Origin of the sequence: Lactimicrobium sp., assembly GCF_036453465.1 — a bacterium.
Lineage (GTDB): Bacteria > Bacillota_I > Bacilli_A > Erysipelotrichales > Erysipelotrichaceae > Bulleidia.
In genome coordinates this window covers 1-46,648 of sequence record NZ_JAZHUW010000017.1, presented here as the reverse complement: position 1 = coordinate 46,648, position 46,648 = coordinate 1, and the positions used below count along the sequence as shown (strand labels likewise).

47 protein-coding genes are annotated in these 46,648 nt (G+C 45.9%); 5 read left to right on the top strand and 42 right to left on the bottom strand.

What is annotated here, in order from left to right; genetic code table 11:
- From SOI44_RS05920 to SOI44_RS05900, 5 genes are all read right to left on the bottom strand, one after another.
- Nucleotides 1-1,027 (bottom strand): hypothetical protein (locus SOI44_RS05920; RefSeq protein WP_331348301.1); only part of this gene is annotated, 1,027 nt, incomplete at its 3' end.
- A 15-nt stretch (nt 1,028-1,042) separates the two neighbouring features.
- Entirely contained in the window at nt 1,043-1,669 is a 627-nt protein-coding gene (locus tag SOI44_RS05915; protein ID WP_331348300.1) for a hypothetical protein, read from the bottom strand.
- Between the two features lie 5 nt (nt 1,670-1,674).
- A complete protein-coding gene (locus tag SOI44_RS05910; protein ID WP_331348299.1) occupies nt 1,675-2,439 on the bottom strand; it encodes a DUF1351 domain-containing protein in 765 nt (254 codons plus the stop codon).
- An 82-nt stretch (nt 2,440-2,521) separates the two neighbouring features.
- Nucleotides 2,522-3,151, bottom strand: a complete 630-nt coding sequence (locus SOI44_RS05905) for an MBL fold metallo-hydrolase (RefSeq protein WP_331348298.1) — start codon at nt 3,149-3,151, stop codon at nt 2,522-2,524.
- Nucleotides 3,129-3,500, bottom strand: coding sequence for a DUF3846 domain-containing protein (locus tag SOI44_RS05900; protein WP_331348297.1), 372 nt, complete (start codon nt 3,498-3,500; stop codon nt 3,129-3,131). The genes SOI44_RS05905 and SOI44_RS05900 overlap by 23 nt, the downstream gene beginning before the upstream one ends.
- Nucleotides 3,501-3,834: 334 nt before the next feature.
- Here SOI44_RS05900 and SOI44_RS05895 point away from each other — a divergent pair, with 334 nt between their 5' ends.
- Genes SOI44_RS05895 through SOI44_RS05885 form a run of 3 tightly spaced genes read left to right on the top strand, consistent with a single transcriptional unit; the run spans nt 3,835 to nt 7,642 of the window.
- Nucleotides 3,835-4,707, top strand: coding sequence for a hypothetical protein (locus tag SOI44_RS05895; RefSeq protein ID WP_331348296.1), 873 nt, complete (start codon nt 3,835-3,837; stop codon nt 4,705-4,707).
- Nucleotides 4,707-5,351, top strand: coding sequence for a hypothetical protein (locus SOI44_RS05890; RefSeq protein ID WP_331348295.1), 645 nt, complete (start codon nt 4,707-4,709; stop codon nt 5,349-5,351). The genes SOI44_RS05895 and SOI44_RS05890 overlap by 1 nt, the downstream gene beginning before the upstream one ends.
- Before the next feature lie 8 nt (nt 5,352-5,359).
- Complete coding sequence (locus SOI44_RS05885) at nt 5,360-7,642, top strand: AAA family ATPase (protein WP_331348294.1); 2,283 nt, start codon at nt 5,360-5,362, stop codon at nt 7,640-7,642.
- Between the two features lie 100 nt (nt 7,643-7,742).
- Here SOI44_RS05885 and SOI44_RS05880 read toward each other — a convergent pair whose 3' ends face one another.
- The 19 genes from SOI44_RS05880 to SOI44_RS05790 form a co-directional block, all read right to left on the bottom strand.
- Entirely contained in the window at nt 7,743-8,192 is a 450-nt protein-coding gene (locus SOI44_RS05880) for a hypothetical protein (protein ID WP_331348293.1), read from the bottom strand.
- Nucleotides 8,193-8,327: 135 nt separating this feature from the next.
- Nucleotides 8,328-8,801 (bottom strand): VanZ family protein, encoded by a 474-nt coding sequence (locus SOI44_RS05875; protein WP_331348292.1) that lies wholly within the window; start codon nt 8,799-8,801, stop codon nt 8,328-8,330.
- A 153-nt stretch (nt 8,802-8,954) separates the two neighbouring features.
- Nucleotides 8,955-10,079: an acyltransferase family protein gene (locus tag SOI44_RS05870; RefSeq protein WP_331348291.1), complete on the bottom strand. Its 1,125-nt coding sequence runs from the start codon at nt 10,077-10,079 to the stop codon at nt 8,955-8,957.
- Between the two features lie 86 nt (nt 10,080-10,165).
- Nucleotides 10,166-11,290, bottom strand: a complete 1,125-nt coding sequence (locus SOI44_RS05865) for an EpsG family protein (RefSeq protein WP_331348290.1) — start codon at nt 11,288-11,290, stop codon at nt 10,166-10,168.
- 252 nt (nt 11,291-11,542) lie between these two features.
- Nucleotides 11,543-12,310 (bottom strand): O-antigen ligase family protein, encoded by a 768-nt coding sequence (locus SOI44_RS05860; protein WP_331348289.1) that lies wholly within the window; start codon nt 12,308-12,310, stop codon nt 11,543-11,545.
- 338 nt (nt 12,311-12,648) lie between these two features.
- Nucleotides 12,649-14,028 carry a lipopolysaccharide biosynthesis protein gene (locus SOI44_RS05855; RefSeq protein WP_331348288.1) on the bottom strand — a complete coding sequence of 460 codons (1,380 nt, stop codon included), beginning with the start codon at nt 14,026-14,028 and terminating at the stop codon, nt 12,649-12,651.
- A gap of 9 nt (nt 14,029-14,037) precedes the next feature.
- Nucleotides 14,038-14,898: a glycosyltransferase gene (locus SOI44_RS05850; protein ID WP_331348287.1), complete on the bottom strand. Its 861-nt coding sequence runs from the start codon at nt 14,896-14,898 to the stop codon at nt 14,038-14,040.
- A 3-nt stretch (nt 14,899-14,901) separates the two neighbouring features.
- Entirely contained in the window at nt 14,902-15,771 is an 870-nt protein-coding gene (locus SOI44_RS05845) for a glycosyltransferase family 2 protein (RefSeq protein ID WP_331348286.1), read from the bottom strand.
- 177 nt (nt 15,772-15,948) lie between these two features.
- Nucleotides 15,949-16,755, bottom strand: a complete 807-nt coding sequence (locus SOI44_RS05840) for a glycosyltransferase family 2 protein (protein ID WP_331348285.1) — start codon at nt 16,753-16,755, stop codon at nt 15,949-15,951.
- Nucleotides 16,756-16,840: 85 nt separating this feature from the next.
- Nucleotides 16,841-18,262 carry an exopolysaccharide biosynthesis polyprenyl glycosylphosphotransferase gene (locus SOI44_RS05835; protein ID WP_331348284.1) on the bottom strand — a complete coding sequence of 474 codons (1,422 nt, stop codon included), beginning with the start codon at nt 18,260-18,262 and terminating at the stop codon, nt 16,841-16,843.
- Between the two features lie 18 nt (nt 18,263-18,280).
- Nucleotides 18,281-19,807, bottom strand: a complete 1,527-nt coding sequence (locus SOI44_RS05830) for an LCP family protein (RefSeq protein WP_331348283.1) — start codon at nt 19,805-19,807, stop codon at nt 18,281-18,283.
- A 107-nt stretch (nt 19,808-19,914) separates the two neighbouring features.
- Complete coding sequence (locus tag SOI44_RS05825; protein WP_331348282.1) at nt 19,915-20,634, bottom strand: CpsD/CapB family tyrosine-protein kinase; 720 nt, start codon at nt 20,632-20,634, stop codon at nt 19,915-19,917.
- 6 nt (nt 20,635-20,640) lie between these two features.
- Nucleotides 20,641-21,405: a YveK family protein gene (locus tag SOI44_RS05820; RefSeq protein ID WP_331348281.1), complete on the bottom strand. Its 765-nt coding sequence runs from the start codon at nt 21,403-21,405 to the stop codon at nt 20,641-20,643.
- A gap of 89 nt (nt 21,406-21,494) precedes the next feature.
- Nucleotides 21,495-22,790: an ATP-binding protein gene (locus SOI44_RS05815; protein WP_331348280.1), complete on the bottom strand. Its 1,296-nt coding sequence runs from the start codon at nt 22,788-22,790 to the stop codon at nt 21,495-21,497.
- Nucleotides 22,791-23,094: 304 nt separating this feature from the next.
- Entirely contained in the window at nt 23,095-24,093 is a 999-nt protein-coding gene (locus tag SOI44_RS05810) for an SGNH/GDSL hydrolase family protein (RefSeq protein WP_331348279.1), read from the bottom strand.
- Entirely contained in the window at nt 24,080-25,597 is a 1,518-nt protein-coding gene (locus tag SOI44_RS05805; RefSeq protein WP_331348278.1) for an MBOAT family O-acyltransferase, read from the bottom strand. The genes SOI44_RS05810 and SOI44_RS05805 overlap by 14 nt, the downstream gene beginning before the upstream one ends.
- A gap of 259 nt (nt 25,598-25,856) precedes the next feature.
- Nucleotides 25,857-26,594, bottom strand: a complete 738-nt coding sequence (locus SOI44_RS05800; protein WP_331348277.1) for a DUF6036 family nucleotidyltransferase — start codon at nt 26,592-26,594, stop codon at nt 25,857-25,859.
- On the bottom strand, nt 26,584-26,979 hold the full coding sequence (locus SOI44_RS05795) for a hypothetical protein (protein WP_331348276.1): 396 nt from the start codon (nt 26,977-26,979) through the stop codon (nt 26,584-26,586). Before SOI44_RS05795 ends, SOI44_RS05800 begins: the two co-directional genes overlap by 11 nt.
- Nucleotides 26,980-27,038: 59 nt before the next feature.
- On the bottom strand, nt 27,039-27,209 hold the full coding sequence (locus SOI44_RS05790; RefSeq protein ID WP_331348275.1) for a hypothetical protein: 171 nt from the start codon (nt 27,207-27,209) through the stop codon (nt 27,039-27,041).
- 131 nt (nt 27,210-27,340) lie between these two features.
- On the opposite strand from SOI44_RS05790, the gene SOI44_RS05785 reads away from it, so the two are divergent.
- Nucleotides 27,341-28,549: a hypothetical protein gene (locus tag SOI44_RS05785; protein ID WP_331348274.1), complete on the top strand. Its 1,209-nt coding sequence runs from the start codon at nt 27,341-27,343 to the stop codon at nt 28,547-28,549.
- Between the two features lie 80 nt (nt 28,550-28,629).
- Here SOI44_RS05785 and SOI44_RS05780 read toward each other — a convergent pair whose 3' ends face one another.
- The 17 genes from SOI44_RS05780 to SOI44_RS05700 form a co-directional block, all read right to left on the bottom strand.
- Complete coding sequence (locus SOI44_RS05780) at nt 28,630-29,478, bottom strand: hypothetical protein (RefSeq protein WP_331348273.1); 849 nt, start codon at nt 29,476-29,478, stop codon at nt 28,630-28,632.
- Nucleotides 29,479-29,603: 125 nt separating this feature from the next.
- Entirely contained in the window at nt 29,604-30,212 is a 609-nt protein-coding gene (rfbC, locus tag SOI44_RS05775) for a dTDP-4-dehydrorhamnose 3,5-epimerase (protein ID WP_331348272.1), read from the bottom strand.
- Between the two features lies 1 nt (nt 30,213).
- Entirely contained in the window at nt 30,214-31,137 is a 924-nt protein-coding gene (rfbD, locus tag SOI44_RS05770) for a dTDP-4-dehydrorhamnose reductase (protein WP_331348271.1), read from the bottom strand.
- Complete coding sequence (rfbB, locus tag SOI44_RS05765; protein WP_277653197.1) at nt 31,134-32,165, bottom strand: dTDP-glucose 4,6-dehydratase; 1,032 nt, start codon at nt 32,163-32,165, stop codon at nt 31,134-31,136. The genes rfbD and rfbB overlap by 4 nt, the downstream gene beginning before the upstream one ends.
- A 3-nt stretch (nt 32,166-32,168) precedes the next feature.
- Nucleotides 32,169-33,080, bottom strand: coding sequence for a glucose-1-phosphate thymidylyltransferase RfbA (gene rfbA / locus SOI44_RS05760; protein WP_331348270.1), 912 nt, complete (start codon nt 33,078-33,080; stop codon nt 32,169-32,171).
- 65 nt (nt 33,081-33,145) lie between these two features.
- Nucleotides 33,146-34,330 carry a MerR family transcriptional regulator gene (locus tag SOI44_RS05755; protein WP_331348269.1) on the bottom strand — a complete coding sequence of 395 codons (1,185 nt, stop codon included), beginning with the start codon at nt 34,328-34,330 and terminating at the stop codon, nt 33,146-33,148.
- On the bottom strand, nt 34,320-34,553 hold the full coding sequence (locus tag SOI44_RS05750) for a DUF1653 domain-containing protein (protein WP_331348268.1): 234 nt from the start codon (nt 34,551-34,553) through the stop codon (nt 34,320-34,322). Before SOI44_RS05750 ends, SOI44_RS05755 begins: the two co-directional genes overlap by 11 nt.
- 113 nt (nt 34,554-34,666) lie before the next feature.
- Nucleotides 34,667-35,917: an ATP-binding protein gene (locus tag SOI44_RS05745; protein ID WP_331348267.1), complete on the bottom strand. Its 1,251-nt coding sequence runs from the start codon at nt 35,915-35,917 to the stop codon at nt 34,667-34,669.
- Nucleotides 35,918-36,283: 366 nt separating this feature from the next.
- Nucleotides 36,284-37,405 (bottom strand): UDP-galactopyranose mutase, encoded by a 1,122-nt coding sequence (glf, locus tag SOI44_RS05740; protein WP_331348266.1) that lies wholly within the window; start codon nt 37,403-37,405, stop codon nt 36,284-36,286.
- Nucleotides 37,406-37,420: 15 nt separating this feature from the next.
- Nucleotides 37,421-38,422, bottom strand: coding sequence for a hypothetical protein (locus SOI44_RS05735; protein WP_331348265.1), 1,002 nt, complete (start codon nt 38,420-38,422; stop codon nt 37,421-37,423).
- Between the two features lie 45 nt (nt 38,423-38,467).
- Nucleotides 38,468-39,319, bottom strand: a complete 852-nt coding sequence (gene prmC, locus SOI44_RS05730; RefSeq protein ID WP_442914579.1) for a peptide chain release factor N(5)-glutamine methyltransferase — start codon at nt 39,317-39,319, stop codon at nt 38,468-38,470.
- Complete coding sequence (gene prfA, locus SOI44_RS05725) at nt 39,316-40,398, bottom strand: peptide chain release factor 1 (protein ID WP_331348264.1); 1,083 nt, start codon at nt 40,396-40,398, stop codon at nt 39,316-39,318. The genes prmC and prfA overlap by 4 nt, the downstream gene beginning before the upstream one ends.
- 17 nt (nt 40,399-40,415) lie before the next feature.
- Nucleotides 40,416-41,612, bottom strand: coding sequence for an RNA polymerase sigma factor RpoD (rpoD, locus tag SOI44_RS05720; RefSeq protein WP_331348263.1), 1,197 nt, complete (start codon nt 41,610-41,612; stop codon nt 40,416-40,418).
- A 110-nt stretch (nt 41,613-41,722) separates the two neighbouring features.
- Nucleotides 41,723-41,926, bottom strand: a complete 204-nt coding sequence (rpmE, locus tag SOI44_RS05715) for a 50S ribosomal protein L31 (RefSeq protein ID WP_108774856.1) — start codon at nt 41,924-41,926, stop codon at nt 41,723-41,725.
- A gap of 87 nt (nt 41,927-42,013) precedes the next feature.
- A complete protein-coding gene (locus SOI44_RS05710) occupies nt 42,014-43,291 on the bottom strand; it encodes a UDP-N-acetylglucosamine 1-carboxyvinyltransferase (RefSeq protein WP_331348262.1) in 1,278 nt (425 codons plus the stop codon).
- A 52-nt stretch (nt 43,292-43,343) separates the two neighbouring features.
- Complete coding sequence (locus SOI44_RS05705) at nt 43,344-44,198, bottom strand: MurR/RpiR family transcriptional regulator (protein ID WP_331348261.1); 855 nt, start codon at nt 44,196-44,198, stop codon at nt 43,344-43,346.
- A gap of 94 nt (nt 44,199-44,292) precedes the next feature.
- On the bottom strand, nt 44,293-44,598 hold the full coding sequence (locus SOI44_RS05700; protein WP_331348260.1) for a hypothetical protein: 306 nt from the start codon (nt 44,596-44,598) through the stop codon (nt 44,293-44,295).
- A gap of 505 nt (nt 44,599-45,103) precedes the next feature.
- On the opposite strand from SOI44_RS05700, the gene SOI44_RS05695 reads away from it, so the two are divergent.
- Nucleotides 45,104-45,901, top strand: a complete 798-nt coding sequence (locus tag SOI44_RS05695) for a LytTR family DNA-binding domain-containing protein (RefSeq protein WP_331348259.1) — start codon at nt 45,104-45,106, stop codon at nt 45,899-45,901.
- Nucleotides 45,902-46,019: 118 nt separating this feature from the next.
- Here SOI44_RS05695 and SOI44_RS05690 read toward each other — a convergent pair.
- Nucleotides 46,020-46,648: PTS transporter subunit EIIC (locus SOI44_RS05690; RefSeq protein ID WP_331348258.1), on the bottom strand; the 629-nt coding region annotated here is incomplete at its 5' end.

The window sequence follows — 46,648 nt, the reverse complement described above, 5'->3', positions numbered from 1 at the left end:
TGTTCAAGATCAGCTTCAGTGCTGCTGCCTTCAGCGGGTCCGAATGCTTGATGCGGATACGTTCCTGCCGAATCTGGTCATATACAGGAGTCGCATCCCCGAGAGCTCTCAGGTGGCAGATGGCTGAGGGATACATGGATTTCACATCCTTATGTCTGCACTTTCCGACCCTGAGCGGTTTCGACGGTGCTCCGTGCAGTCCGCCAAGACCCAGAACAACGTCGCATCCGAATGCCTTGATCTTCTTTGACTTGCCTTTTCCCATCGTGGCTTCAGGAGATGCCGTGAGTTCTTCCCACATATCCCAGACCTCATCCGGGATACCGGGCACATTCCGCCAGTACTTTCCGAGGAGCTTCCGCACCATCTCCGGCCCCCACCAGACGGTTGCTTTCCCGCCTGTCAGGATCGTTGCGGCAATGGTTGTGGTGTTCCATTTCTTCGCCTTCTCCCTCTGTTCTTCCGGCAGCATTTCGATCAGCTGCTTCTTGGTCTCGAAGTATCCGTATTCACGGAGCTTATAGACCTCAATGGCAGCGCTGACGTCATTGCCGCAGTAGAACTCGGTCTCTTTGCGCTCTTCATCTGTCAGCGGACGGTCAATGTTGAAGTCAATCTTGGACTCCACGATGGAGCGTCCCATGTTCGCTTCGATCTGTTTCAGGCTAGGATGTGACACGTCGATCTGCTGCATTGTGTCCAGAGAATCGATGTCAGGACTGACCTTCCCGGCAAAGCCATCACCGGCGATAATCTTGTCGTTGTTGGCCTTGATAACGTACTGCATCGACGTCGCCTGATTCATCGTGAGGGAGAGGATGCAGTCGTCGTAGTGAAAATTGTTGTAGCCGATTAGGATCTTGTCCTTGATAAGATCAGGAATGCCCTCAAAACCTGAGGGCTCTTCCTGTGTCTTACGATCGCGGTTGTTCCAGAAGACTCCCGCGATACTGCCATCGGGATTCTTGAACACGATGAGGGTGTCACTTTTGAATACTTCCATATCGTAGAAAAGCTTTGTCTTCATCGTGCCCGGCCTCCCTTACTTCTTACGAGCCGGGAACTTCTTGATGTCGCCCCAGTAATGGTCTCCGAATGCCGGTTTGACCTCGACCATGATCGGATGGCCGACGAGCTGGTCACGATCCTCGACCTTGACGTGATACTTGTTCTCGAACTTCGCGAATTCCTTTTCCTTCTTCAGCGGGTCCACGAACCACTGCTTCATATCCTGCAGATACGTTCCGAAGGTCTGCTTGGATTCGTAGGTCTTGCCATCGATGGTGTAATGGATCTTGATGAAGTAATCATCGAGCACGACTTCGTCGATGGCAGTCTGGTAAATCTGGCCGACCTGGTCCTTGGTGAACTTCGTGATGATCTGCACCTCGAACAGGCTGTTGAAGTCGTCGTATTCGTAAACCGTGTACTTCTTGCCGACGCAGGACGGCAGCTCGGTGAATTCGCATCCGAAGATGTCACGGCACCATGTGTCGACCTTCTCCGCCTTGGTATCGTCAGCGACGTACTTGTTGTCGCGGTACACCTGACGATTGAAATTCACGGTTCTTACCTCGGCGCGTTCCTTATCCAGGAATGTGAGAACAGCCTTCTGCCCGTTGTTCTCAAACGCCACATTCACAAGCTCAAGATTCTCTCTCTTTTCCATAATCCTTATTCCTTTCTGAAATTGATGTTGTTATCTTTCAGGAGCATCTCCGCGAGTGCGATATCCTTCTGTCCGTACACACGGAACACCGCGACCTGCTCCTCAGGTACTGTGTCGTCCGGTGCAGCTTCCACTGCATGCCGTCTGGCGTTTCTGGCATTGACCGTCTGGATCGCTGCTGCAAGATCCATGGAGTCCAGGTACTCAACGAGGATCTCCTTGTCCATGCCCTTCAGGGTGGCGATGTCCTTCTCGGTTCCTTCCAGCCAGTCGACCATGTCTGCTTCCACGGCCTTCATGGACTTGCTCTTGTTCGCCAGATCTTCATGCCACCAGCGGTCGAATGCGTCCGGGATCAAGGTTCCGATGGTGTACTGGCCGATGCGCTTCAGGAACACCTGCCGGATCTCTTCCTTCTTCTGGTCCCGGGCCTGTTCCTCCAGAGCATTGGCCTTGCCGCGAAGCTCTCCGTCGGCCTCGTCAATGATGCCCTTCAGCTCCTTGACCTGGCTCTCGAATGCTGTGTAGTCCGTCAGGATGATCTTCTTGATCTGGACCTTCCGGCTGTTCAGCGCATCTGTGATCTTCCTTGCCGCTGCCAGCTCCTTCTTCACTTCCGGGAGATTATCTTCCGTGACTTCTGTATTCCTGATATGCTCAGCAATCAGAAGGCACTTGTCCTTGTACTCCGGGAAGGAATCGAAGGTAACCTTGGCGACCTGGTACTGTACGTCGGGAGTCTGTTCGTCCCGAATCATTACGTCTTCCATATCGATTTCCTTTCATCTGTGTGGGGATTGCTGTCGGATGCCCTTTCGCCGTACCGGCGATATTGATCCGACTGCCTGCCCCTCAATAAAACCTGCTGCTCTTGTGGAGTTCGATCAGCTGTGAGTCCCTGTCGCGCCGGTGCACGTAGTAGAATTCCCTGCACTTCTGCGTTGACAGGTGTCTGTGTGCGTTTGCGATCGGATCATAGGACCCTTTCGCGTACCGCTTCCCGATCTCAGCCAGCTTCCTCTCGTCGTAGTTGCTCTCAAGGAAGATGTAGTCGAGCGGGATATCCACCGGCATTTCCACCGTGTTGCTGTCCGTCATGTACAGGATGTTCAGCCCGTCCTGCTGGATGATGTAGCCGGTGACGGGGATGTCGTGGCTGCCGTCAAAGGGAATGATGTGTCTCCCCTTCGGCAGGTCGAACGGCATGGTCCCGACCACCTTGTCTACGTCATACCGGTAAGCAACATCGCTGTTTCCGAATACTCGGATTCGCGGGAACTCTCTCCTGATGCTCTCCAGTGTTATCGGCTTCACGTGGTCGCTGTGTGCGTGGGTGATAAGAAGGGTGTCAACCTGATACAGGTCTTCCTTCATCTCCGTGAATCCCACGCCGCAGTCGACCATGATGCTGCCGATCCTGACCGCGTTGCCGGATGACCCGGACGCGATCACGTTGTAGTTAAGATTCTGCTTCTCCTTCATCGTCATCCTTCTTGAAGTCAGGCTCACCGTAAGCCATGAGATTCAGGATGATCTCAGATTCTGTCAGGGACCGAAGCTCCCCGTCTTCCGTTTCTCCGATGATGACCATAGGTCCGCAGTAGACATCGACGGGATATCCGTCCTCGTCCCTGATGACCCGGTTCGGTTCCATTCCGAGAGCGATGCTGTTGTCATTGGTGATGACGGTGACATCGTCCGTGATCGGATTGGTGAACTCCATGATCCCGCCGACGAGCTTTGCCAGAACGTCCGTGGATGCTGGAATCTGATACACTTCTGCCTTCTCGAACGGCATTGCGATGATGACCTTATAAGTCTTGTTCTTCATAAGATTCTGTCCTTTCATTTTTCTGGTGTATGTTTCTGCCTGTGGATATTGCCGGAAGCAGCTGATGTGCCGGGATCTCTGATGTGATGCACCCCGATATGAACGATCTTCATGGTGTCCTCCTTTCAGGTGGTATTTCCCGATGTGGGGAGGACCCGATATGGTATAATGGAAATCAATCAAAGCACGAAATCCATGGTCATATCTGATAGTCCTCAAGGCTCCGTTTCCTTTACCTTCACTTACGACCCTATGGTTGGTTTCGAAGACCTCAATCGTTGGTTCAGTTGGTTGAGTTGGTTCAGTTGGAAGTTTTAATGAAAGGGGAAATTCTATGGAGAATGCACCGTATTTGTGTGGCAGTTTCTTTTACGGGCTGCTTCTTCATGTCAAATCCAATGGCGCAAGTCCACGTGAACATAAGAAAGGAATAAAAGACAGAGTTAGTGGAAAAGATATCTTCTGGGGGCTGAGCTCTTTCATCGATGCGGATGCGCCATTCCCAGCATCTGACTTCTGCTCAGACTATCTGAAAGGTGATCTTCCGAAGAGCACTGTCTTCTTCAAGATTGATGATGATTATCTGATCGCATCCTTTGACCGGCGGGTCAGGAAACAGTACGGAAACGAACTGAAACGTATACATGACAACGTTGTCAGCTGTCTGAAGGATTCAGATGAAGCCCGTATATGGCTGGCACAGGCGTTATTGCGGATTATCCACGATGACAGCTCTCTGGAAGGCGCACAATTTTATTGCAGGGAAGATGGAACACCGATCAGCAGGGATGATCTCCTGAAGCAGTCATCTGTATGTCTTGAAGCTCTGCTTCTTGGAGTCTGGCACTTCCTTATTATTAATAGGAAGGAACGTGACGATTCTATCTGGCCGGACATGTTCGAGCACTATTTTGAACACGAGACACAGCGTCCATGGGATGTACGTCCCGGTGTTCTGAATCCGTGGACTGTCGTGACCGACGTGTACAACTATGACAAGACCGGAAGCCGGAACAGCGATACTGCAGCCGAAAGTGAAGAGCATGCAGACGCAGAGTATGTTGAAGCTGAAATCGTGGATGAAGATCCGCGCAAGAAGGAAGAGAAGTCGGGGACCACTCAGAATATATCCATCGTTAACAATGGTTCTGGTATTGCCGCATGGAATATCGGGGAGCTTACCGTCAATATGGGGGACAAGAAATAATGCCGGATGAAATTGATACCCGGAATGTCAGAGATATTTCGATCAGCGCCAGTGGAAGTGGGATCGCAGCGGGAAGTATACAGAGCCTCAATGTCAATATTGGTGGAACAGATCTTCAGACCCTGTTACCCTTATTGCAAAACGCCGGTCTCTTCTCCTCTCCCGTACCTGTGCCATCAAACGATCCGATAGAGATCGGCCAGCTGCGCAGGGATTACTACAACCTGTTTGTAATTGAAGACGAGACATATAAGGACGGTTCTTTCTCCATTTCCCGTTCTGATGCCCTGACCCGGTACACACATAACGCAGATCACTTCCGCCCGATGACGGCAGACATCATCGCAGAGATTTTAAGCATGCCCTGCCTGTTCACCATCCGGAACGATGACTTTTCAAGATGCAGTGAGAACTGGGTATGTGTGGCAGGAAAACTCAGCAAGATCACCGTCCATGGCTCGGTCATCAAGTTCAAGTTCGGATATTACGCTCCGGCTATTCCTCAGAACCTGCTGAATCAGAATGCGGAATTATTCGGATTGGCAACTTCATCTCTGCGGAATGAACTGGATGATGAGCACTGGGCAATCAAGAAAATCGACCTTCTCACTAGACTGAAGGATCAGAATTACGAGATTCGTTAGGAGGTATTATGCAGAAGAAGATTCAGACTGAAATTACAAAAGTCACGCTGAACAGTCCGATATTCACAAACAAGAGCTTTAACCCGACGCTGGTGAATTTTATCTACGGCACCAACGGAACCGGAAAATCCACGATCAGCAGACTGATGGATCAGAAGGACTACCCCGGTCTTGAGTTCAAGCAGCCCAAGGACGATGCGGTCATCATGGTGTATAACGAGGATTACATCCGGGAGAATGTCCAGAGTTATGGCAACATTCCGGGTGTCTTCACACTGACCAAACAGAACGCAGAAAAGAAGAAAGCAATCGACGACACCACTGCCGCCCAGAAAAAACTGCAGCCGAAAATGGAACACGCTGCGCAGGATCTGGAAAAGAATAAGGGTGAACAAAGCAAACGTGAAGAAAAAGCAATCGGGGATGTCTGGAAAGAAACGACAGAACTGAGAAAGGATCGTTACCCGGAGACTCAGTCGGGCTACAAGTCGGATAGAAAGAAGTTCTTCCTGCAGCTTCAGAAGACGCAGGCTGTTGACCATGATATTGCTGAACTTGATCAGCTCTACAAGACAGCTTATCAGGAATCTGGTACAGCCATGCCGGAATATAAGCCTGCCCATCTGCAGTTTGGGGACGACATCGATAACCTCCTCGGCAGCAGCATTGTCAGTGTCAGTGACACTCCTTATGCTTCCCTCCTGAAAAGACTGGGAAACAGCGACTGGGTCCGTGATGGCCATGATAAGTATCAGGAAGCGGCTGGTGACGTCTGCCCCTACTGCGGACAGCCCTTGGACCGTCATCATTTTGAAGAAGATCTGGCCGCTGTATTCGACAAGCGGTACGAGCAGGCAGTTGCTGCTCTCAGCAGAATGTGCGAGAACTACAGAGGACAGCTGAACAATGCAGCCTTGACCCTTCAGCACAATACCGGCTTCACCGGTCCGCTTGCCGATGAATACAAGAGCCGTGTTGATCTGTTCATGGAGAAAGCACACCGTAATCTCGATGCCATCAAGGCAAAGATCGCTGCTCCGGCAACGCCCACAACAATCGACAATCAAGATCTTCTGGATGCGCTGCAGCAAGTCAATGACACCATCGAGAAGATCAATGCCGAGATCCGGAAATATAACGACATGCTTTCAAACCCGAAAAAGAAGCAGGCATGCAATCAGGCTGTCTGGGAGAAAATGGCTTTTCAGTGCCAGACTATCTTCGCCGGTTACAGTGCGGGCATGGAAGAACTGAAGAAGGTACAGACTGGAATTGAAACAAGACAGAAAGAGCTGGCGCAGCAGGATCAGGAATACACGGAAAAGATCAAAGAGCTGAATCAGCAGACGGTCAACACCACAGTTGCCAAAGATGCAATCAATGCTCTTCTGAAGAGCGCAGGTTTTCAGGGATTTGAAATGGTCGAGAAGCCAGGTACACAGTATGTGTATCAGCTTGTAAGAGATGACGGGTCCGGGAATAAGACGATTGCAAAGGATCTGAGTGAAGGTGAGAGGAACTTCATCGCATTCCTCTATTACTATCAGACCGTCGTGAAGAGCCAGTCCGATGATGGGATCAAGCATCACAAGATCGTCGTGATCGATGACCCGGTATCTTCCATGGACAGCGGCACCCTCTACCTCGTTGCCTCTCTGGTCCGGAACCTGATCAGCATCTGCTACAACAATTATGATCTTTCCGAGGACGGAAATCGTGATGACTACATCAAACAGTTCTTCTGCCTGACGCACAATCCGTATTTCTTCCGTGAGATCACATACAGCTGGCAGGACAAGTATGAATGTGTATCCTTCTTCCAGTTGAAGAAAGGTGCCGGGAATCAATCTGACATTTATCCTTGCGTAGAAACAATCCCGACCACCCCACCTACAGAAGTGAACACGACACCAGTCAAGAATGAGTATGATGCTCTGTGGAAAGAGTTCCTGACGACTGACGATTCCATGATCGCCATGAACGCAGCGAGACGCATCCTCGAATACTACTTCCTGCAGGTCAGCGGAAAACGCAGTCTCAGGAAGCTTATCGACGAACACAAAGAGTCCTTTGTCGAGAAAAACAATGATGGCTCAGATAACACAGGCAGATATGATCTGGCAGTTGCCATGGTCAGCTGTCTTGATACAAATTCTGCCGGATTTAATGACAGCCTGTACTACGATGCCTCTGCTGTAAAGCCGGACGTATACCGGGAAGTATTCAAGGACATCTTCTACTCTCTCGGTCAGGATGAGCATTACGAAATGATGAAGAGTCGGGCGGTATAATCTGGGTTAGTTAAATCTAACCATGAGGGTAAAAAAATACCCCGGAGCAGTAATCAGGAAAGTCCTGAAAACCACTCCGGGGTGTTGATTTCTATGTGTGTTAGTTCTTATGCTTCTCTCTCCAGCGCTCGACCCGCTTTGCGTTGCCGGACTTTTCCTCGAGATCATAAACCACCTTGCCGTAGGGAAGATAAGTCTTCACAAGCGTTTCTGACAGACCGAGCACCTTGGCGACCTTAGCCACCGATCCATACTTCTCATATAATGCGCAGACCTCCCTGCTCCGTTCCGTAGTCCAGCATCCGCCGGTGATCAGGATCTTCCGGATCTTTGATGTGGAGAGTTTTATGACATACCCTTCTTCCAGTTCTTTCTGGAAAGCAACAAGGGAGGTATGCAGAGCCTTCTGACCCGGAGCCCAGTCCTCCCCACCGATGCTACTGTCCTCTTCCCGATCATCATAGACATCATCATACAGAGAGCAGATCTGGTCTATGAACTCAGCACTGGGATTCTTCTTCTCTCTCCTGCGTCCGTCGTTTTCTTTCATGCCGATGTTCTTCCTTTCATGTTGTATCCTTTCTATCTGTTTGTTTCTAGTCACACATTACAAGTCACACTTGTAAACCCCCGCCCCCGGGTGCGGAACCTGCCGCAGTGCCGAGGGGGATGAGGGTATGCCAGTTCATCCAGCCTTGCTGGATCTATACATCCGGACCATGACAACTCCGATCACCGCCCCGATGCTATTTGCGATCCAGTCATTCCAGTCGAACATTCCGAAACCAGTTACTTCCTGCAGAATCTCGATACATATCGATACAGCTGAGCAGATCAGGATCGTCCGACACGTATGCTTGGTATGTACCAAATATCCCATCGGCACAAACAGCATGATGTTCAGGATAAAGGCTTCCCTGTAGCTGCTCGTCTTCATACGGAAGATTTCATAGGCTGCGTTTACCCACCAGTGTTGCTGAACTGGAGTTGATGTCGCTACCACTGCTTCTGTCGTCGTTGCCAGCTCCATCCGGGACAAGAAGGTGTAGTAGAAAAGGGCTAATAGGTAGACATTACATACCACCGGATAGAGCTTCTTATGTCTGGAAAGAATAAAGCCGACCACTATGAAAATCAAGAAGACTGCGTATCTGAGCATAGCTTCGCCATCGAGAGAATATGTACTAACCCCATCCCCTCGCTAGTTGCATTGCATGATCATTCCCTTTCACACCACGCACCAGGCGGTGAGTATGAAGGTGGGGAACTGATTGGGATCTATTATACTCTTTTACATAAGCTGCAGGAAGGGTTAGTTTCTCTTTATTGCTGACTTCCCCGTTTGCCATATCTTATCAAATAATAGCGGAACCATTATTCCTACTGCCATATAACAGATCCACCATAAGCTACCACGATACAACACCGGGAATGCGGCAACCATATAATGCGGTTTTCCCGAAAATACAACGCCTAAGTAATTTACTATCTTGAAGCATAAAAAATGAAGTGCAAAGATTATGAAAGTATGCTGTCCAATATAGATGAAGATTCTGGCCGCCTTTCTATTCTTCCTTATCAGGATCGAAATCTCATAAATAAATTGCCATCCTGCAAAAGAGACAATCAACAAATATACTGGATTGGTGTAGCTGTTAACATTCAGGTCTATGCTCCCAAGGCTGTTCGCAAAAAGAAGAACAATGAGAAGTGCAGCAAGAATGCATATGTGTATTGCATCTGTCCTTTCCTTTTCGCTAACATGAAATTTCTTTAACGTCAGCCCTCCATGGTATAGAACGTAATACGAAAGAACTCTGTCTATACCATAAAGCTTTACACCTCTTAAATGCATGTAATAGCCAAGGCCCAGAAAACAAATGGATATTATGGTTTGTATGACTGTTGTCGCTCCAAGGCGAAATAATCTTTCCAGTGCATATTCCACTATGCAATATAGGATGGATATAGTCATTAGTATGGGCAGAAACCAAAACGCAGCCAGCAACTGTACATCACCATGAAACAGCAAGGCTTTCACAATACTACGAGCTATATCTTGAAGACACCAGTAATTTGTAACAATGTTCTCTCCGTTTGTGAGATCCAGAATTTTTACATTATCCGTATAAAAATTCAATTGCAGGAAGAGGTTATGTAATAAAGTAAAGATTGTCATCCATAATACGTAGTACCCCCCCCACATGGATTTTATTTTCTTAAGTGAATACAAAATAACAGAATGCAAATCTTCTGCTCTTTTCATATTAAAGCAGTAGCCTGATGCAATAAAGAAAAGAGCCATGTGGTATAAGTATATAAAATGTCTTCCGGGTGCATAACAGTGGCCTGCAACAACACAAATGATTCCTATCCCTTTGATAATGTCAACCGAAGGATCTCTTTTTAATTCTCTTTTTGCTGTAACTGCTGTCATGAATTACTCCTGAAGGGCTCTAGACAAAATTCACAATATTTTCGTAATAGAATTATCGGGAATATAAAATTTCCCATTCAAAGCTATCAGCCCATTAAACTATCAAGCCAGTAAATAAAATGATTACTGTCAAAAATCCAGGCGAAAAGATTTTTACTATAGAAATAGGTCATTATCCCGATCACTACAAAGAGTCCAATTATATACAGATTCTTTCTTGTTCCATATATTATCAAATTGTCTTTATCAATGAATGAATAGGAGTTTGAAATTACAGCGTAATCGAGAATCAGCAACGGTCGAAGTATGCGGTCCATAGTCATACTGATCAGCATCAACGGTAAAAACAAAAAAGATACTGCGGTTATCGAAATTGTAAAAGAAGCCCACTCATTATCTTGCTCTTCTATCGTTACCGTATATACAAGTATCGCGAGATACGCGAATAACACAAGTTCGATGAATGGCCGAAGAGCATTGAAGTTATCTCCGACATACAAATTATATGATCCAAGATTTATTACTCTTGCAAGCTGCTTTATTACGTTATTTCCTGTTAAATTCAGGATAGATAGCCCAGCAAATAAAATGGCCGACAACTCGATAAAGAGTTTTGCAAAGTACTTATAATTTGGCAGGTATATTAGCAGGAAAGGTAAAAAAGCCAACGCAGAAAAATGGAACATTGAGGCAAGCAATATCAGGAGAATATAAATAACAACATGCCTATCCTTCAAAAAGCGCAAAGCAAATATCGAAATACTTATTGCGATAAAATTCCTTATCTGTTGAATGTCGTAGAGGAAATAATAGCAGAAATACAATACCAGAAATAAGCTGTAATTATCAGTTATTCTCCTTACTGTGAAAAAGCATAATAGCATGCCAATAAGGAAAGTTATTGCCATAAAAATATTGTATGGCACACCTAATGTGGCAAATATATACGAATAAACTACAAAGCCCTTTTCAAATGTGCTTGATTGTTTTACATAATCAAAATTGCTTCCACTTAAGGATTTGTACATCTGCTCATAAACTTCATTATCACCTCGAAAATAACCTTGATGGTGATAATTTGGCGTAGTTACTTCGCAGAACATTAAGAGCATAAGGACTAAGAAAATAATAGTTATTACCCTGCTCTTCTTCTTAGAAAATCCATTGATCAGCGCTAAAATAAACGCAGTAATATATACAAAATATGACATGTCTCGATTCTCATCTTATAGATCCCCAGTACCCCATAAGATGAAAGAATCGATACAGACTTATCAATTCAGACTACTATTGCTGCTTCATCCTCATCATAGCTGCGAAAACACATCTCATAGACCAGCAAATAGATGAATACAACTTTGTAGTTTACTATGGGGCCACCGGTTACAATAAAGAAACTGTAGAAATAAAGTAGGCACATCACGATCTGAAGTGACGGCTTGCTTCCATTTGCCTTTATCCTCTTAACTGTATTGCGGATGGCATAGATAACCATCGGGACGAGGATAACGGGCCCCAATAAAATATAATAGGTAAGGACAGTAGAATGCGGGAATGTAGGATATCCTTCCTGATTTGTCCATACCTGCAATTGTGTAAAATACGCGTCCCCCCCATGGATTTTTCTGAATAATATTGAATCCTGACATAATTGACTGTGATCTCCCTTCTACGGATGAATCGGAGCGTGTTTTAAGGATATCTGAAAATCTTGCCAAGGCTGACAATCTTGTTGAGAAGAACGACTCAATCAAATCAGGTTTTACCAGCAAGATAACAAGAAATACAATAATTGCAAACAAAATCCCTATAAACAGGTATGCGTTAACCCTTACTCTAGCCCTCTTCGGTTTTAATATCCAGTAAATAATCAAGGTTACAACACAAAGTAGTAATGCTGTCCTAGATCCTGACAGCAAACCACCCAGCATGAACAGAATCAGAAACAGGTTTCGATGTCTCAAGGTTTTTGCACTGGTAAGAAAATAGATAAATGCAAATCCGCAGAGATATCCTGTGGTCTCTACATCGAGGTTAATCGCATTGTACCGGTCTACCAGCTTATTGATAGAAAAGGCGATAGCTACAAACTGACTCAAAACATGAATCAACACAAAATACAGAAAAAACCTGCTCCATGTGAACGCGTCTTCTCTTGAAATTGTATTTCTAAACCACTCATACAAGCAGAAACCAAGGAGCAGTGTCAGTACAATTTCATACTCTTTCACGTAAAACATGTTGTGAGTTTCACCGTACTTTGTCTGCGAGATTATATATGACCGAATTACTATTGCAAGAACAAGCACGAAGCCCCACATACGCTTGTTTCGAAAAGCGCATATGATTCCCAAGATAATCGGGACAAAAAACAGAGCGCTGAAATGGTAGTCCAACCATCTGTAAGGCACATAGCTAGGGGACTTTGCAGAATAGATGCTGAACAGAGCGAAAAAGTTATCCTGTAAAAACCAGAATATACACATCACAAGCCAAATTGGAAGCTGTCTTGCTCTAATTCCCAAGAAATACTTATTGGCAGTTGACTGCTGCTCCATCCTATATACCCTCAACCTCTACTAGATAATTTTCCCTTTACAGATTTCAGCTGACCGACACCATAGCTCCACTCTTCCGGCATCAGTGACCGAGTTAACAATAAATACAAGACAACATAGATCGCTGCTCTGACGAACACATTTCCGATCAGTAATGTTCCCATGTAAATCCCCAGAAGCGTAACAACATACAAGAGCTCTTTCACTCCCGGTATCATGTACTTGAAATAACCCATATTCAGCACAAACCAAACAAAGCAGCTGAACATGGTTGAAAGTGCATAACCCATTACGTTTGGCTGTACAGCGGTGACGATCCCATCCGTCAGTACTGCAACTCCCAGTGAAATGACGAGGCGGATGAAATAATCCTTCTGCTTCTTATAGGCTTTATACAAATTCACGAAGACAGCAACGTTTAGGCTTAAGAATATCTGTGTAATCAAGAGTGCCGACGTAATATTGATGGCCGGTATATACTGCTTCATGAAGGTCGAGATGATAAACTTCAACGCATAAATTGCCACCGGAATGATCATCAGGAAACAGACCAGAGTTTTCTTTATCTTGATCTCAAATTCATGATCCTGCCGTCTGGCCATGTTGCTATACAGTGTCATCGCTATTGGCGTGATGAACATATTTACAACCGTCAGCATCTGGCTGGCAAAGGAGTACATGGAAAAGTCCTCGATTGGCAGGGAGAACTTAATGAACCACTTGTCGATGCCAATGAAAATTGAGTACGCGAAGTTCCCGATCATCAGCAGGATTCCGAGCTTCACATATTTTGAAAATACCGCTACCTTAAATCCTGTGAAATGAATCCACTTCAGTTTTGAAAAGAGTACCGTACCGACAATGAACGGCACGCATTCAATAAATACATACAGGACCATGTAGATGCGGTAATCCTTCACACGCATCAGCACCAACACCAGATTGATCAACATGTTGACCGTCGAATAGATATTGACGATCAGCGTATACTTTGTGAAGTCCCCGACAGACTGGAAAATATAGCTGTAAAATGTAAAGAGCACGTTCGGGACCATCGTGAAGCCGACACACACAAGAATCAGGTCACGTTTGATGATTCCAAAGAGAACAAATGCGACGGCAACAATAATTTCATAGACGAGGATTGAACTCCACTGCTCTGCCAATCCCCGATGTTCCAGTTCATCTTCCTTCTTCCCGCCATAATACAGATACACACCATCGCAAAACCCCAGGTGTGATATTCCAATATAAGAAGCGTAGAACTGATATGTCTTCAGATATCCATAACTTGGGACAGACAATACCATGGGGACAATGAATGCTGTCAGGAAGGTGACAACCATCTTTATAAGATTCGAACTGAATACCTTAAAAATGTCCTTCTTCATCCTGACCCTTCAATTAAACCGCTTCATGCTCAGCACGACCCAATAGTACAACCAAGTAAAACTAGTGCTTAGCCATATCTGAAAGCCGTTGAAATGTCTGTACTTTTTATAGTAATAAACCTCACTGTCGTTCTGCCACTTGTAGATTTGCTTTTTCTTTGCAACACTGGCTACGGTCGTTGAATGAGCGTGAATAACTTTCGTATTCAGGGCACACGCCTCTTTATATCCTTTGAGCAGCAGCCGCTCTGCTAAGATTGGCTCCTCCATGTAAAGGAAGGTATGCTCATCCATGTAGTCGACGTCATGCATAATATGCAGATCTACCATCATGCAGCACCCCTGTGATCTGTAGTTGTAGCAGTAGCTGTCGTCTTTCCCTTGCAGTTCATGTGAGAGCAAACGTCCCTTCTTTCGATACTGCATCTTCCCGAAAGTAAGATCATACACGGACGGACGGTAAAGGTTCCTGTTTGTCTCCATTCCAGAAGGTGTATAAACTCTTGGAGACACGATAGCTATCTTTGAATCTTTTTGAAACACATCCAGCATTTTCAAAGCCGTCTCAGAATCCTCAAACTGGATATCGCTGTTGGTTACCCAAGCATAGTCATACCCATGCTCATATGCCCACCGGAGCCCTATGTTATTTCCTGCAGCATAGCCGGTGTTCTTCTCTGAGAGAAGGAGAAGGAAGTCGTCATCCGCTTCTTTCAATCTCTGAGCGGAGTCGTTGCTGGAATTATTATCTACTACGATGATCTTCGTCTCTTCTGGCAGGATAAGTTTTGAAAGCTGTTCTCTGATATAGCTGAACGTCAGCTGCCAGGAATTATAATTTAAAATAACGATTGCAAGCTTTGTCTGCATATATCAGTCCCACGTATCTGTCTCGCCTATTTTAGTGTGAAGCTTTTCAACTTCATACATCTTGGCATCCACAAGCATCCTATAGAAATATGAGAGGAAGAAGTTCCAATACAGACCTTCTCTTCCGTCTAAGAAGCCAAGCTTTATATAGTAAAAATAAATAAAAAGCATGTGGGTTCTCATCCCACTCGGTAATTTATAATAGATGTTATATTTTATGAAGCGCCTTATTTTGGTGGGAGTATCAAGAGAACTGAGCTCCTGCTTGTTCTCATTTTCTTTTTGAATGAAATAATCCTTGACCTCTCTTGTTGTGTACCAGTTGAATTTATTGATCCAAAAAGACATGCTCCGATAGTTATAGTGATACGAAAGGGTTTTTAGTTTGACAGATCTCCCACTCGTTAAAATAAGCTGCTCACCAAGATATCGGTCTTCCATGTATGCCGTGCCAGTTTTGAAAATGCAGAGTTTCTCAAGCACACTTAGACCGCCATGCTTCATCTGCTTATTCATAAACATCTCATTCAGACGGAATACGAAACCATTAACATCTGTATCCGCATGTTTTTTGCAGAGGGTTTCCAATTCCTTACATGTCTCTGGACTAACCTCTTCATCAGCGTCAAGTCTGAAGATCCATTTTGTCTTAATATCACAGTTGTCTATCCCATATTGGAATTGAGCTCCGTAATGCTTGAACTCGTGCTGATAGATATCTGCTCCTAAAGCTTTTGCCTTATCCAATGTGCTATCGGTACTATAGCTATCAAGAACAACTACTCTCTTTACATGATCCTTTATAGAATTTATGCACCGCTCAATATTGTCCTCTTCGTTTCGAGTCAATATGATCACAGTCATATCAATCATTGCTTTACCTCTATTACTTCTCCCCTATCACAAAATTCAGATGAATTAATGCCCTAATAAGACCATCAGAGCAGTAATTCCTCTAATGTATGTAATACTGTTTTCTCGTTTCATCTATTTCCTTCACTGATTTCTAAGAAGAACTATTCTATAAGAAGGAATAGTGTAAATGAACGATTACTTCCTCAGTACCTTTTTATACAGAATTCCTCTTACCCAGTTCGGTATCATCGCCCCTACCGCTCTTCCAATCACGGCTCTGCTGTACTGTCCCTTATCAATGAACCCCTTCTCCAGCATGTAGCTGAAAAGTCTCTTCTCAGACCCGACATATTTCATGCCACCGCGTCTCTTGTACAGGTCACTCCCAGCTCGCATCCAAAGGACAGGACTCTGTATGTTGTAACCACGACAGTCGTTTAGTATCATCCGAATCCACAGGAAGTAGTCCTCCAGCAGATAAAAGTCCTTGTACCCTCCGGCAGCTTCAACCGCCGACTTCCTATACATGACTGCCGGATGATTGAACGGATTACGTTTCTTAGCAAACTCAACAATCTCGTCATTGGTCTCCGGCAGAACTCTCCTGCTGTAGACCTCGTCAGGTGAAGTGATAAATTCCTCAATCGTTCCGCTGACAATGTCTACTTCAGGATGATCTGCAAACGCCTTCAGTTCTCTCTCACATCGATCCTGCCTGCTGATATCGTCTGAATCCATGCGGGCAACCAGCTCGTGTCGGCAGTACTTCATGCCCTCGTTCAGGGCATTTCCTAAACCTCCGTTTTCCTTGAGGCGGACCAGATGAAGTGTGTTATACTTCTCAATAACAGCATCTAGTTCCGGAGTGAGAGGTCCGTCACATACCAGTACGAAGTCATCTGTGGGCACAGTCTGATTGAGAATACTCTCGATGCTCTGCTGCAAATATTCAGGTTTTTCTTTATAATAAACGGACATTAAGACCGAATATTTGTTGTCCACACTCGCCACAATAACTACCTACTCTCTCCCTCAATGATTCGTTACAAAACAATTCTGTTCATAAAAGATGCGGCGTGATTCCAACTCACTTATCCGCGTCCTGCTCTGCCGGAACCTCAGTATTTTCAACGCTTTCCGCACTTGCAGTAGTCTGCCCCTCGGCTACTCCCTCAGTCGAATCTTTCATAAACAAGATTTTCACTGTTGCAAAGCAAATCTTGAAATCCTCTGCCAGAGAAGGATTGGCAATATACATCAGGTCCATCATAAGCTTATCGTATGGTGTTGTATTATACTGCCCATAGATCTGAGCATATCCGGTTAATCCACATTTGCACTGAAGTCTTAGCGACCATTCAGGAAGCTGCTGCTCATACTGAGCAGAAATTTCCGGTCGTTCTGGTCTTGGCCCAACAATAGACATATCTCCCTTGAGAATATTGATCAGCTGTGGCAGCTCATCCATACGACAGGCACGAATAAATCTTCCCACTTTGGTAATCCTTGGATCCGCATCACCAGTTGACAGTCTGGCAACGCCGTCTTTTTCAGCATCCATCCTCATGCTGCGAAACTTGAGGACATCAAATTCACGCCCGTATTGCGTTAATCTTCTCTGCCGATAAAGAACTGTTCCGCCATCTGTTGCTTTTACTGCGATAGCAATGATCAGATACAGCGGTGAAAGAATAATCAGTCCCAATAATGACAGAACGATATCAAAGAACCGTTTGAAGAACAAATATTCTGGTGAAGGATTATACTGCTGGACATACAGCATTGGCAGATGGAGCAGGTGAATCCTTGAGGCACCGCTCATAATAACATCGCCGATTCTTGGAATCACAAAAGTATCAATATCATTGGCAACACAGTATTTCAGAATCTGATTTCTTTCATGACTGTGAATTCCGCACAGGAAAACCGTTTCAATCCCCTTCATGCTCTCTTCCAGACCAGAATTGCATTGGTCTACAGATATTTTTTTGACTACCTGATAGCGGATTGAGAAGCCAGACTTGTAAAGCAATCTGTCAATGCCTTCTCTTTCGTCATACACAATCAGCGTAGGAGAAGGAGGATACTTTCCGAAATACCAGCGATGTGCAGCAAAACTCCACCCAATAATTACCAGACACTGAACCGCTGACATCAATAACAGCGGTAATACATTTAAAAATTCACGCCCAATTGCATCCAGCACAATAAGAATCAGAAAATTCGAAATAATCAAGGCAAGAATCTGTGATCCAATCAACTCAGAAATTCTGCATAAATGGAGCGCAAAACCTTTATATAATCTTGCAAAATAATAAAAGAGCAATGCATAGGCAAAAATCATCACTTCGCTTTTCCATGAAAATGCAGATGCTCTGATATGATCTGCATAATAAAAGGTCCATGCATACGCAAATACAGCCGTAACTAATAACAAGTCAATCAGTTTGACAAACCGATTGACCGCTCTGTAAATGAGCTTCTTTTTACCTTTGTTTTCATTCCCCATATTTTCCCCAGCACACTTCTAATTCTCTTCAAACGTCGTATTGGCATTGTCAGGCAAAGATTCCATCTGAATCTCTTCCCCGTTCAGCACCTTTTCAACCTGCTGCCTTGTAAACTGCACCTGTGAATCAAATGGCTTGCATACATACAGCATCCGGTCAAATCCCATCGATGCCGTCCCATCGTAGGTGCCTTCACCCCCAAGATGGTACTTGAAGTATGTCCAGTCCTGACCATTGTTTGTACTTGTATACACGCTCAGCAACGTATCCAGGGAAACGTTGGTCAGGAAGTTATTCATGGCAGCTTTAATCACAGAAATATAATCTCCGGCATGGCAGTTTTCCTGAATTTTATTCAGAATGCCTTCCATGACTATCCCCTGATGCTGATTACGGCCATAGTCTCCATTATCCAGTGAGTGTCTTTCTCTGGAATAGGCAAGTGCCTGAGCACCATTCAATGAAATCGTACCAGCCGCAAAGTCATATCCCATACCGCTGAATGCATATGGATTATTCACGGTAATACCGCCAATTTCGTCAACCAGAGAAGTAAGATGATCGAAATCAGTAAGCATATAGTCCGTAATATTCAGTCCAAACTCCTGGTTGATGCCATCCAGTGTATTCTGGATGCCATCATTGCCAAGATGCGTCAGTTTATCCAGACCATTGTCAAGAGCCGGATTCTTAATATAGAAGTCACGTGGAATGGATACCATCAATACCTGCTTCAATACAGGATTGACTGCCATGATCATATCCACGTCAGTTCTTCCATATAACGAGAAGGATGTGCTTGAAGCATCATGTCCTGCGACATAAATAACAAATGAAGAATTATCGCCGGATGAAGCCGTCTCTTCAGCAGTAGCTGCCGACGCATCACCAAGCTTGATAGAATCCAGTACAAACGTGTCAGATTCAAAAGAGGCATACCTGGCAATAGAAGTAACAGAAGAAGAGAAAGCCTGATTCAATACAAGTACATCTCCTTCATTGTTATACAATGCGGAAAGTGCATCAGAAACCGTATCCTTCTGTACAAGGCTCAGAGATGTGACACCTAAATTGTCTTTCAGCTGATCCAGGGCATCAGACTGATCCTGCTGATCAAACTCTCCCTGAACAATGAACTTTGCATTCTTGTAATCTTCCAGATTCTCAGAAGGCTTTGTAGAAGAGAAAGTGGAAGAATGATCACTTCTGTAATCTGCACTCATCACATACAGATTCATTGTTCTCACTGCTGTATGAGCAGGCTCAGAAAATACACTTGCCTCCCGGCTTTGCAGCTTCGGCATCAGAACACAGCACAATGCCAGAACTGCAGCCAGAATGCCATTCACAACTGCAGTGCCCTTCTTCTTCAAAGAAAGAACAAGAAGCACAGCCAGAACAGCCGCTGCCGCCACCATAGCAATCAGTTTTCTGTTTCCGGCAAGAACCCCATACTTTCCTGCCAGCGTGAATGCCACAATTGCCAGCACGACGCAGACAAGCCATAAAATCACACCAGGTTTGACACGTTTTTTACTTTCCATATACCCTCATCAAAAAAGCCGCATTTCTTGCGGCTCTCCCTGTCTCTCTATAATGACTTGTACATAATACCACTGATAGCCCTGCTAATTCCAGACAAAATGTACACTCACTTCGACTTTCTGCCTTTCGGCTGATAATACTCAGCACCATAAGCATAGTAGTCTTTGTAATAGTAACTGCCGGAACCACGTCTTGTGTCCACTCTGTTCAGAACAATGCCAAGAAGCGGTGAACCGGCACGCTTCAACGCCTGTACTGAACTCATGACCAGCCTCTTGCTCGTCATGCCGCTGCGCACAACCAGCACTGATCCATCACAATATTTGGAAATATTCAAGGCATCTGCTACGGCGCCAAGCGGCGAACAATCCAGAATAATATAGTCAAACGTCTTGGAACAGGAATCCAGCATCTCACCGAAGCGCTCACTCTCCAGCAGAAATGTCGGATCGGCCACCAGATTCGTCACTGGCATCATATACCCATTGGGAACATTGGTACGATAAATCACGTCTGGAATATCAGCCTGCCCGGAAAGAAGATGAGCGATGCCAACAAAATTTTCACTTGTTGTAATATCCAGCTTGGTTCTCATTTCTGACAGGCGCATATCACAGTCAATCAAGAGGGCACGCTTGCCAACCGAGGCAATCGAGCGCCACAATCCAACTGAAACAAATGACTTACCTTCATCCGGAACCGAAGAAGTAATCAGCACCTTTTTCACATTCGTGCCGGCAAAAGACAGATTAATACGAAGCTGGTTTATCGCTTCAGACACATCAAAGGGAAGATCCGGCAGCTTATTGATTGTTAATGTTTTCATACCTGCTTAGTCCTCCTTCTTTCTGTGCTTCTTTCCGCCCATCTTTCTTCCTTCCGGAATTGTCGCCAGCGGCTGTACACCAAATACCTTGTTAATATCATCCGGCGTCACAAATGTATCATTTGTCACATACCTGATAATAATCACAGCACAATACAGCAAGGCTGTTAACAGGCCGCCAATCAAAGCATTCTTCTGATACGAAGGCGAAGACTTGTGATCCGGTACCTGTGCCTCTTCAAACACATTTGGTTCATCCGTCTTCATCACCTTCGGCAGATATGTCTTCGCCTGCTTTGCCAGCTCATTGGCAATATCCGCAGACAGCTGTGCATTTGTCGTCGTCACCGAAAGATTCAGAATACGCGTATCCGAAGGATTGGAAATTTCAATCTGTTTCTTCAGCGAATCCACATCCTCATCCAGACTCAGATCATCAATCACATCCTGCAGAATACTGTTGGACGTAATCAGCTCCTGATAATCGGATTTCAATTGTGAACTCACCTGCAGGGAAGACAGATCCACAACAGATTTTGACCCGGATGTGATATACATTCTTGATGTAGCCGTATACTTTGGCGTCACCAGGAAGAAGGTCAGCAGGAAGACCACAACTGCACCTGCCGCAAATAATCCCAGAATCTGGACAATATGTGTCCACAGTAAGTAGAAGATCTCACTCAGATCAATTTCTACTACATCATTACGTTTGTTATTATCAACAGACGGACCCACCAGCTCACCAGTGGTATTTACTTCTTTACCCACAGAACCCCCTCCTATTGCTTTACCGAACAATGATAACCCATTTCACGAAACTTCTACACAAAAATCATATTAGAAACAAGATTTTTGTACTATATGCACCATGCTGCATACAGCGGAACAGAGAACAAATCATCCTGCCAGCCAAAGTTCAAAGCAGATATGCGTACTGCAAAGGCGGGATGATACTTGTTCCGGTAATTCTGCAGGCAGGTAGAACGCTTATGCCGCCCAGACTTGATCTCTACCGGAATAATCTGTTCCGCAAGATCCAGAACAAGATCAATCTCCATGCTTGGTGAAGGCTTATAGTAATACATCCCGATACCAGCAGCTTTCAGCTGCTGAATCACATAATTCTCTGTCACAGCACCCTTATAAATAGTCACACTTTCCATCAACAAATCACGATAATGCAGCCCGCACATATGCCGCAGCAGCCCCACATCCGATAAATAAATCTTAAAGCTGCTATCGTCCTCATAGCTCTTCAAAGGCGGCAAAGGAGCCTGCAGGCTGTGTACCGCATAGACCATGCCTGACGCATCCAGCCAATCCAGAGGCTCGCTGAAATCACGGCTGTTGCCGCCAGAACGGACCTGACTGTATTGAAACTTTGGATTCTCTTTTGCAAGCTGCCTGGGCACAGAATGATACACCTGCGTGATCTTGACAGACTCCTGCGGTGAAGTTACATACTTGGTCATATCCGCAAGATAAGCAAGCTGCAGGCTATCATAAATAGAAGAATCTACCGCAAGCGCATTCTTATCATGGTCAAGATATGACTGCACAGCCTCCGGCATACCACCCACATACAGATAATCCTGATACAAATGAAGTGCTTTCTCATGAATGCCCTGTGCTAAAGGTGTTTTTTGCATATACGCATTCCGAATGCCATCCCTCAGCAGATCTTCACCACACGCAAGCAGAAACTCTTCAAAATCCAGAGGATACATCTGCGCAATATGCACCTTGCCAACTGGAAAAGAACTATGGAAACGGCGTATTTTTACACCTAATAAACTTCCCGCACAAAGAATCCGATAATTCTTCTCTGACTCACAGAAATACTTCATGGAAGTCACAGCCCGCTCACAGCACTGTATTTCATCAAAGAACACAGGTGTCTTTTCATCAACTGTTCTGCCGAGCAGCTGCGAAATCTTCATCAGAATGATTTCAGGATCAAGACTTCCGTTAAACACAGAAGCAATATCATTTCTCTCCTCTAAGTTAATATAGACATAGTCATGATACACATCCCGACAGAACTTCTTCATCAGCCACGTCTTACCAACCTGTCTGGCCCCAATTACCATCAAAGGCTTCTGTTCCTGATCCTTTTCCCATTTCCTGATCACTTCATAAAACTTTCGATACATCATCACAGGCACCTCTGACTTTCTGTATTTGTATATTATCATCATTGGACATCCTAACGCGTATATTTCATGAATCATTTCATCTTTTTTACGCTAAAAAAATGAAACATTTCATTTATTTAACGCCAAGAACATGAAATTCGTCAAAAACAAACAGTATACTGCCATTTCAAGCATAAATATATATCATATTACGTACAAATGCCAATAGGTATCATATTCTGTTCTTTCGATCATTCTTCATATCTAAAGAAGAAAGTCCATACCTCTTCCACCAAAAAAGATGCATGATCCTCCATGCACCTTAGCTCTGTGAATTAATCTGCTTGATATTGGCATTAACCTGTTCCAGGAACTGTTCTGCCATCTCATCCCAGCTGCTATAAGCAGAATCACCTCTATGATCCGGAAGATCCATTGTTTCCAGGATACTGATCAGGTAATCTGTCACTTTCCATGCACCGGAATCATTGAGGTGGTCGCCGGCATCTCTTGTATCCTTGTTCCAGTCGATGCCAATCTCATCCACAATTGCATTGAAGTCAATATATGTAATATCCCAGTCTTCGGCAAGCTGCTTCAGATAGTTATGCATTCCCATGGAGAAGTTCACCGGTGTCGGTGCACTGACCAGAACAAGCTGGGCACCGGCATCTTCTACTTCCTGCTTAATCTGCTGAAGAACAATCTGATTCAGCCAGGGAATCTTATACTGCTGATCCGTCGCTGTCATATAAGAGCTCAGCGAGGTACACGGAACAACAGTCCCATTGAGATAGTACCCTTTCCAGGAGGAATACTTCGCATAGTCATTTTCACCAAGCATCTTCCAGATATTGTGGTACTGAAACACCGGGAACAAAGTGTTCAATCCTTCTTCCAGAACAGACTCTATGCCGGAGACGGAACCATAGCTGCGGTAAATGGCATCTGTCTCCAGAATGACAACCTTTGGATGCTGGACAGACAAGGCAACGGTAAGCATATGCTTCATTTCTTCAATCGTCTGGGCACCCTGTGATGCCACAAAAGAAGTAATGCCTGTATCGTGATAAATCTGCAGTGGCGAAAATGAAGAATAAGCTTCACTGTCACCAATGATCAGCACATCCAGACTGTCTTCATCCTGTGATAAAAGATCCGTTTCAGCCGCATTGCGGTTCAATATTTTCGCATCTTTGGTAGAGACAGCAGTATATAGAAATGCATTGGATACAACATCCAGCAGCACGCCAAGAACCAGAAAGAAGGCGATACAGCGCAGCCAGATTCTTTTCTTATTTTTCTTCTCAGAACCCTGCATAGATCAGACTCACCTTATCATATCCAGTGCCATAGGCACCTAAGATCACAATTGCAAAGAATAACAGATACACACATGCCCAGCGCACCGGTGTCTTCTGTCTGCTTAGAACTTCATATACATTGATACCCTTCTCCTGCAGAATGTCATAGACCAGCACAAGTAGAATACCGATCACAATCACCAGATAATCATGATGATCCAGCCCTAATGACATCAGTCCGCCATCATTCCATAAGGCTGAAAGATGAAAGTTCTCAAAGATACGCTTAAACATAACAAGACCAGCTCTCAGTCCATTGGCACGGAAGAACATCTCACCGGTAAACAGAATGACCCATGTCCGCAGAATCCGGAATGTATGCCAGAACACATTGTTCTTATTAAAGCCGGTCTTTGCATAGAATGCTTTCTTGACTGGTTCCAGCATCTCCCCGATCATCAGGATGACCAGGTAGTAAATGCCATAGAAGATATAATTCATCTGCGGTCCATGCCAGATGCCATTGAACAACCACACCGGTGTCAAAGACAAGGCACAGATACCGATCTTGGTAATGTACTTGCCAAACTTCTTCTTGCCATACTTGTTCCACTTCATGCAGAGCTTGGATGTCGTGACAGGATAAAACAAATATGTCTTGCACCAGACACCAAGGGTAATATGCCATCTGCGCCAGAACTCAGCGGCAGACTGTGAGAAGAATGGCTGTCTGAAATTCTCCGGCAATGTAATGCCAAACATCTGTGCCGAGCCAATGACAATATCCATGGCACCAGAGAACTCCATATACAATTGCACGGCATAGAAGATCCCTGATACAGCTGTCATTGCCCCGGTATAACTTGTGTAATTGGTAAACAGTACATTCACAGCTGTATTCAGCCGGTCTGCAATGACCATCTTCTTGAATAATCCCCACAGGATCCTCACACAGCCTGCCTGCAGTGCAGCAAGATGAACACCTTCGCCTTTGGTTAACTGTGCTGCGGTATCCTGATACCTTGCAATCGGACCTTCCATGATCTGTGGGAAAAAGCTCAGGAAAAGTGCAACCGAACAGAAATCATGATCTGCTTTCTCTCTGCCCCAGTATACTTCTGTTAAATAGCTCACTGCTTCCAGCGTATAAAAGGAAATGCCAATTGGAGCGGCAATTGTCAGAGCAGAAAGAGAATGATGACCAAGATCATTGATAATCCGGATAAAGAAATTTGTATATTTCACATAGAGCAAAGTACCAAACAATCCAAATAATCCAAGGATAAACAATGCTTTTCTTGTTCTGGATTTCTTTGGGGCCTTGTCAATGACAAGACCCATGAGATAGACAAACAAGGTTGTGGCTAACAGATAGATGATCAGTTTCTTGCTGCAAAGAATGAAATACATCCAGCTGAACAATAACAGTACATACTTGCGGAATCGTACCGGTACAAGCTGATAGATCAATATACAGCATGGCAGAAATAAAAGCAGGTAGATCAGATCTGTATATGCCATGTGCAAACCTCCTTCCACAGGTCATGCCTTACAGACATAGCACGTTTTCCAAGTTGCGATCATACTGTCATATCTATTGTCATGCAATATCCAGATCTTAAGATTCTCTTAAGTTTCATCAAACTGACACATTCAGAATAAGCAATGCACAAATCTATCAATTTCATAATTTTACTCTCAGTTTCATTAGCGATGAAACTGAGAAGATTTTCATGAAAATGAGAACACAGAATTGAGAAGCCATGATAAAAAGCGGCTTTCACCGCTCATTCTTATCATCTGATGAATTGATTACACGCTCAAATGCATCTTTTGATAGTGTATTTGCAATGCTTTCATCCGAAAAATCCGGCTGATCTGCTAATAACTCTTTCAATTCCTTTGCCGCCTGGGCTTCTGCAGCCTGATCTTTCTGATACTCTGATTCCAGTTCATCATCCGTCATTGAAGAATATTGCTTGATCTGATCTTTTATATTGGCAGGAAGATTGTCTAATGAACCATATAGTTTTTGATATGCATCCATTACCTTCTGATAGGACAATGGATTGCCCTGCTCATATTGTTCCATAAAGATACCAATCACATCACTGATATCATGCTTATAGTAGCGATATGCTCTCATCTTCATAGCAATCAGATATTCTCCGGAAATAGTGCGCACCTCCAGCACATTATAGAAAGTCTTGTAATATCTGCTGTATCTGCGTAATTGGTCACTGTATGAAGATGTATACATGAAATCCGAATTCATCCAGTCTACAGGCAGATCATTTTCATTTGCCACGCTTCTGATAGCATCATGCAGCAGTGATCCCTTTTCTATCAATGCATCAATATCAGTTGTAGCATTACGAAAATTGTAATTAGCAATAATGGCGCTGCCGCCGATCAGAACAATTTCTGCATGCGCAGTCTTTCCAGCAAGCTTTCGATAAGCTCTTCCCAATTGCCGAAGATAGTTATCAATTGTATCTCTGGAAAAATCATGCGACATCACGGATATCTCCTTCTGCAATGTTATGCTCCATAAACTCAGGAATTGCCTGATCAATGCATCTATGACACATCTTCATTGCCGGATCATGAGCATCCCACATGACAGCACCGGAAGGAACACAAACACTCTTCAGCTTAATATGCTCAAGATCTTTGTATGGCATCTCATACGAAAGATGATGAATGCGAAACAGATACTTGACCATACTGTAATAGTACAAAGACTCAAAACACTTTCCTTCCTTCCAGCAATTTGGAATCCGGTTCTCATGCAATACAGCATAGATAAAATCTGCATCACCAAGCCGTTTCAATTCGTGGCAGGTCTCAGATTTAAACCAGTCAAACTCTTTTGAACAGCAAACTTTCAGTTCTTTACTCATGCCTGTGTCCTCCTTTCCAAAATCATTCTGTTTTTGTATGAATATGATAATGCATTGCACTACCACAATGACAGATTTTTCTGCAGTTCTTCTCCCAGGCTCTGTATTGTCTTACTGAATGGTGCCACTCTGCCATTGCGCACATCTTCTTCGCTTTGTTCCAGAATCTTCAGCAATTCATTTAAAGATGCTGAATCTGACGTTTTCTGCTCAGTTTCTTCCTGTTCCATACGAATGCTCCCTTACCAATATCATTCTGACAGAATCCTATTCTGATGAAAAGCAGGGGGCCATCACCTAATGTGCAAAATCACCATTTTCATTGACAAATTGTCTTCTATTTCCGCTACAATGTTGGTATATGCCACTCTTTACATTTAAGAAGAAAAATACCGTCTATGTGCTGATGCACAAAGACAAACCCGTCCTGCAGGGCAGCTTTGATTTTGGCCGCCATGCCTTTGGAGAGGACGTGGAAATCATCAATCCAGATCTGTTGCCAGTGGGTGTGACCCACGAAGATGGCACGATCTCTTTGCACAGGCTGAACCACTGGTACCGCTGGCGTGGGATCCCAGGATACCGGGTTGGCCTTTTGCAATTGGAGGAAAGACTGGAGATCAAAGATCCCCTGGAACTATTGGAGCGTGAATATGCATTGTCTGTCTCTGATACCTTCTGGCGTAAAGCAGAGGATGATCCCATTACCTGGAAGGAAGTCAACTTCTTTCATCGCTCCTTTGACCAGCAGGGCTTTGGCCTTGCCATGTTCTCCAACATCGGTACACGGGCCGGCCACAATGCCCGCCACACCCCGAATAACACAACCTGCGGCTATCACCGCAAGGCATGGTTCAAACGCAATGGAAATCTCTTCCTGTTAAAGGGAGGAACACCCTTCTATCAGCAGGAACCCGTCAATGAATGGCTGGCATGCCGCATCGGCTATCAGCTTGGCATTCCGGCTGTTCCATATGAGAATGAAATCTATGAAAACAACCTGGTCTCTGTATGTCCTGCCATGACCAATGAAGACGTTGACCTGGTCACAGCCGGTGACGTATTGAACAGCGTGCATTCCAGTGCCAAGAAGTTCCAGTATGATGACTATATCAAAGCACTGGAAAACCATGGCATCCAAAATGCCAGACAATGCATCAGTGACATGCTTGTCATGGATTATCTGATGATGAACACCGACCGCCACAACCAGAATCTTGGCATCCTTGTGGATGCCAACACCGGCAGATGGCTGCAATGTGCCCCTGTCTTTGACACTGGTACAGGACTTGGCTGTCTGGTGGACGATGATGAAATCTTTGAACAGTATCACAGCCAGTCATGCAAACTGTTCAATGCCAGAAACTTCTCACATGAGATCCTGCTGGATTACATTGACTTGAAACATTATGACTTCAATGCTCTGGATGCACTTCCAAGAGCATATGGCAACCAGCTGGTCAAATACCAGGCCACAACCAACATCTCCAACAAGAGAATCAATGAATCCTATCGTCTGTTGTGTAAGCGGATCCTGATGATCAAGAAGGCTGCCGCAAGCATACAGTGATGAATGCCTGCCCCAAAGCAGGCATTTTTTGTTTGCATGATATTTATTACCCTGGGGTAATAAAGAGGTAATAAACCCAATTAGATCTGATACCTTGTTCGTCTTGCCTGGCCGGTTTTGACAACCAGGTATCTATTAGCCAATACATTCAAAGCACGGATCACCGTTGCTTTACTCAGGCCGGTGAATGAAACAATCTCACTGCTGGAAACAGGCTGATGGGTGCTAAGAGCCTGATAAACTTTACTTTCAGTAAGCGTCAGGTCAGGATGATCATCAATCACAGGCAGAATTATCTGGATCATTTGATCTTTGCTTTCAATGACAGGTATCTGCTTCCTGTCCTTGTATGCCATGCGGATTTGATGGAAATCCTCATCAAGGGAATCAATAACGTGCATGTGAAACAGGACAGTGGTCAGGATTGGATGGTATGAAAATGATGGACTGCCGGTAAATGCAATATTGATGCAGTTATCATACATTGCAATCTGTATGTTTGACTGATCACGCCAGTCATGATGGACAATCGCGTAAAGAACTGCCTTTTGAAAAACCGTCTCAGGAACCAGTTCTCTTTTCTCTCTCAGGATTTTCTCAATCACTTCTTCCTGATAGTATCTTTGATACATCATTAATGCCTGTTCATTCTGGGACAGCACAGAAACACCAGTTGCAGAAATCTGTTCCTTGATGATATTGGTCTTTTTCCCATACCGCACAATCTCAATGCCAGAAAAGTGATTATGATCCGCAAGCAGTCCAGCCGCATTGTTATATCCCGCTTCATCACTGTACAGACCTAGCACCTTCAGAATATCAACGGTCAGTTTTTTGATGCCAACCGTTTCTTTCAGTTTTCTTTCCAATACCGTAAAGGAGAGATTCTGATTTGCATATCCAAGCTGATCAAACGTTTTTTCTTCCATGGTGAGTACCTCACCAACATTCTACAGGATACATGTGTTATTGTGAAACGATTTTAGAATCGTCTCTTTTATGTTGACTCCATCAAAAAAGCCAGGACCTTCATCCTGACTTTGTGTCTTATGTCTTAGAACTTGAATGTATCCTTCAGGCCTGCCCACTTCTGATCTTTCTCTGACAGGTTGAGCGGGGTGCCATCTTCCAGGGTATATCCTTCTGCACTTGGTGTGCCGTTGTAAGTACCCTTGAGCTGCGGCCATTCAACACCAATCTCCGGATCATTCCAGGCCATGCCGCCTTCATCATTTGGATGCCAGTAGTCATTGACCTTGTAGCAGAACTCTGCTTCATCGGAAAGTACCAGGAAGCCATGGGCGAATCCTTCCGGAATCAGGAACTGCTTCTTGTTGTCTTCGGAAAGTGTGACGCCATACCACTTGCCATAGGTGGCACTGTTCTGTCTCAGATCAACAGCGACATCAAACACCGTGCCTCTGACAGCTCTGACCAGCTTGCACTGCGGATAGTGCTTCTGGAAATGCAGACCTCTGAGCACACCCTTGGTGCTCTTGGACTGGTTATCCTGAACGAAGTTAATGTGGAAGCCAGCTTCCTCCATATCCTTCTCATTGTATGTTTCCATGAAATAGCCGCGGGCATCACCATGCACCGTAGGTGTAATCACACACAGGCCTTCAATGCCGCCAACATTCTTCTCTACTTTGATCTGTCCCATCTTACAAACTCTCCACATCTAATTCATCAATATAGCGCTTGACTGCATCACGCCAGTCCGGCAGCGGTGTAAAGCCATTTTCAACAAGCTTGCTCTTGTCAAGACGGCTGTTGAACGGTCTGGCTGCCTTGCTCAGGCCATATTCCTCTGTGGTAACCGGAATGACCTTTGTCTTAAAGCCGGCATCCTTGTAAATCTCCTTGGCAAAATCAGCCCAGGAAATATAGCCGCCTTCATTGGTCGCATGATAATAGCCATACTTATCTGTCTCAATCATATCGACTAACAGTCTGGCCAGATCAAACGTATAGGTCGGTGTACCGATCTGATCATTGACAACCCGCACTTCATCATGTGTCTTGCCAACTTTGAGCATTGTCTTGATGAAGTTCCTGCCATTTTTTCCAAATACCCAGGCAATACGGACAATGAAATACTTCTTCAGTGTATTGGCAACGGCCAGTTCCCCTTCCAGCTTTGTCTTGCCATACACATTCAGCGGCTGATAGTCCTTGCAGTCAGGCTGCCATGGTGCGGTGCCCTGTCCATTGAACACATAGTCCGTGGAAATATAGACCATTTTGGCATCCAGTTCCTTTGCCGCATTGGCAATGTTCTGGGTACCGCCGGCATTGACAGCTCTGACCTTGGCCACCTTATCATCATCCTCGGCCATATCCACAGCTGTCCAGGCAGCACAATGGACAATGACATCGGGATGAATGTTCATCAGGGTATCATGCACTGCCTTTGCGTCGGTAATATCCATTGCCACATACGGCATTGTCGTGACGGCAGAACCATCCTGCACACCAGCATAAGCCGGGGCAATATCAGAACCAATGCCCTCATAGCCGCGCTTTGCCAGCTCATTCATCACATCATGGCCAAGCTGACCGGAAACACCTGTTACAAATATCTTCATCCAATTACCTTCTTCTTGCCATACATCTCTTCATAATAATTCTGATAGTCACCGGCAATGATATCCTTCCACCAGTCCTGGTTGTCCAGATACCACTTGATCGTCTTCTTGATGCCATCCGCAAACTTTGTCTCCGGCAGCCATCCCAGATCCCTGTGAATCTTGGCCGGATCGATGGCATAGCGCTGGTCATGGCCCTTGCGGTCCGTGACGTGCTGAATGAGAGATTCCGGCTTGCCAAGCTCCTTCAGGATAATCTTTACAATATCGATATTGCGCATCTCATTGTGGCCGCCGATGTTGTAAACCTCACCAACATTTGCCTTTCTGATAATCAGATCAATGGCACGGCAATGATCCTCTACATACAGCCAATCGCGGATGTTCAGACCCTCGCCATATACCGGCAGCGGCTCATCGGCCAGAGCTCTGGCAATCATCAATGGAATCAGCTTCTCCGGGAACTGGTAAGGACCATAGTTATTGGAGCAGCGGGAAATCGTTGTCGGCAGGCCATAGGTTCTGTGATAGGCATTGACCAGCAGGTCAGCACTAGCCTTGGAAGAAGAATACGGAGAAGAAGTATGCAGCGGTGTCTCTTCCGTAAAGAACAGATCCGGACGGTTGATCGGCAGATCACCATATACTTCATCGGTAGAAACCTGATGATAACGCTTGATGCCATACTTGCGGCAGGCATCCATCAGCACACTGGTGCCAATGATATTGGTCTCCAGGAAGATCTCAGGATTCTCAATCGAGCGGTCCACATGACTCTCAGCCGCGAAGTTGACAACCACATCCGGCTTTTCATCCGCAAACAGCTTGTATACACCCTCACGGTCACAGATATCCAGCTTCACAAACTTGAAGTTCGGAGCATCCATGATATCCTTCAGAGTCTTCAGATTGCCGGCATAGGTCAGCTTATCCAGACAGATGATCTCATCCTCCGGGTGCGCTTTTCTTTCATAGAAGATAAAGTTGGAGCCAATGAATCCCGCTCCGCCAGTCACGATCATTTTCATAGTTTACTTTCCCTCTCTTTTTGCAATCGGTCCCTGCACAGAACCACTCACCAGACTTCTCAGATACGCACCATACGGACTCTTGCCATACAGATCTGCCATCTTCAGAAGCTGTTCCTCATCAATCCACTTGTTATAGTAGGCAATCTCCTCCGGCACCGAAATCCGGATGCCCTGAATATGCTCAATGGAGCGTACATAGTTGCTCGCCTCGGCCATCGATTCCACCGTACCGGTATCCACCCAGGAGAAACCTCTGCCAAGAATCTGCAGATCCAGATCATCATGTTCCAGATAAACTTTGTTCAGATCCGTAATTTCATACTCGCCGCGGGGAGAAGGCTTCAACTGTTTGGCATATTCCACACAACGGTTGTCATAGAAATACAGGCCGACAACCGCATAGTTGCTCCTGGGGTGGGCCGGCTTTTCTTCCAGAGACAAGACATGTCCCTTCTCATCAAAGTCGGCAATGCCAAACCTCTCCGGATCCGATACATACTTGCCAAAGATCGTTGCCTTGCCAAGATGCTCGGCATCTCCCACAGCCTTTCTCAGCATGCGGCCAAAGTGGTTGCCATAGAAGATATTATCTCCCAGCACCAGGGCCGCACAGTCATCACCGATGAACTCTTCACCCAGCACAAATGCCTGTGCCAGACCATTTGGTGTTTCCTGCACCTTGTAGCTGAAATGCATGCCAAACTGAGAGCCATCCCCCAGCAGTGCCTCAAAGTTGCCAATATCATGCGGTGTGGAAATAATCAGCACATCACGGATCCCTGCCAGCATCAATGTGCTCAGCGGATAAAAGATCATTGGCTTGTCATACACCGGCAGCAGTTGCTTCGATGTCACCCGTGTCAATGGATACAGCCGGGTCCCCGAACCACCTGCCAGAATAATACCCTTCATACATGTACCTCCTGTAGACAGCAGAAGTATAAAAGGTGACGCAAGGTCACCTTCAAGCATTATTTTTACTTTTTTACGGCAAGAAACGCACCGGCATCCTTTGTAATCGTAAAACCACCCGCTGTCATCTTCACAACATAGTCATGAAACTCCTTGTAGCGGTCCAGCAGCAGCTGATTCTGATTGCCATGACATGACAGAATATAGGCAATCAAAGGCTCCGCCTCATGCAGGACAATCGAATCCTGATATTTCCTTCTTTCGATATCCCGAAAATAAGGAGACAGCAGTTGGGCCCCATGATCCAAGCCAAACTTCTCATACAGCTTGTCTTTGGACAGCACAATCTGCGGCGAGAATGACTGCACAAGCTCTGTGATCTCTTTCATATGCCTGGAACTATACGTACTGGCCTCCAGATGTCCATTCACCCTGAGTACCCTGGCACATTCCTGCAGCACCTGTGAAAGATCATCGCAATAAAACAGCATGTGATTGGCAATGACAAGATCAAACGTATTGTCATCAAACGGCATATGCGCTGCATCAAACACCATGCAGGAGAATCGTGCATCATTTCGGAAGCGGTTCTGCACATCATGAATCATACCGGCTGAAATATCCGACAGTACAATCTGTACATGCGGCGGCAGAACAGACAGATTCTGCTGCCACAGGGCACCATTGCCGCAGCCAATCTCCAGGATCTTCATGCCATCCTGAATGGATGCCTGCTGATACAGCCACACAAACCAGCCCAAAGGATTGGTGGAATAGAGGGAATGGAGACGAATACGGGCGGTGATATTGGCCGCATTCTGATACTGTGTTTTCAGGCTGCGCTCCATGGCATCACTGTCAATCAGGGCCAGCATGTGGTCATAGTCCACTTCCTGTCCCTTCTTTAATGCGGACATGGTTGAAGACAAAGCTTCCGCAACTGCCTGCATCTGTCCGATTCTTTCCTGTACCAGTTTCTGCTGCACCCTCATCGTCTCCAGAAGAAAATGCTGATCAGCACCTGCCATCGTCATCTCCCGGATATCATCCAGAGAAAAGCCAAGATACTTGTACAGAAGGATCTGCTGCATGCGGCCAAGATCTGCATCATTGTATAACCGTGCTCCAGCATCAGAATGAGCAGAAGGAGACAGCAGGCCGATGCGGTCATAGTAGCGCACTGTACGTAATGACACATGTGCACGCGCTGCAAATTCACCCGATGAATAATAGCCCTTCTTAGTCATCATCCACCAGCTCAAAGCGATACTTCTGCTCTACATCCGGATATTTGACATGATCCACCTCAGACAGAAACATACTCTTTGGACGCACAAACAAGCCATAATCCCCATATAAAGCCCGATAGATCACAACCACTTCACGACTCTCAGTATCAATGGCTTCATCCAGCACATAGTAGTACCTGCCCTTGAAGTGTCTGTATACTCTGTTTTTTACAAGTTCCCGCATATCAGTATCATAGCATGCATATCGGTAAAAGAAATGTACTGCAAGCTAAGTATGCATGTATAGACAGAAGATACACTGCCAAAATACAGCGTTCTTACTGCTGTTAGCTGTTATCAGCCAATCTTGTATTTCGTTCCCCTGCCTTTTCCTTCAATTGTGATATATTGCTTTTCAGCCATTGCTTTTAACAGCCCGGCTGTCTTTGACCTGCCAAACGGAACCGCAGCCGCAATTTCACTGATTGATTTTGGCATTGTTTTGCTTAGAATCTGATAGACAATCTTTTCATCTGCAGACAGCTTTTCCTTGCTGATGACCGGCAGAATGACATGAATTGAGTTTTCATAAACCTCAAAAGCCGGTTTCTGGATGCTGTTTTCATATGCTTCCCGGATTCTCAGAATTCCTGTTCCCAATATTTCTACAAGGTTCAGTCTGTAGAATACATTCCCCAATTTTGGATTTCTCAGTATTGAAACACTCCCCCTCAGATATTCCTCTTTGGAAAGACCGGGTGGCAGCCCTCCCGGTGATGATACTTCAATCCGGTCATCAAACATCATTATCCGGATATTGACATTGATATCCCAGGTTCTGTGAATCAGTGCATTGGCAACTGCTTCTCTGAATGCCTCTTCAGGTACTTTTTCGATTTTGATTCGATCCATCCCGTGAATTTCTTCATATTGATAATAATCACGAAATATTTCCATTGCTTTTCCGAGCTCATCAATAACCGATTGATGCTCAATAACCGCGCGTTTCAGAATCACATTGATGCTTTCCCCAAATCTGGCAATATCAATGCCAGGAAAACCATTCTCATCCGCCAGAATCTCAGCGGCATGGTTATATCCTTCCCCGTCACTGTATAAATTCAGCGTTTTCAATACATCCCGATTTAACGATGTAATACCGATTTTCTCCTTTGCCAGTCTCTCAAGAGTATTGAACGTCAGATCCTGTTTTTCGGCCGGGAGGTCCTCAAAATTGATGTGTTCACCCCTCAGGACCAGTCTGCTCAGTTCCAGACTGTCAGCCTCAATCGTGGCCGTGTCATTTCTTCTATACGCTTTGGATTTATATGTATACGGAGTATTTCTTCCTGACCAGACCACAAGTGTCACTGTTTTGTCTGACTCCTGAACGGACAACTCGTATGGAGGCTGTGGATGAATCGAATCATTAATCTTGTTTTCGATATCCAGACAGGCTTGTACCGGATCATCCAAACCAACGACATCACCATGATCATCCACTCCGAAAACAATCTTTCCACCATCGTAATTGGCAAAAGCACTTACGGTCTTCAAGAATGCATTCGTAATATCTGATTTAAACTCCAGTTGTTTTGTCTCTTTCATGATGGTCGTCTCCAATCTATTGTACTTTCAGGGTAAATGAATCTGCGTATATTTTCAATCGTATTTTTTTACAACCGAATTTGCGATTGTTTTCCAACTGTATTTTTGGCTTTTCACCTGAAAATCATGGCATAAATCAGGTTGAGATGGATCAAAAACCCATGATTCAATTGTTATTGCGTGTAAATACAAACGAAATCGGTCATAAATCCGATTGTATTTTTTTGCGGCCGGATTTATGACCGCTCAGCAGTTGTATTCTTTGCCAATAGTTTGTTATCTTTCAGGATCCGGCGGATCACATGTATGCAGGCAGACATCTGATGACATAGCAAGATAAAAAAAGAACCTTGCGGTTCTTTCTTGTTAATGCAGGATTTCGTCTGCCTTGTTCAAAGCACTGGCAATGACGGCATCCATGTCATAGTACTTGTATTCGCCAAGACGGCCGCCAAAGACAATGTTGTTTTCCTTATGGGCAAGTTCACGATACTTCTGATACAGCTCGGAATTTCTTGCATCATTGACCGGATAGTAAGGCTCATCGCCCGGCTTCCACTCAGAGGAATACTCTCTGGAAATGACGGTGCATGGGATATCCTTACCTTCATCATCCTTGCCAAACTCAAACCACTTATGTTCGATGATTCTGGTCCATGGTGTCTCTCTGTCTGTGTAGTTGACAGCCGCATTGCCCTGGAAATTCGGGATGTCCAGCAGTTCTGTCTCAAAGCGGACAGAGCGGTACTGCAGTGTACCCAGGCTGTAGTTGAAGTGGGCATCAATCGGTCCTGTATAGATCACAGTATCTGCCAGTGCATCAAACTGTTCCTTGTTCTTCAGATAGTCCTCATGCAGACGGACCTCAATGCCATCCAGCATATTGGCAACCATTTTTGTATAGCCACCCATCGGAATACCCTGGTACAATGCATTGAAATAGTTGTTATCGAAAGTAAAGCGCACCGGCAGACGCTTGATAATGAATGCCGGCAGATCTTTGCAGTCACGGCCCCACTGCTTCTCTGTATAACCCTTGATCAGCTTCTGATAGATATCAGTGCCAACCAGGGAAATAGCCTGCTCTTCCAGATTCTTCGGCTCCTTGATGCCGGCAGCTTTCTTCTGTTCCTCAATCTTCTCATACGCTTCCTGCGGCGTTACAACACCCCACATCTTATTGAAGGTATACATATTGAACGGAAGAGAATACAGCTCCCCATGATAATTGGCTACCGGACTGTTGGTAAAGCGGTTGAATGTAGCAAACTGCTGGACATAGTTCCATACCGTCTGATTGTTGGTATGGAAGATATGAGCACCATACTGATGTACATGGATGCCTTTGACATCCTTGGTATACACATTGCCGGCAATCTGATCCCTGCGGTCAATGACCAGGACCTTTTTGCCTGCTTTCTTTGCCTCATGTGCGAATACGGCACCATACAGACCAGCGCCAACAACAAGATAATCGTACTGTTTCATCTTATCTCCTTATTCTTAATACTGTGTATATTCCGCCCAGGTGCCATCACTCGGCATCCACTGGTTCTCACCAATCTGGTACCATGTATAGCCATCGGCCTGGGCCGTGGCGATGACTTCATACTCCTGTCCTGTTGTTGCAGAGCCAACCTCATTGCCAGACAGAGAAGCACTGTCTCTGACCTTGACGGCATCTGCAGTCACCTTCAGATGACCGACATAGCCCTCATGTGCATTAGCTGTTGCTGTTGCAGTTGGTGCAGGCGTCGGTGTTGGTGTCACGGTCGGTGTGGCAGTGGCTTCCACTGTCTCCTTCGGTGCAGCTGTTACGGCCGCAGTCTTATTGGTCAACTTGCCTTTGAGATCTGACACAATACTGCCGCCAGTGAAATGATCCACCAGATAGATACCGCCAGCCAGCAGTGCCAGAGTCAGGACAATGAATAACAGAATGGCCGGCAGCACAGAATGATGTTTCTTATTGTTCCTGTGATGTGTTTCCGGTTCCTGTCTGCTCTTCGGGGCTGTCTTTCTTTCTGTTTCTTCCTCATGTTCATTGGGATCAAACAGCGTATCCTCCAGAGACCTTCTCTGTTCACGGCTGGGATCATACTGCTTTGTCTCAATTGCCTCTTCCTGTTCCAGCTTCTTCATCTCTGCCGTTTCCTGAATCGGCAGATCCTTGACATCCAGATCCGTAAAGGCACCCGGCTCGGCATGACGGGGCTTTGGTCTATGAGAAGTCTGCTGATACTGACCATAGTAGTCATCATAGGAATTGTTCTGTGGATAAGAGCGCGATGTATGCTGCGAAGGCCGCTCATATGTTTCATCTCTTTCCACACGCTGATGGATCTGAACCGTCTGCTTTTTCTGTGCTGATTTATCTTCATCCAGAGAAGGCAGCACAAAGTCATCCTCATCCTCCAGCAGCCAGCCGCAGTGCGGACACTGCTTCATATCCACCGGCACTTCAAAGCCGCAGTTTTTACAAATGCGCTTTCCATTTGATGTCATGATTCCCCGCCTCCTTATATAACCCGTGATGATTGTATCATCCTATTACAGATTCCTGTAGACAAACAGCATGCGGTCCTTGCCATTCATATCCTTCAGAATCTCATACTTCCAGCCAGGAAGCGTCTTCTCCACAAGCTGCGACATCCGCTCACGCTGGTCCCAGCCCATCTCAAAGGCCATGAAGGCTTTATCTTTCAGCACCTTCTGGCAATCCGCAAAGATTTCCCGATAGAATTTCAGGCCATCCTCACCGCCAAACAATGCCACATGCGGCTCAAAGTCCACCACCGACTTTTCCATCTTCTCTTCCTGGGGAATGTATGGCGGATTGCATACAAGCACATCCACCCTGATGTTCTTCTCAATCAGCGGCTGCAACATATCGCCTGCCATAAACTGCACATCGGCTTCATTCATCTGTGCATTCTTTCTGGCCGTCACCAATGCATCCTGGGAAATATCCGTTGCCATCATATGCAGATGCGGCTCTTCCTTGCACAATGTGATGGCAATGGCACCGGAGCCCGTGCCGACATCCACGCAGTCAATGGTTTCCTGCTTAGCAAAGTACTGGTCCATTCTGGCCAGGATGTTGGCACACAGCTCCTCAGTCTCCGGCCGGGGAATCAGCACATCCTCATTGACGATGAACTTATACCCATAAAACCAGGAATACCCCAGTACATGGGCCATTGGTTCCTGTTTCAGGATTCTTGCCATGCCTGCTTCAAACGACTTCTGCAGATCTTCTGGCATCTCCTCCCTGAAATTGGCATACAGGTTATAGCGTTCCTGCTGTGACAGCTCCACCAGGAAGGCCATCACCGTCTCACTGGGCACATCATTGGCTTCACACAGCCTTTCATACTTTCTGACTTCCTGTTCAAATGTCACAGTTTCGCCTCCTGCAGCAGTCTCTTCTCTTCCTCGGCCTTCAAGCCGGCAATGATACCATCCAGTTTGCCTTCCATGATGCGGTCCAGCTGGGTAATCGTCAGGCCAATGCGGTGATCCGTCACCCGGTTCTGCGGATAATTGTAAGTCCGGATCTTCTCAGAACGGTCACCTGTACCAATCTTTGCCTTGCGCAGCGCACCAGCCTTGGCCTCTTCTTTTTCTCTTTCATATTCATACACACGGGAACGAATGATCGCCATGGCCGTCTCCCGGTTTTCAATCTGGGATCTGCCTTCCTGACAGTTTACCGTAATACCGGTTGGCTTATGCACAATGCGCACAGCCGAATCGGTCTTATTGATATGCTGGCCGCCGGCACCGGAAGAACGGTGCGTCTCAATCTCAAGATCATTGGGATCAATCTCAAAGTCACTCTTTTCCACTTCCGGATAGCAGTAGACCGTAGCCGTACTTGTCTGGATACGGCCTTGCGATTCGGTCTTAGGCACACGCTGCACGCGGTGCACTCCGCTCTCCCATTTCAGACTGCCATACACACCGCCGTCTTTTGCCTTGATCGAAAAGACAATCTGAGAGAAGCCGCCTGCCTCCCCTTCGGATGCCTCCATGACCTGTACCTTCCAGCCCTGGCTTTCCGCATAGCGGCTGTACATCCGGAACAAGTCACCGGCAAAGATATTGCCTTCATCACCACCGGCGCCGCCTCTGATCTCCATGATGGCATTGCAGTCATCCGAAGGATCATGCGGAATGAGCAGCTTCTGAATATGGACAAGCAGCTCTTCTTTCTGCTTTTCACAGTCTTCCTTCTCACTGGCTGCCATTTCCTTCAGTTCCGGATCTTCTTCCTTTGCCATCTCTTCGGCCTGCTGCAGCCGATCATCCAGATCACACAGCTTGTGATATGCCTCTGTTGGTGCTTCCAGTCTTGCCTGTTCCTTGCTCAGCTTTGTCAGCTTTGCCGGATCCGAAGCAATGTCATCCTGCATCATTTCCCGGGCAATCTCATCATATCTGCCAGCCATCTCTGCCAGTTTTTCCTTTACGGCATCCATTCACATTCTCCTGACTCTTAATTCTTCAAATCTTCCAGCTCTGTGCGGTGGGCATGCATGCGGTGCAGACGGCGCAATGCCTTCGCCTCAATCTGCCGGATTCTCTCCCTGGTCACATCACATGCCTTGCCAACCTCTTCCAGCGTCTTGGGCCGGCCATCATCCAGGCCAAACCGCATCCGCAGGATCATTTCTTCCCTTGGCGGCAGTGACTTGAGCATATCATCTACCATATCTTTCACCGCCTGGTTGTTCATGTAATCTTCCGGATTGACAGCAGACTTGTCTTCAATGAAGTCGCTCAATGTGCTGTCCTCTTCCTCACCAGCCGGTGTTTCCAGAGAAACCGGCTGCTGGGCAATGCCCTGAATTTCACGTACTCTCTCCGGCGTCATGCCATTGCCAAGTTTGCGGGCAATTTCTTCTACGGTTGGTTCCCGGTTCAATTCCTGCATCAGATTGCGCTGGGCACGGTTGACCCGCATGATCTGTTCGGTCATATGAACCGGAATACGGATATCGCGGGACTGGTCCGCAATGGCTCTGACCATGGACTGACGGATCCACCATGTGGCATAGGTAGAGAAACGGAATCCCTTGGTATAGTCAAACTTCTCCACCGCGCGGATCAAACCAAGGTTGCCTTCCTGTATGAGATCCTGGAAAGATAAGCCGCGGTTGGTATACTGCTTGGCCATGGATACAACCAGGCGCAGGTTGCTGGAGATCAAAAGATCCTTGGCATCCTTGTAAGCCTTGGAATCCGGCGGATTATCCACCATTGCTTTGGCAGCTGCCTTTTCCTGATCTGCCGTCAAAAGAGGGATCTGACCGATCTGGCGAAGATACTGCCGCTCGGCATCGCCAACCCCATGGCTGCGGTTTTCCTCAATGTATGGCGCAGCCACATCATTGTCATCCTCATCTTCTTCCTCATCTTCAGAGGATTCTTCATCCTCCTCTTCCTCTTCCCCATCAGAAGAAGAATCCTCATCGTCATCCGAGAACAGATCCTCCTCATCATTCAGGAAAATATCATTCTGCTGGCACCAGTTGAAAAGATCATCTTCCTCCTCTTCACTGAGATGATTCTTCTCAGCCATCTCCATGATATCCTTCTCGCTGATTTCCTCATTCTTCGAGGCCTTTTCGGCAAACAACTTCTTGATTTCATCCAATGATAAAAGCGTCTTCTTTGTTTCCTCTTTCACCATGACAATATCTCCTGTTCTTTTCTATTTTACAATGAAAACAGGATCTTTGCCTCCCCCACAAAAGTGCAAACAAAAACAGCTGACATCCATCAGCTGTCTGTTTGTCCATCTTACTTCAGGCCGTACTTCTTGTTGAACTTCTCTACCTGGCCAGCAGCCTGAGCAAATCTCTGGCGGCCAGTATAGAAAGGATGGCAATTGCTGCAGGAGTCAACTCTGATCTCCGGCAATGTGGAGCCTGTCTCAAACTCAGCACCACAGGATGTGCAGATTACCTTGGCCTTGTAATACTTCGGATGAATTCCTTCTTTCATGTTCATTCTCCCTTCTGCCTTACGCCTCTACGCGTGCGTAAAGAAAGTTGCGACAGTATATTACCATCCACAGACTGACAAATCAAGTCAGTCTTCTTCGTCATCCGCAACCTTTTCACGCCATACCTTAGCACCCAGGGCATTGAGCTTGTCATCAATGTGATCATAGCCGCGGTCGATATGATAGATGTTGGAAATCGTGGTTGTGCCCTCTGCCAGCAGACCTGCCACAACCATGGCAGCCCCGCAGCGCAGATCGGTGGCAGCAACCTTAGTGCCATACAAAGGTGTCGGACCATGGATCACAGCCTCACCCTGATGCACATCAATACTCGCACCCATCCGGCACAGCTGTTCGCAATGCTTGAAACGCTCCACATAGATCGTTTCCTCTACATGGGAATCCCCTTCTGCCTGGGTCATCAAAGCTGTCAACGGCTGCTGTAAATCCGTCGCAAAGCCAGGATACGGCCTGGTTGTAACATCAACGCATTTCAGATGATCCTTATGACGTACAGTGATGGAATCCACTGTCACATCCATGTCCACCCCCATCTCTTCCAGCTTTGATAACAGAGCTTCCAGATGATGAGGAATGACATTGTTGATCTTCATCTTCTCAGCCATCGCCGCAGCAATGATGATATACGTGCCTGCTTCAATACGGTCCGGAATAATTTCATGGAAACAGCCGGACAATGATGTCACACCGTCAATGGTGATGACATTGGTACCCGCGCCGCGGATTCTGGCACCCATCTTGTTCAGCAGAGTAGCCACATCAATGATTTCCGGTTCTCTGGCCGCATTTTCAATCGTTGTTCTGCCCTTGGCATAGACAGCTGCCATCATGATATTGATAGTGGCACCAACAGAAGAAATATCCAGGAAGATCTTGTCACCGACAAGCTCATCCGCATCAATTTCAAAGCATCCCTTTTCATATTTGACCTTGGCGCCAAGTGCTTCAAAGCCCTTGAGATGCAGGTCAATCGGACGGGGGCCGAGATAGCAGCCGCCCGGCATCTTCATTCTGACATGGTGATATTTGCCAAGCAGTGCACCCATGAAATAATAGGAAGCACGCAGCTTGGTTACGGCATCATCCAGCAGGTCCACATTCTGCATGTGGGTAGGATCTATAATCAGATGGTCCACATGGGGCTGATCCACCTGTACATTCAGTATCTTCAGTATTTCCGCAAGATTACGCACATCCGCAATTTCCGGAACACCAACGATGGTGACCGGCCCATTGGCCAGCACCGCCGCCGGAATCAGGGCAACCGTCGCATTCTTACTGCCGGAGATCGTTACTTCTCCATTGAGCCGGTGTCCCCCTTCAATCTTGATTACTTCTGGCATATGATTTTCCTTTCCGCCTCAAATGCAGCAGACTTATTGTACTGCAATGGCGTTACTGTGCAACTTTTCCAGTGTTCTTGAGCATCGCTTCCTGCTGCGTGAGCCGCTGCATATTAGCTTCATAATCCTTGGCAAACACAAAGCCATACAGAATATCTGCAAGCAGACCCATGCCTTCCCAGCTGCCAAGTGCCCTTACACCTGTACCTTCCGCATGAAACGCAGAGTGCAGCACAATCGTGGCATTCTTCTGCAGGCCGGTATGGGCATAACCTGTCAGCAGAATGATCGGAATATTCTTCTGCCGCAGGATCTCAGACACTGCCTGCAGGGAAGACGAATTTCCGCTGTAACAAAGCAAAATGGCCACATTGTCATCCTGCCAGGAAGCTGCTTCAAAAAGATCTGTATTAGGCAGAATCGGCAGCCTGACATCACAATTGATGCTGCGCAGCCGGGCAGCCAGTTCCAGCTGTACCGGATAGTCCGTGGAACTGCCATAGATCACAACTTTGTGATGTCTGGCAATCAGATCGGCAGCCTCCTGCATCTTATCCAGGTCCAGATCATTGAAGGTATCGGTCAATGCACGGTACTTCAAAGAAAGGATATGACGCGCAATGCCATCGGCAGAGTCATTCTGCTGAACCACAGCATTTGTGGCCTCATCCCCGGCAATGAAAGAATTCATTTCCCTTGCAAGCTGTACACAAAGCTCCTTATGGCCACGGAATCCAAGCTTCTTGCAGAAACGGATGACTGTACTCTTGGAAACATAGAGCTTTTTGGCCAGATCATCCAGCGGCATTTCAATGACTTCCCGTGTATGATCCAGAATATAATCTGATATCTGATTCTCCGCCGGGGTGAACCTCTCCCGGTTTTTTACTTTATCTCTTACAAGCATACACCTTATTGTAAACGGAAGATGAAGACTTTGAAAATGAAAATTGTCTGTGTCTTTCTCTACGTACCGTCTAAAAAAGCATCCCAGTGGATGCTCAGCCCTTCAGCCCGATGAAATACGTAATCCAGCGGACAATGATGATAATTGCAATCATCGTCCAGGTTACCATGGCAGGCATTGTCAGATGATGCTTATCCCGCTTGGCCCAGACATACCAGATACCAACCGGCGGCAGGAATGCACAAAGCAGATAGGCATACCAGTTTTCCTTGCTTAACAGATCCGTAATCCGTTTCTGTCCCTCCGCATCGGTGGTCTGTGCCAGCTCACTGCGGATTCTGTCATTTTCCTCTTTCAGCTCCTCTTTGCTGAGGCGCTTGTGGCGATTCGCCTTTGCCATACTTACTACCTCCAGAAAATCCTGCATCCTATTTTATAAGGAAACAGCACTGCTTTCAACAATATAAAAAATGTCTGGCTTGGGAAGAAGCCAGACCGGATGAAATGCGGCACATTGGGGGAAAGCCGCATTTTCCAAGAGCCTTTCTCAGAGCCAACCGAATTTCTATTTGGGGTGAGGACAGTACAAACAACTTGGTTAATACTGTATTCGGGGGAAGCTGGCTCCTCAACAAAAGACTCTTTGCTATTATACGTCGGATTCTCAGGAACCATAGATGTGGAGGGAAAATCACCAATCAAAGTCAAGAAACGACGCACTTTTTTACAAACATTTTGTTTATTTAAGCGGTTTCAACAGATCATGCAAAACAGGCTGTGCAGGAATATGCAAACGCTTTTCAAAATCTTCTTTCACCGGTATCACAGTGAAATGAAAAAACAAATTTTTCATGCAAATAATGTACAAAACTTCTGCTTGCGTCGTATACTTTCTGCAGGCAATTATGAGCATGAACAGAAAAGAACTTATCCACCGTACGATGCAGTACATTCTGGATCTGATGGATGTGAATGTAACAAATACATGTGAGTGTCTGGCAGAGAATGTCTATTGGATAGGTCTGCATGAAGGGCAGATCTTTCACAGTCGCAAGGAAGTGTATCAGAAACTGGGTGAATTTTCACAGCCTATGCATGGCCAGATTTCCGGAATCACCAGTACAGCCACAGAACTGGCTCCTTCGGCATTAAGCATCATGACGGAGTTCCGCCTGCTGTTTTCGCAGCCTTCCAATGTGTCATCTGCCATCATTATCAGAATTCATGTCATCTGGGCAATGCGCAATGGCAATCCAAGAATTGTCTTTCATCAATCCAGCATTGCCGAACCGATCAACACCTCCTCACAGATGTTCTCGTTCCAGATGGACACAACCACCTTGGACCGTTTCCCTTTCAAAGATGAGCGTGTCTTGATCCGCGGTCTGAATGATTATTATTTCTATTATCCGATCTCTTCCATTTCCTGGATGGAGAGTGTAGACAGATCGACCCATACGATGGTCCATCTCTTCAATAAGAACATCATTTCCATTGACCGCCTGCGCAGCTTTGATGCCAACTATGGCAGCAGTTTCCTGCGCGTATCCCGTTCCATCATGGTCAATCCCTTCTATATCCGCCAGCTGACACGGTATCAGTTGTTAATGGACAATGGTGATATCATTCCGGTTCCAGAGAAACGATACATGACCATCAAGAAAGAGCTTGCTGATTGGAGCAGCAGTTCCATCAAGCGGTAATCACAAAAGCAATCAGAAATACTGGGAATCACACATATCAAATGTGTGATTCCTTTTTTCTAGCACAAAAAAACAGCTCTGCATACACAGAACTGTTCTTTCAATTGTAATGTTCAGCTTAAGCTGCAGCAGCCTCTTCCTTCGGTGCCTTGTTTGCTGCAATAACAAACGGTGTGTACAGAAGGATCGAAGAAGCGAAGGCAATCAGCTGTGACAGAGCACCCATCAGCTTGCCGCCGGAAGCCAGGAAGCCCAGCAGTACAGGCGGAGTGGTCCACGGTGCATCGACTACCATGATCGGGCAGAAGCCGATTCTTGTCAGCACATAACCAATGATGACAGAGAGCAGCGGTGCGCAGAAGAACGGCACTGCGAACAGCGGGTTCATAACCATAGGAATACCGAAGATGATCGGTTCATTGATATCGAAGATTCCGCAAGGGATAGCCAGCTTTGCAATTGCCTTATAATCATCTCTCTTGGAGAACAGCATGATCGCAATGATCAGGCCGCCGGTGATACCAGAACCAGTCATTGAGAAGAATGTTGAACCAAAGGCGTTGCAGATGATGCTGTACTTGCCTGCAGACAGATAAGGATTACCAATCTCATTGTAGATCGCCAGGTTCTCAGCACTTGCCTGTGTCATGAATGCTGTTGTAACAGCAGACATAACGTTAGGTCCATGAATTCCGAAGAACCACAGCAGCTGCATCAGGAAGACGATCAGCAGATAGCCAGGCAGAC

Bases quoted from the DNA above. Each gene is read 5' to 3' on its own strand.
- SOI44_RS05915 (WP_331348300.1), bottom strand. From the start codon at position 1,669: ATGGAAAAGAGAGAGAATCTTGAGCTTGTGAATGTGGCGTTTGAGAAC.
- SOI44_RS05910 (WP_331348299.1), bottom strand. From the start codon at position 2,439: ATGGAAGACGTAATGATTCGGGACGAACAGACTCCCGACGTACAGTAC.
- SOI44_RS05905 (WP_331348298.1), bottom strand. From the start codon at position 3,151: ATGAAGGAGAAGCAGAATCTTAACTACAACGTGATCGCGTCCGGGTCA.
- SOI44_RS05900 (WP_331348297.1), bottom strand. From the start codon at position 3,500: ATGAAGAACAAGACTTATAAGGTCATCATCGCAATGCCGTTCGAGAAG.
- SOI44_RS05895 (WP_331348296.1), top strand. From the start codon at position 3,835: ATGGAGAATGCACCGTATTTGTGTGGCAGTTTCTTTTACGGGCTGCTT.
- SOI44_RS05890 (WP_331348295.1), top strand. From the start codon at position 4,707: ATGCCGGATGAAATTGATACCCGGAATGTCAGAGATATTTCGATCAGC.
- SOI44_RS05885 (WP_331348294.1), top strand. From the start codon at position 5,360: ATGCAGAAGAAGATTCAGACTGAAATTACAAAAGTCACGCTGAACAGT.
- SOI44_RS05880 (WP_331348293.1), bottom strand. From the start codon at position 8,192: ATGAAAGAAAACGACGGACGCAGGAGAGAGAAGAAGAATCCCAGTGCT.
- SOI44_RS05875 (WP_331348292.1), bottom strand. From the start codon at position 8,801: ATGCTCAGATACGCAGTCTTCTTGATTTTCATAGTGGTCGGCTTTATT.
- SOI44_RS05870 (WP_331348291.1), bottom strand. From the start codon at position 10,079: ATGACAGCAGTTACAGCAAAAAGAGAATTAAAAAGAGATCCTTCGGTT.
- SOI44_RS05865 (WP_331348290.1), bottom strand. From the start codon at position 11,290: ATGTCATATTTTGTATATATTACTGCGTTTATTTTAGCGCTGATCAAT.
- SOI44_RS05855 (WP_331348288.1), bottom strand. From the start codon at position 14,028: ATGAAGAAGGACATTTTTAAGGTATTCAGTTCGAATCTTATAAAGATG.
- SOI44_RS05850 (WP_331348287.1), bottom strand. From the start codon at position 14,898: ATGCAGACAAAGCTTGCAATCGTTATTTTAAATTATAATTCCTGGCAG.
- SOI44_RS05845 (WP_331348286.1), bottom strand. From the start codon at position 15,771: ATGATTGATATGACTGTGATCATATTGACTCGAAACGAAGAGGACAAT.
- SOI44_RS05835 (WP_331348284.1), bottom strand. From the start codon at position 18,262: ATGGGGAATGAAAACAAAGGTAAAAAGAAGCTCATTTACAGAGCGGTC.
- SOI44_RS05830 (WP_331348283.1), bottom strand. From the start codon at position 19,807: ATGGAAAGTAAAAAACGTGTCAAACCTGGTGTGATTTTATGGCTTGTC.
- SOI44_RS05825 (WP_331348282.1), bottom strand. From the start codon at position 20,634: ATGAAAACATTAACAATCAATAAGCTGCCGGATCTTCCCTTTGATGTG.
- SOI44_RS05815 (WP_331348280.1), bottom strand. From the start codon at position 22,790: ATGTATCGAAAGTTTTATGAAGTGATCAGGAAATGGGAAAAGGATCAG.
- SOI44_RS05810 (WP_331348279.1), bottom strand. From the start codon at position 24,093: ATGCAGGGTTCTGAGAAGAAAAATAAGAAAAGAATCTGGCTGCGCTGT.
- SOI44_RS05805 (WP_331348278.1), bottom strand. From the start codon at position 25,597: ATGGCATATACAGATCTGATCTACCTGCTTTTATTTCTGCCATGCTGT.
- SOI44_RS05800 (WP_331348277.1), bottom strand. From the start codon at position 26,594: ATGTCGCATGATTTTTCCAGAGATACAATTGATAACTATCTTCGGCAA.
- SOI44_RS05795 (WP_331348276.1), bottom strand. From the start codon at position 26,979: ATGAGTAAAGAACTGAAAGTTTGCTGTTCAAAAGAGTTTGACTGGTTT.
- SOI44_RS05790 (WP_331348275.1), bottom strand. From the start codon at position 27,209: ATGGAACAGGAAGAAACTGAGCAGAAAACGTCAGATTCAGCATCTTTA.
- SOI44_RS05785 (WP_331348274.1), top strand. From the start codon at position 27,341: ATGCCACTCTTTACATTTAAGAAGAAAAATACCGTCTATGTGCTGATG.
- SOI44_RS05780 (WP_331348273.1), bottom strand. From the start codon at position 29,478: ATGGAAGAAAAAACGTTTGATCAGCTTGGATATGCAAATCAGAATCTC.
- rfbC (WP_331348272.1), bottom strand. From the start codon at position 30,212: ATGGGACAGATCAAAGTAGAGAAGAATGTTGGCGGCATTGAAGGCCTG.
- rfbD (WP_331348271.1), bottom strand. From the start codon at position 31,137: ATGAAGATATTTGTAACAGGTGTTTCCGGTCAGCTTGGCCATGATGTG.
- rfbB (WP_277653197.1), bottom strand. From the start codon at position 32,165: ATGAAAATGATCGTGACTGGCGGAGCGGGATTCATTGGCTCCAACTTT.
- rfbA (WP_331348270.1), bottom strand. From the start codon at position 33,080: ATGAAGGGTATTATTCTGGCAGGTGGTTCGGGGACCCGGCTGTATCCA.
- SOI44_RS05755 (WP_331348269.1), bottom strand. From the start codon at position 34,330: ATGATGACTAAGAAGGGCTATTATTCATCGGGTGAATTTGCAGCGCGT.
- SOI44_RS05750 (WP_331348268.1), bottom strand. From the start codon at position 34,553: ATGCGGGAACTTGTAAAAAACAGAGTATACAGACACTTCAAGGGCAGG.
- SOI44_RS05745 (WP_331348267.1), bottom strand. From the start codon at position 35,917: ATGAAAGAGACAAAACAACTGGAGTTTAAATCAGATATTACGAATGCA.
- glf (WP_331348266.1), bottom strand. From the start codon at position 37,405: ATGAAACAGTACGATTATCTTGTTGTTGGCGCTGGTCTGTATGGTGCC.
- SOI44_RS05735 (WP_331348265.1), bottom strand. From the start codon at position 38,422: ATGACATCAAATGGAAAGCGCATTTGTAAAAACTGCGGCTTTGAAGTG.
- prfA (WP_331348264.1), bottom strand. From the start codon at position 40,398: ATGGATGCCGTAAAGGAAAAACTGGCAGAGATGGCTGGCAGATATGAT.
- rpoD (WP_331348263.1), bottom strand. From the start codon at position 41,612: ATGGTGAAAGAGGAAACAAAGAAGACGCTTTTATCATTGGATGAAATC.
- rpmE (WP_108774856.1), bottom strand. From the start codon at position 41,926: ATGAAAGAAGGAATTCATCCGAAGTATTACAAGGCCAAGGTAATCTGC.
- SOI44_RS05710 (WP_331348262.1), bottom strand. From the start codon at position 43,291: ATGCCAGAAGTAATCAAGATTGAAGGGGGACACCGGCTCAATGGAGAA.
- SOI44_RS05705 (WP_331348261.1), bottom strand. From the start codon at position 44,198: ATGCTTGTAAGAGATAAAGTAAAAAACCGGGAGAGGTTCACCCCGGCG.
- SOI44_RS05700 (WP_331348260.1), bottom strand. From the start codon at position 44,598: ATGGCAAAGGCGAATCGCCACAAGCGCCTCAGCAAAGAGGAGCTGAAA.
- SOI44_RS05695 (WP_331348259.1), top strand. From the start codon at position 45,104: ATGAGCATGAACAGAAAAGAACTTATCCACCGTACGATGCAGTACATT.